This window comes from Nonomuraea sp. NPDC004702 (assembly GCF_053601695.1).
In genome coordinates, this window is the sequence record NZ_JBSGCE010000053.1 from 1 (window position 1) to 54423 (window position 54423).

At 74.4% G+C, this 54423-nt stretch carries 56 protein-coding genes and 1 pseudogene (1 of these 57 only partly in view); 18 read left to right on the top strand and 39 right to left on the bottom strand.

Annotation, left to right across the window (positions count from 1 at the left end):
• Together ACWEJ6_RS41045 and ACWEJ6_RS41050 are read left to right on the top strand one after the other, a co-directional pair.
• A pseudogene (locus ACWEJ6_RS41045) lies at window positions 1–659 on the top strand (phospholipid carrier-dependent glycosyltransferase); the annotation flags it as partial.
• 112 nt (window positions 660–771) lie between these two features.
• A complete protein-coding gene (locus ACWEJ6_RS41050) occupies window positions 772–1971 on the top strand; it encodes a hypothetical protein (protein ID WP_452431015.1) in 1200 nt (399 codons plus the stop codon).
• On the opposite strand, the gene ACWEJ6_RS41055 is transcribed toward ACWEJ6_RS41050, so the two are convergent.
• Entirely contained in the window at window positions 1958–2356 is a 399-nt protein-coding gene (locus ACWEJ6_RS41055; RefSeq protein WP_352326258.1) for a MerR family transcriptional regulator, read from the bottom strand. The genes ACWEJ6_RS41050 and ACWEJ6_RS41055 overlap by 14 nt on opposite strands.
• 91 nt (window positions 2357–2447) lie before the next feature.
• Here ACWEJ6_RS41055 and ACWEJ6_RS41060 point away from each other — a divergent pair, with 91 nt between their 5' ends.
• Window positions 2448–3389 (top strand): DUF5996 family protein, encoded by a 942-nt coding sequence (locus ACWEJ6_RS41060; protein ID WP_364341228.1) that lies wholly within the window; start codon window positions 2448–2450, stop codon window positions 3387–3389.
• A gap of 214 nt (window positions 3390–3603) precedes the next feature.
• On the opposite strand, the gene ACWEJ6_RS41065 is transcribed toward ACWEJ6_RS41060, so the two are convergent.
• Together ACWEJ6_RS41065 and ACWEJ6_RS41070 are read right to left on the bottom strand one after the other, a co-directional pair.
• Window positions 3604–5022: an MFS transporter gene (locus tag ACWEJ6_RS41065; protein WP_452431017.1), complete on the bottom strand. Its 1419-nt coding sequence runs from the start codon at window positions 5020–5022 to the stop codon at window positions 3604–3606.
• Window positions 5019–5675 carry a TetR/AcrR family transcriptional regulator gene (locus ACWEJ6_RS41070; protein ID WP_452431019.1) on the bottom strand — a complete coding sequence of 219 codons (657 nt, stop codon included), beginning with the start codon at window positions 5673–5675 and terminating at the stop codon, window positions 5019–5021. The genes ACWEJ6_RS41065 and ACWEJ6_RS41070 overlap by 4 nt, the downstream gene beginning before the upstream one ends.
• Window positions 5676–5745: 70 nt before the next feature.
• On the opposite strand from ACWEJ6_RS41070, the gene ACWEJ6_RS41075 reads away from it, so the two are divergent.
• Window positions 5746–6531, top strand: a complete 786-nt coding sequence (locus ACWEJ6_RS41075; RefSeq protein ID WP_452431021.1) for an alpha/beta fold hydrolase — start codon at window positions 5746–5748, stop codon at window positions 6529–6531.
• On the opposite strand, the gene ACWEJ6_RS41080 is transcribed toward ACWEJ6_RS41075, so the two are convergent.
• Window positions 6440–7447, bottom strand: a complete 1008-nt coding sequence (locus tag ACWEJ6_RS41080) for a helix-turn-helix transcriptional regulator (RefSeq protein ID WP_452431023.1) — start codon at window positions 7445–7447, stop codon at window positions 6440–6442. The two genes, ACWEJ6_RS41075 and ACWEJ6_RS41080, sit on opposite strands and share 92 nt — an antisense overlap.
• Before the next feature lie 86 nt (window positions 7448–7533).
• Here ACWEJ6_RS41080 and ACWEJ6_RS41085 point away from each other — a divergent pair, with 86 nt between their 5' ends.
• Entirely contained in the window at window positions 7534–8016 is a 483-nt protein-coding gene (locus tag ACWEJ6_RS41085) for a VOC family protein (protein WP_452431025.1), read from the top strand.
• On the opposite strand, the gene ACWEJ6_RS41090 is transcribed toward ACWEJ6_RS41085, so the two are convergent.
• Entirely contained in the window at window positions 7967–8386 is a 420-nt protein-coding gene (locus ACWEJ6_RS41090) for a DUF5360 family protein (RefSeq protein WP_452431027.1), read from the bottom strand. The two genes, ACWEJ6_RS41085 and ACWEJ6_RS41090, sit on opposite strands and share 50 nt — an antisense overlap.
• Entirely contained in the window at window positions 8370–8918 is a 549-nt protein-coding gene (locus ACWEJ6_RS41095; protein WP_352326247.1) for a TetR/AcrR family transcriptional regulator, read from the bottom strand. Before ACWEJ6_RS41095 ends, ACWEJ6_RS41090 begins: the two co-directional genes overlap by 17 nt.
• Before the next feature lie 97 nt (window positions 8919–9015).
• Between ACWEJ6_RS41095 and ACWEJ6_RS41100 the strand changes: the two genes are divergently transcribed.
• Complete coding sequence (locus tag ACWEJ6_RS41100; RefSeq protein ID WP_452431029.1) at window positions 9016–9807, top strand: maleylpyruvate isomerase N-terminal domain-containing protein; 792 nt, start codon at window positions 9016–9018, stop codon at window positions 9805–9807.
• 13 nt (window positions 9808–9820) lie between these two features.
• On the opposite strand, the gene ACWEJ6_RS41105 is transcribed toward ACWEJ6_RS41100, so the two are convergent.
• Together ACWEJ6_RS41105 and ACWEJ6_RS41110 are read right to left on the bottom strand one after the other, a co-directional pair.
• Window positions 9821–10276 (bottom strand): pyridoxamine 5'-phosphate oxidase family protein, encoded by a 456-nt coding sequence (locus ACWEJ6_RS41105; protein ID WP_452431031.1) that lies wholly within the window; start codon window positions 10274–10276, stop codon window positions 9821–9823.
• A gap of 4 nt (window positions 10277–10280) precedes the next feature.
• Window positions 10281–10664 (bottom strand): MerR family transcriptional regulator, encoded by a 384-nt coding sequence (locus ACWEJ6_RS41110; protein WP_452431033.1) that lies wholly within the window; start codon window positions 10662–10664, stop codon window positions 10281–10283.
• 89 nt (window positions 10665–10753) lie between these two features.
• Here ACWEJ6_RS41110 and ACWEJ6_RS41115 point away from each other — a divergent pair, with 89 nt between their 5' ends.
• A complete protein-coding gene (locus ACWEJ6_RS41115; protein ID WP_452431035.1) occupies window positions 10754–11395 on the top strand; it encodes an SDR family NAD(P)-dependent oxidoreductase in 642 nt (213 codons plus the stop codon).
• 4 nt (window positions 11396–11399) lie between these two features.
• Here ACWEJ6_RS41115 and ACWEJ6_RS41120 read toward each other — a convergent pair whose 3' ends face one another.
• The 18 genes from ACWEJ6_RS41120 to ACWEJ6_RS41205 form a co-directional block, all read right to left on the bottom strand.
• The gene (locus ACWEJ6_RS41120; protein WP_452431037.1) at window positions 11400–12569 is read right to left on the bottom strand and encodes a hypothetical protein; all 1170 of its coding nucleotides are present in this window, start codon (window positions 12567–12569) and stop codon (window positions 11400–11402) included.
• Between the two features lie 25 nt (window positions 12570–12594).
• A complete protein-coding gene (locus ACWEJ6_RS41125) occupies window positions 12595–13023 on the bottom strand; it encodes a carboxymuconolactone decarboxylase family protein (protein ID WP_452431039.1) in 429 nt (142 codons plus the stop codon).
• Window positions 13023–13820 (bottom strand): class I SAM-dependent methyltransferase, encoded by a 798-nt coding sequence (locus ACWEJ6_RS41130; RefSeq protein WP_452431040.1) that lies wholly within the window; start codon window positions 13818–13820, stop codon window positions 13023–13025. The genes ACWEJ6_RS41125 and ACWEJ6_RS41130 overlap by 1 nt, the downstream gene beginning before the upstream one ends.
• Window positions 13817–15478, bottom strand: coding sequence for a class I adenylate-forming enzyme family protein (locus tag ACWEJ6_RS41135; protein WP_452431042.1), 1662 nt, complete (start codon window positions 15476–15478; stop codon window positions 13817–13819). Before ACWEJ6_RS41135 ends, ACWEJ6_RS41130 begins: the two co-directional genes overlap by 4 nt.
• Window positions 15479–17245, bottom strand: coding sequence for a CoA transferase (locus tag ACWEJ6_RS41140; protein ID WP_452431044.1), 1767 nt, complete (start codon window positions 17243–17245; stop codon window positions 15479–15481).
• Window positions 17236–18843 carry an AMP-binding protein gene (locus ACWEJ6_RS41145; RefSeq protein WP_452431046.1) on the bottom strand — a complete coding sequence of 536 codons (1608 nt, stop codon included), beginning with the start codon at window positions 18841–18843 and terminating at the stop codon, window positions 17236–17238. The genes ACWEJ6_RS41140 and ACWEJ6_RS41145 overlap by 10 nt, the downstream gene beginning before the upstream one ends.
• Before the next feature lie 42 nt (window positions 18844–18885).
• Window positions 18886–20163, bottom strand: coding sequence for a protoporphyrinogen/coproporphyrinogen oxidase (locus ACWEJ6_RS41150; RefSeq protein ID WP_452431047.1), 1278 nt, complete (start codon window positions 20161–20163; stop codon window positions 18886–18888).
• Window positions 20160–21086, bottom strand: a complete 927-nt coding sequence (locus ACWEJ6_RS41155; protein ID WP_452431048.1) for a UbiA family prenyltransferase — start codon at window positions 21084–21086, stop codon at window positions 20160–20162. Before ACWEJ6_RS41155 ends, ACWEJ6_RS41150 begins: the two co-directional genes overlap by 4 nt.
• Window positions 21083–22222: a DegT/DnrJ/EryC1/StrS family aminotransferase gene (locus ACWEJ6_RS41160; RefSeq protein WP_452431049.1), complete on the bottom strand. Its 1140-nt coding sequence runs from the start codon at window positions 22220–22222 to the stop codon at window positions 21083–21085. The genes ACWEJ6_RS41155 and ACWEJ6_RS41160 overlap by 4 nt, the downstream gene beginning before the upstream one ends.
• A complete protein-coding gene (locus ACWEJ6_RS41165; protein ID WP_358300924.1) occupies window positions 22219–23424 on the bottom strand; it encodes a DegT/DnrJ/EryC1/StrS family aminotransferase in 1206 nt (401 codons plus the stop codon). The genes ACWEJ6_RS41160 and ACWEJ6_RS41165 overlap by 4 nt, the downstream gene beginning before the upstream one ends.
• A gap of 169 nt (window positions 23425–23593) precedes the next feature.
• Window positions 23594–24121, bottom strand: coding sequence for an EF-hand domain-containing protein (locus ACWEJ6_RS41170; RefSeq protein WP_452431050.1), 528 nt, complete (start codon window positions 24119–24121; stop codon window positions 23594–23596).
• A gap of 182 nt (window positions 24122–24303) precedes the next feature.
• Window positions 24304–24762, bottom strand: a complete 459-nt coding sequence (locus ACWEJ6_RS41175) for a DUF6917 domain-containing protein (protein ID WP_387676792.1) — start codon at window positions 24760–24762, stop codon at window positions 24304–24306.
• Window positions 24759–25679 carry a Gfo/Idh/MocA family protein gene (locus ACWEJ6_RS41180; RefSeq protein WP_452431051.1) on the bottom strand — a complete coding sequence of 307 codons (921 nt, stop codon included), beginning with the start codon at window positions 25677–25679 and terminating at the stop codon, window positions 24759–24761. Before ACWEJ6_RS41180 ends, ACWEJ6_RS41175 begins: the two co-directional genes overlap by 4 nt.
• Window positions 25676–26851, bottom strand: a complete 1176-nt coding sequence (locus tag ACWEJ6_RS41185) for an Ldh family oxidoreductase (protein WP_452431052.1) — start codon at window positions 26849–26851, stop codon at window positions 25676–25678. Before ACWEJ6_RS41185 ends, ACWEJ6_RS41180 begins: the two co-directional genes overlap by 4 nt.
• Window positions 26848–28134: a M20/M25/M40 family metallo-hydrolase gene (locus tag ACWEJ6_RS41190; RefSeq protein WP_358300936.1), complete on the bottom strand. Its 1287-nt coding sequence runs from the start codon at window positions 28132–28134 to the stop codon at window positions 26848–26850. The genes ACWEJ6_RS41185 and ACWEJ6_RS41190 overlap by 4 nt, the downstream gene beginning before the upstream one ends.
• On the bottom strand, window positions 28124–28972 hold the full coding sequence (locus ACWEJ6_RS41195) for a sugar phosphate isomerase/epimerase family protein (protein WP_452431053.1): 849 nt from the start codon (window positions 28970–28972) through the stop codon (window positions 28124–28126). Before ACWEJ6_RS41195 ends, ACWEJ6_RS41190 begins: the two co-directional genes overlap by 11 nt.
• Window positions 28953–29975 (bottom strand): oxidoreductase, encoded by a 1023-nt coding sequence (locus ACWEJ6_RS41200; protein WP_452431054.1) that lies wholly within the window; start codon window positions 29973–29975, stop codon window positions 28953–28955. Before ACWEJ6_RS41200 ends, ACWEJ6_RS41195 begins: the two co-directional genes overlap by 20 nt.
• Window positions 29976–30131: 156 nt before the next feature.
• The gene (locus ACWEJ6_RS41205; protein WP_452431055.1) at window positions 30132–31007 is read right to left on the bottom strand and encodes an alpha/beta fold hydrolase; all 876 of its coding nucleotides are present in this window, start codon (window positions 31005–31007) and stop codon (window positions 30132–30134) included.
• Window positions 31008–31085: 78 nt separating this feature from the next.
• Between ACWEJ6_RS41205 and ACWEJ6_RS41210 the strand changes: the two genes are divergently transcribed.
• Together ACWEJ6_RS41210 and ACWEJ6_RS41215 are read left to right on the top strand one after the other, a co-directional pair.
• The gene (locus ACWEJ6_RS41210) at window positions 31086–33029 is read left to right on the top strand and encodes a BTAD domain-containing putative transcriptional regulator (RefSeq protein ID WP_452431056.1); all 1944 of its coding nucleotides are present in this window, start codon (window positions 31086–31088) and stop codon (window positions 33027–33029) included.
• Between the two features lie 45 nt (window positions 33030–33074).
• The gene (locus ACWEJ6_RS41215) at window positions 33075–33518 is read left to right on the top strand and encodes a PaaI family thioesterase (RefSeq protein WP_452431057.1); all 444 of its coding nucleotides are present in this window, start codon (window positions 33075–33077) and stop codon (window positions 33516–33518) included.
• Window positions 33519–33817: 299 nt separating this feature from the next.
• Here the strand turns inward: ACWEJ6_RS41215 and ACWEJ6_RS41220 are convergent, their stop codons facing one another.
• The 6 genes from ACWEJ6_RS41220 to ACWEJ6_RS41245 form a co-directional block, all read right to left on the bottom strand.
• Window positions 33818–34312 carry a hypothetical protein gene (locus tag ACWEJ6_RS41220; protein ID WP_452431058.1) on the bottom strand — a complete coding sequence of 165 codons (495 nt, stop codon included), beginning with the start codon at window positions 34310–34312 and terminating at the stop codon, window positions 33818–33820.
• 52 nt (window positions 34313–34364) lie between these two features.
• A complete protein-coding gene (locus ACWEJ6_RS41225; protein WP_452431059.1) occupies window positions 34365–35570 on the bottom strand; it encodes an SMI1/KNR4 family protein in 1206 nt (401 codons plus the stop codon).
• Window positions 35571–35658: 88 nt separating this feature from the next.
• Window positions 35659–36627 (bottom strand): TIGR04500 family putative peptide maturation system protein, encoded by a 969-nt coding sequence (locus tag ACWEJ6_RS41230; RefSeq protein WP_452431060.1) that lies wholly within the window; start codon window positions 36625–36627, stop codon window positions 35659–35661.
• Window positions 36624–37601 (bottom strand): MvdC/MvdD family ATP grasp protein, encoded by a 978-nt coding sequence (locus ACWEJ6_RS41235; protein ID WP_452431061.1) that lies wholly within the window; start codon window positions 37599–37601, stop codon window positions 36624–36626. Before ACWEJ6_RS41235 ends, ACWEJ6_RS41230 begins: the two co-directional genes overlap by 4 nt.
• A gap of 64 nt (window positions 37602–37665) precedes the next feature.
• Window positions 37666–37818: a hypothetical protein gene (locus ACWEJ6_RS41240; RefSeq protein ID WP_352322127.1), complete on the bottom strand. Its 153-nt coding sequence runs from the start codon at window positions 37816–37818 to the stop codon at window positions 37666–37668.
• 146 nt (window positions 37819–37964) lie between these two features.
• Window positions 37965–38675: an aspartate/glutamate racemase family protein gene (locus ACWEJ6_RS41245; protein WP_452431062.1), complete on the bottom strand. Its 711-nt coding sequence runs from the start codon at window positions 38673–38675 to the stop codon at window positions 37965–37967.
• Window positions 38676–38786: 111 nt separating this feature from the next.
• Between ACWEJ6_RS41245 and ACWEJ6_RS41250 the strand changes: the two genes are divergently transcribed.
• Window positions 38787–39827, top strand: coding sequence for an Lrp/AsnC family transcriptional regulator (locus tag ACWEJ6_RS41250; RefSeq protein ID WP_387676754.1), 1041 nt, complete (start codon window positions 38787–38789; stop codon window positions 39825–39827).
• An 18-nt stretch (window positions 39828–39845) separates the two neighbouring features.
• On the opposite strand, the gene ACWEJ6_RS41255 is transcribed toward ACWEJ6_RS41250, so the two are convergent.
• Entirely contained in the window at window positions 39846–41021 is a 1176-nt protein-coding gene (locus ACWEJ6_RS41255) for an amidase (protein ID WP_452431063.1), read from the bottom strand.
• Between the two features lie 112 nt (window positions 41022–41133).
• On the bottom strand, window positions 41134–42009 hold the full coding sequence (locus ACWEJ6_RS41260; RefSeq protein WP_352322122.1) for a LysR family transcriptional regulator: 876 nt from the start codon (window positions 42007–42009) through the stop codon (window positions 41134–41136).
• Between the two features lie 117 nt (window positions 42010–42126).
• On the opposite strand from ACWEJ6_RS41260, the gene ACWEJ6_RS41265 reads away from it, so the two are divergent.
• The 4 genes from ACWEJ6_RS41265 to ACWEJ6_RS41280 are packed head-to-tail and all read left to right on the top strand — an operon-like array spanning window position 42127 to window position 46350.
• Window positions 42127–43689, top strand: a complete 1563-nt coding sequence (locus ACWEJ6_RS41265; protein WP_387676748.1) for an amidohydrolase — start codon at window positions 42127–42129, stop codon at window positions 43687–43689.
• A 14-nt stretch (window positions 43690–43703) separates the two neighbouring features.
• Window positions 43704–44666, top strand: coding sequence for an ABC transporter substrate-binding protein (locus ACWEJ6_RS41270; RefSeq protein WP_452431064.1), 963 nt, complete (start codon window positions 43704–43706; stop codon window positions 44664–44666).
• A gap of 2 nt (window positions 44667–44668) precedes the next feature.
• Window positions 44669–45577, top strand: a complete 909-nt coding sequence (locus ACWEJ6_RS41275; RefSeq protein ID WP_387676743.1) for an amino acid ABC transporter permease — start codon at window positions 44669–44671, stop codon at window positions 45575–45577.
• A 29-nt stretch (window positions 45578–45606) separates the two neighbouring features.
• Window positions 45607–46350 carry an amino acid ABC transporter ATP-binding protein gene (locus ACWEJ6_RS41280; protein ID WP_358301108.1) on the top strand — a complete coding sequence of 248 codons (744 nt, stop codon included), beginning with the start codon at window positions 45607–45609 and terminating at the stop codon, window positions 46348–46350.
• A 63-nt stretch (window positions 46351–46413) separates the two neighbouring features.
• Here the strand turns inward: ACWEJ6_RS41280 and ACWEJ6_RS41285 are convergent, their stop codons facing one another.
• The 3 genes from ACWEJ6_RS41285 to ACWEJ6_RS41295 all read right to left on the bottom strand — a co-directional run bounded on the left by ACWEJ6_RS41285 (window position 46414) and on the right by ACWEJ6_RS41295 (window position 49163).
• Complete coding sequence (locus ACWEJ6_RS41285; RefSeq protein ID WP_452431065.1) at window positions 46414–47685, bottom strand: hypothetical protein; 1272 nt, start codon at window positions 47683–47685, stop codon at window positions 46414–46416.
• A gap of 79 nt (window positions 47686–47764) precedes the next feature.
• Window positions 47765–48352: a hypothetical protein gene (locus ACWEJ6_RS41290; protein WP_452431066.1), complete on the bottom strand. Its 588-nt coding sequence runs from the start codon at window positions 48350–48352 to the stop codon at window positions 47765–47767.
• Window positions 48353–48377: 25 nt separating this feature from the next.
• Window positions 48378–49163, bottom strand: coding sequence for a hypothetical protein (locus ACWEJ6_RS41295; protein WP_452431067.1), 786 nt, complete (start codon window positions 49161–49163; stop codon window positions 48378–48380).
• A gap of 296 nt (window positions 49164–49459) precedes the next feature.
• Between ACWEJ6_RS41295 and ACWEJ6_RS41300 the strand changes: the two genes are divergently transcribed.
• The 3 genes from ACWEJ6_RS41300 to ACWEJ6_RS41310 are packed head-to-tail and all read left to right on the top strand — an operon-like array spanning window position 49460 to window position 52505.
• Window positions 49460–51040 (top strand): PP2C family protein-serine/threonine phosphatase, encoded by a 1581-nt coding sequence (locus ACWEJ6_RS41300; RefSeq protein ID WP_452431068.1) that lies wholly within the window; start codon window positions 49460–49462, stop codon window positions 51038–51040.
• Window positions 51037–52140 (top strand): cobalamin B12-binding domain-containing protein, encoded by a 1104-nt coding sequence (locus ACWEJ6_RS41305; RefSeq protein WP_452431069.1) that lies wholly within the window; start codon window positions 51037–51039, stop codon window positions 52138–52140. Before ACWEJ6_RS41300 ends, ACWEJ6_RS41305 begins: the two co-directional genes overlap by 4 nt.
• Window positions 52137–52505, top strand: coding sequence for an STAS domain-containing protein (locus ACWEJ6_RS41310; RefSeq protein WP_452431070.1), 369 nt, complete (start codon window positions 52137–52139; stop codon window positions 52503–52505). Before ACWEJ6_RS41305 ends, ACWEJ6_RS41310 begins: the two co-directional genes overlap by 4 nt.
• Before the next feature lie 37 nt (window positions 52506–52542).
• Here the strand turns inward: ACWEJ6_RS41310 and ACWEJ6_RS41315 are convergent, their stop codons facing one another.
• Window positions 52543–53013, bottom strand: coding sequence for an STAS domain-containing protein (locus ACWEJ6_RS41315; RefSeq protein WP_452431071.1), 471 nt, complete (start codon window positions 53011–53013; stop codon window positions 52543–52545).
• Window positions 53014–53165: 152 nt separating this feature from the next.
• Between ACWEJ6_RS41315 and ACWEJ6_RS41320 the strand changes: the two genes are divergently transcribed.
• On the top strand, window positions 53166–54239 hold the full coding sequence (locus tag ACWEJ6_RS41320) for a lytic murein transglycosylase (RefSeq protein WP_452431072.1): 1074 nt from the start codon (window positions 53166–53168) through the stop codon (window positions 54237–54239).
• A gap of 21 nt (window positions 54240–54260) precedes the next feature.
• Here the strand turns inward: ACWEJ6_RS41320 and ACWEJ6_RS41325 are convergent, their stop codons facing one another.
• Window positions 54261–54423, bottom strand: partial view of an FAD-dependent monooxygenase gene (locus tag ACWEJ6_RS41325; RefSeq protein WP_452431073.1) — the final stretch only. The gene runs 1007 nt beyond the window's last position; 163 of the gene's 1170 nt are visible here — the last part of the coding sequence; its start codon lies beyond the right edge, outside the window; its stop codon occupies window positions 54261–54263.

Consider the following 54423-nt stretch of genomic DNA (forward strand, 5'->3'; position numbering starts at 1 on the left):
ACGGCCGCAACTGGGACCAGGCCACCTCCTCCGGCCCCTTCTTCTTCCTGTTCGACTCCATGCGCTCATGGATCCAGTACCAGTGGCAGGTCTTCTCCTTCCACAACGGGCTGGAGACGTCCCATCCGTACATGTCGGAGCCGTGGCAGTGGCCGCTGCTGCTGCGTCCGGTGGCCTTCTTCTACGAGGGCAAGCAGAACGTGTGCGGGGCCAAGGACTGCTCGGAGGCGGTGCTCGGCGTGGGCACGCCGGTGATCTGGTTCGGCGCGCTGGCCGCGCTGGTGGCCCTGATCGCCTGGTACGTCTCCTCGCGCGACTGGCGGGCCGGGGCGGTGCTGCTGGCGTACGCGATGGGCTGGCTGCCCTGGTTCTACTTCGCCATCTCCGAGAACCGCACGATGTTCCTGTTCTACGCGATCCCCATGGTGCCGTTCATGATCCTGGCGCTGACGTTGTGCGCCGGGTTGCTCATCGGGCCCGCCACGCCGACGGAGAGCGGGGCCATGCCGATGCGCCGCACGCTGGGGGCCGCGGTGGTCGGCGCGTACGCGCTGCTGGCACTGATCAACTTCTGGTGGTTGCACCCGATCCTGTCCGCCGAAGTGATCCCGTACACCGAGTGGAAGGCCCGGATGCTGTTCGACAAACGATGGATCTGACCCGCTCACTGTAGGTAAACATCGGTTTCGTAGGGTAGTCGCTGTGCAAGACCCAATACGCACCGCATTCGGTCATCGTCATAGCTGGGTTCGATACGGCAAACTTCGAGGCATGAGTGCACCGGATGTCACCGCCCTTCTCGCCGAGTTGGAGCGATCTCAGCCGGACCTGGCCGAGGAGGCCAGGACCGCCGTCGAATGGTTGACGGGTGGGGAACCGCTGGAGACGGTGACCCAGCTCGACGTCTGCGAGTTCCTCTGGTACACGCTTCCGATCAAGGTGGGCCCGCTCCGGCCCGGAGGCGACCACGAACGCCTGTCCCGCTCACTGGCACGGCTGCTGCAACTCGGCGGCATGGAACGTTACGCCGCCCTGTGCGTGTCCCCCACCACGGCGCAGATCCTGCGCACCTATGCCCAGGAGGGCGAGGACGCCGGCACCAGCGCCTACCAGAAGGCCCTGGAGGCCACGGGCGTGCTCCCGCCCGACGTGCCCGAGCTGCAGTGGAGCATGATCATGGGCCCCGAGGAGCTGGGCGCGCACGTGGCCTGCTCCGCGGCGCTCGAACTGGCGATCGTCGCCGGCGACGACGTCGACCGCGGCGCGCTCACCCGCCGCTGGCTCACCGAGCCCCGCGCCGAGCTGGGCGGCGACAGCTGGCTCAACCGCGTGCACGGCGAACGGCTCAACCGCTGGGTGCTCGGCCGCGGCCCGGCCAGGCGGGAGCTGGCGCAGCCGTTCGAGGTGCGCCTGCACGCGCCGGTGACGCCGCAACCCCTGCCCGCCCTGCGCAAACTGCTGTCCCTGGCCGCCTCCGAGGGCAGCCTGCCGCTCCGGCTGGCCCCCTCGCCCGCGGCGCTGCGGCTGCGTGAGCTGGCCGAGCGCGAGCTCGGCGCGATCAGCCGCGACGGCGCCCGGCTGGCCATCACCGACTACGGCCGGCACCTGCTGGGCTCGCCGGAGGCCATGTGGGAGGCGGTCACCCGGCTGCTGCTGGCCAGGGGCGAGCACGAGTTCGAGGTCTCGGCCCGCGAGGCCACGCTCATGCTGCTGGCCGACGGCGTCCTGATGTCCCCCGCCCAGCTGCGCGAACGGGTGGCCGATGTGGTGGGCGGCGAGGGCTGGCACCCGGCCACGAGCCTCGACGACGTCACCGCGCCGGTCGCCGACCTGGTCTCCCAGCTCACCGCGCTGGGCCTGGCCTACAGCGACGACCTGGTCGTCCGGATGGACCGGCCCGGCCAGTACGCGGCCCTGGCCGCGCTGCGCGCCCACGCCCTGCGCCCGCGCAAGTACGTCAGCTCTGGCTGACGGCCTTCACGGCCTGCTTGAACTCGGGGCACTCGACCAGCGGGTCGTGCTCGCACACGGCCGCGTGGCGCAGGCTGTCGCGCAGCCGGGTGAGCTGCCGCACCCGCTGGTCGACCTCGCGTTCCTTGGCGGCCATGCGCTCACGCAGCCGCGTGTCCGCCGGCCGGGCGCGCAGGAACTCGGCGATCTCCGACAGCGTGAACCCGGCGTCGCGGGCGCAGGTGATCAGCGCCAGCCGGTCGAGCGTCTCGGGCAGGTAGACGCGGCGCAGGCCGTTGCGGCCCTCGGCCTCGATGAGCCCCTTGCGCTCGTAGAAGCGCAGCGCGGACGCGGCCAGCCCGGTACGCCTGGCCACCTCGCCAATGTCGATCAACGTGTCCCGCATGCCCCGGCTCCTCGACTTGAACCACCCTTCAAGCCGGATATTAGCGGAGACCCCCTGAAGAATGATTACGCAGCGTAGTTACGATGGACACATGGAGCTCTTTCCGGCCATGCCACTCGAAGAGTGGGCCGACACCAAGGAGACCTTCCACCGCTTCGCGCAGATCGTCGGGAAAATCCGGCTGACGGTGAGTAACCGGCGTAACCATTGGTGGCAGGTGCCGTTCCATCTGACCGGGCGCGGCCTGACGACGCGTCCCATGGGCGGGCTCGGCGAGCAGCCGCTGTTCTGCGTGGACTTCGACCTCGTCCGCCACCGCCTGGTGATCGACGTGCTGGACGGCCGCAGCGCGGAGTTCAGCATGATCGGGCTGTCGGTGGCCGCGTTCCAGTCCCGGCTCTTCCAGACGCTGGCCGACCTGGGGATCCGGCCGGAGATCTGGGCGGTGCCGTACGACCTGGACGACGAGACGCCGTTCGCCGAGGACACCCGCCACGCGCACTACGACCCGGTCCTGATCAACCGCTACTGGCGGATCCTGTCGCAGGTGGCGCAGCTGCTCGACCGGTTCGCCGCGGACTTCGGCGGCAAGGTCAGCCCGGTGCACCACTTCTGGCACACGTTCGACATCGCGGTCACCCTCTTCACCGGACGCCCGGCCGACGTGCCGGAGGAGGCCGACCCGGTCACCCGCGAGGCGTACAGCCGGGAGGTGATCAGCGCCGGGTTCTGGTTCGGCGACAAGGAACGGCCCTGGCCGGCGTTCTACTCCTACACCGCGCCGGAGCCGAAGGGGCTGGAGCGGGAGCCGCTGCTGCCCGAGCAGGCCGAGTGGTTGCCCGCGCGCGGCAGCCATCTGGCCGTGCTGCGCTACGACGACGTGCGCGCCATGGGCGATCCGGTGGCGAGCGTGCTGGAGTTCCTGCAGAGCGCCTACCAGGCCGGGGCCAAGCTGACCCACCTGGACGTCGAGGAGCTGGCCTGCCCCGGCGGCATCACCGACCCGTACTACGTGAAGAACCGCCCGGCCTGAACGACGCGAAAGCCCGCCCTCCGGAGAGGGCGGGCTTCCACGTGTGCGTGTACCGGTGTGCAGGTCGCCTCTCGGCGAAAGGCACAACGCGGCTCCAGCCGAACGGTAGTCCGCGAAGGCAATAGGTGAGGCCCGGGGACACTGGACACACCGGCCACGGTCTATGTAACGGGGGTTCCCCCAGGAACATTCCCCGCGTTCCCCCCGATTCCGCTCAGGTCCGGACGGCGGCCGACTGCCGGGCCGTCAGCCCGCTCTCGCGGACCAGCAGCAGGACGGCGAAGGCCAGCAGGCCCGCGACACCGCCGGTCCAGGCCACGGTGGAGCCCACGGCCGCCGCACTGACCTGCGCGCCGATGAGCGACTGGGCGCAGGCCAGGCCGAAGGAGCCGCCGAGCTGCTTCGACAACGCCGAACCCGCGGTGGCCGCGCCCATGTCGGCGTGCGGGACGCTGCCCTGCGTGGCGATGGTGAGCCCGCCCATGGCCGGGCCCGTGCCGAGCCCCACGAGCAGCAGCCAGACCCCGACCAGGTACGGCGAGGTGCCCGGCCCGAGCGCGGCGAAGGCGAGCGTGCCGGCGGTGACCAGCGCGGCCCCGGTCAGCAGCACCGGCTTGGTACGGCCGGACCGCAGCACGAGGACGGCCGTCAGCCGGTTCCCGGCGATCATGCCCACCAGCATCGGGAGCAGCAGCAGGCCGGACACCGTGGCCGAGTAGGCGCGTACGTGCTGGAGGTACAGCGGCAGCAGCACGCCCGCGGGCAGCCCCGCCACCTGGAAGAAGAACCCGCCCGCGAGCAGCGCCGCGTACGTGCGGCGGCGCATCAGCCGCGGCGGCAGCACCGGCGTGTCCGCCCGCCGCTCGACGGGGACGAGCGCGACCAGCAGCGCCACCCCGCCGAGCAGCGAGCCGAGCACGGCAGGGTCGCTCCAGCCGCGGCCGGTGTTGCCCTTGAGGCTCAGGCCGATCAGCACCAGCGACAGGCCCGCGGTGAGCAGCGCGATCCCGGCCGCGTCGAGCCTGCCCGAGGTGCGCGGCGGACGCCGGTCGGGCAGCAGCAGCGCGATCAGCGCGGCCGCGAGCGCCCCGGCGGGCAGGTTGACCAGGAACGCCCAGCGCCAGCCCGCGTGGTCGGCCAGCAGGCCCCCGACCAGCGGCCCGCCGACCATGCCGACGATCATCATGGCGGCCAGCAGGGTCTGCATGCGGATCAGGCCCTCGCTCCGGTGCGGCGGATGGAGATCGCGGATCAGGGCCATGCCCAGGGTGAGCAGCGCCCCCGCGCCGACCCCCTGGACGGCCCTGCTGACGATCAGGACCTCCATCGAGCCGGCGAGCCCGCAGGCCAGGGAGCCGGCCAGGAAGATCGCGAGGCCGGAGAGGAGGAGACGGCGGCGGCCGTACAGGTCGGAGAAGCGGCCGTAGATCGGGACGCTCACCGACGAGGTGAGCAGGTAGGCGGTGATCAGCCAGACGTACCAGGAGGTGGTGCCGCCGACCTGCGCGACGATGCGCGGGAGCGCGGTGCCGACGACGGTGCCGTCGAGCATGCCCAGGAAGGCGCAGCCGAGTAAGGCGAAGGTGACCGCCGTGCGGCGGCGGGGCGCGAGGTCCTCGTAGAGGTCGGTCAAGGGCGTTCGCCCGCCCCGAGCGCGCCGTTCAGGAACAGGTCCACCAGCTCTTCCGAGCCCAGCGGGGACGGGCCGCGGCCGGCCGCCATCACCAGGAACTGGAACGCCTCGGCCAGGCGCTCGGGGGCCAGCCTGAGCCGGTCGCGCTCGGGCTCGAACAGCCCGGCCAGGGCCTCGCGGGAGGCCGCCATCGACTCCTCCCGCCCGGACCCGGGCCGCCCGCCCCCTTCGGCGGCGCGAGGCTCGCCTCCCGGTGCCGGACGGGCCTCGTCTCCGGGTGCCGGGCGGCGCAGGCCGCCCGTGGTGGCGAGGGCGCCCGCGACCGCGCCCATCCTGGCGAGGTAGCCGCGCAGCGCCTCGGCGGCCTCCACCAGCCGGTCGGCCAGCGGCAGGTCGAGGGAGATCGCGGACACGTGGGCGAGGGTGTCGTCGGGGCGCAGCGCCTCGGCCATGCAGGCGGCGAGCAGCGCCTCCTTGTCGCCGAAGGCGCGGAAGATCGTGCCCTCGCCGATGCCGGCCGCGCGGGCGACCTGGGCGGTGGTCACGGAGGTGCCGTACTCCACCACCAGGGGGAGGGCGGCCTTCACGATCATCTCGCGGCGTCGTTCGGGGCTCATCGCCGGCGCTCTCCGCCGGCTCGTCTCGTTCGTCATACTGACGAGGGTACGGAGTGAGTACTCACTCCGTCAAGGGCACGTGCGTCGCCGTGGCACCATCGAAGGCGTGCCTTTCGCCATGACGACGGGCGGCGTCAAGCTGTCCTACCAGGTCCGCGGCAGCGGTCCCGCGCTCGTGCTGCTCCAGGGCCAGGCCAACGACCACCGCTGGTGGGACCCGGTCCGCGACGACTTCGATCGCGCCCACCGCACGATCACCCTCGACTACCGCGGCACCGGCGACAGCGACAAGCCCGACGAGCCCTACACCACCCGCGGGTTCGCCGAAGACGTGCTGGCCGTGCTCGACGAGCTGGGCGTCGCCCGCGCCGACGTCTACGGCACGTCGATGGGCGGCCGGGTGGCCCAGTGGCTGGCCGCCGACCATCCCGGCCGGGTCGGGGCGCTCGTGCTCGGCTGCACCTCTCCCGGCGGCGTCCACGGCCTCGAACGCGGCGCCGACGTGCGCAGGGCGCTCGCGCAACCCGACCGGGCCGCCGCCGCGCGGGCGCTGCTGGAGCTGATGTACACGCCGGGCTGGCTGGCCACGCATCCGGGGCCGTACCGGACGGTGGGCGATCCGGGCATGCCCGCCCACGCGCGCCGCCGCCACCTGGCCGCCAGCGCCGGGCACGACGCCTGGGCCGTGCTGCCCGCCATCGCCGCGCCGACGCTGGTCGTGCACGGCACCGACGACGTGTTCAACCCGGCCGCCAACGCCCCGCTGCTGGCCGGGCGCATCCCGGGGGCGGAGCTGCGGCTCATCGAGGGGGCGCGGCACGCCTACTTCGAGGAGTTCCGCGAGGTGGCGAGCCCGCTGGTGCTGGAGTTCCTGGCGCGCTCGCGCGGGTGAGCCGGGCGGCCAGCCCCTGAAGGTGGGCGACGAGCTCGGGCGGCTCGTGCGCCTCGAACTCGCAGCCGAGCGTGATCAGCCGGAAGGCCAGCCAGTCCAGGGTGTCGGCGGAAGCGCGCAGGAGGCAGGTGTCCGCGTCCAGCGGGGTGAGCTCGCCGGGGATCGCGCGGGCCACGACCTCGGCGGGCGCGTGCAGGGTCACCACCGCCTCGTACGTGGGCACGCCCGAGTAGAGCTTGGCGGCGACGTACGCGGCGGGGTCCGCCGGCTCGGTCGTGGTGATCCGGGCCCCCGTGGCCCGTACGTCGTCCATGCGGTCGACGCGGAACAGCCGCCGGTCGTCCCGGTCGTGGTCGTGGGCCAGCAGGTACCAGCGCCGCCCGGCGGCCACCAGCCGGTACGGGTCCACCAGCCGGGCACTCCGCGCGCCGTCGCCCGCCAGGTACCGAAAGCGCACCCGTTCGCGGTTGGCGACGGCCATGGCCAGCGTCGTGAGCCGGCCCGGATCGACGTCGAACCCCTCGGCGCCGGGCAGCGGGACCGTCGCGGCGCCGAGCGAGGCCACCCGGTGGCGCAGCCGGGACGGCAGCACCTGCTCTAGCTTGGCCAGCGCGCGCACCGACGCCTCCTCGATGCCCTGCACGGGATGCCGGGCCGCGGTCACCAGGCCCACGGCGATGGCGACGGCCTCCTCGTCGTCCAGCAGCAGCGGCGGCATGGCCGCGCCCGCGACCAGCCGGTAGCCCCCGTCGGCGCCCATGGTGGCGACCACCGGGTAGCCGAGGTCGCGCAGCCGCTCGACGTCGCGCCGGACCGTGCGGCGGCTGACCCCGAGCCGCTCGGCCAGCTCGCCGCCCGGCCATTCGCGCGGGGTCTGGAGCAGCGACAGCAGGCTCAGCAACCGCAAGGACGTCATGGTTCAAGGATGCCCCCCATGTAGGACCGGATCTGACCTACTGGCCTCCTAATGTCGTCTCGACACACCGATCGAGGAGGCACATCATGACCGTCAACCCCATCCCCGAGGGCTACACCACCGTGACGCCGTGGATCATCTCGCGGGACACGGCCGGGCTGATCGACTGGCTCAAGGCCGCCTTCGCCGCCGTCGAGCTGGGCCGGATGACCGGCCCGGACGGCGACGTCCAGCACGCCGAGGTGCGGATCGGGGACGCCGTGGTGATGATGTTCGACGCCCGGCCCGAATGGCCCGCGACGCCCGGCTTCCTCCGCCTGTACGTGCCCGACGCGGAAGCCGTCCACCGCCGCGCGGTCGAGGCGGGCGGCACGTCCGTCACCGACGTCACGCACCTGTTCTTCGGCGACCTCGTCGGCCGGGTGCGCGACCCCTGGGGCAACCTGTGGTGGATCCAGACCCACGTCGAGGACGTCTCCGCCGAGGAGGCGGAGCGCCGCCTGGCCGACCCCGGGTTCGTCAAGGCGATGGAATACGTCCAGGGCGCGGAATTCTTCCCCGGGCGGTGAGCGCGGCGATGGCCGGCAGCGGGAAGAGCAGCAGGTAGAGGTTGGGGATCCACCAGGCGGGCGAGAAGTCGCCGCGCAGCGTCCAGAACGCGATCGCCATCAGCCCCGAGGCCGCCGTCAGCACCAGCGACACCAGCATCAGCGGCTCGCCCGCGGGCGAACGCCGGCGCAGCAGCCACAGGCTGGTCAGGCCGGTGGCGCTGGCCAGGAGGTCGATCCAGAGGAACGACCAGTTCCAGTCGGCCATCAGCGGATCGGCATAGTCGGCGAAGGCCCACTCGGGCGGGATCAGGCCGAGGCCGGTGATCGTGAAGTAGGCCACGAAGCCGACATCCGTCAGCACCATCAACGCCTTAGTCGCGCGCAGCACGGTCGATGGCCTCCATCAGGTAGCGGCGGGTGGGCTCGTGCAGGCCGGGGCCGGGTTCGCCGAGGCCGAGCAGGCGGGCGGCCCACCAGCCGTCCACCGCCAGCCGGACGGCGGTCGCGGCGGCCGGGTCGATGCCGTCGTCGGCCAGCCGGGCCTGCCAGGCGGCGAACCGCTCGCGCAGCGGCTCCAGCCCGGCCGGATCGACCAGCACGCCCGCCAGGAGCGCGACGGTGACCCGGTCGGCCGGGACGGAGGCGGTGTGCCGTTCGGGGATCGTGGCCCGCACGTACGCCCGCAGGAAGTCGCCCGGCCGGCCGCCCGCCGCCGCCAGCGCCTGGTCGAAGGCGTCGGTCAACCGCGCGACCATGGCGGCGACCAGGGCCTGCTTGGTCGGGAAGTGGTAGAACAGGCCGCCTTTGGAGACGCCCGCCCGCCGGGCGACCGCCTCCAGCGTCAGCGACTCCGCGCCCTCCGTCAGCAGCACGTCGGCGGCGGCGTCGAGCAGCCGGTCCTTGGAACTGGGTCGTGGCATGGCCATTACTGTACCGGCTGACCGGTATAGTTTCGAGCCGTTCCGTCCCGCGCATAACGTCATCCGACATCCGCACCCAGCCGATCGGAGCAAGCCCATGGATCATGTCGCGCACTTCCACCGAGAGGTGCGGGCGTTCGAGGCGGCCGCGCGGCGGGCGACCGCGTCGGGTGGCGCGCCCCTCGTGCCGTCCTGTCCCGGGTGGTCGGTCGCCGACCTGGTCATCCACCTCGGCGCGGTGCACCGGCACGTGCACGCCGTCATCGACGAGCGCCTTCCCGGGCTGCCCGACCCCGCCGACGTCGCCGTCCTCGGCCTGCCGGCGGACTTCGGCGACTGGCCCCATCCCGACCGCGCGCCCAACACCGGGCCGGTGCCCCCGGCCGTGCTCGACTGGTTCGCCGAGGGCGCCGCGCGGCTCGGAGCGCGCTTCTCCGCCGCCTCCCCCGACGACCCCGCCTGGACGTGGTCCGCCGAGCAGACCGTCGGGTTCTGGCAGCGCATGCAGGCCATCGAGGCGGCCGTCCACCGCTGGGACGCCGAGAACGCGCTCGGCACGGCCGCCCCGATCGACGCCGCGTTCGCCGCCGACGCCGTCACCCAGGTCTTCGAGGTGATGGCCCCGGCCCGCCGGTCCTGGACGCAGGCCCCGCCCGGCGCGGGCGAGCGCTACCTGTTCCGCCAGAGCGACGGGCCGGGGGTGTGGGCGGTGTGCTTCGACGGCGACGAGGTCCGGCTCACCGGCGACTCGAAGGCCGCGGTGGAGCTTGCCGGAACGGCCTCCGACCTGCTGCTGCACCTGTGGCACCGGCTGCCCGCCGACCGGCTCGACGTCCGCGGCGACCTGGCCCTGCTCGACCGTTACTTCACGCTCGTCCCGCCGGTGTGAGCCTGCCGCGGCCTCACGCCTCCCCGTCGAGGCGCTCGACCACCACCCCGCCCGGATGCAGCGGCAGGCGACGCCCGGACACCCGGTGCAACGGCAGCCGGACGAGCACCGGATCGGCCAGCTCCGGCCAGGGCGCGCCGGTCAGCCGCTCCAGCCGCCCGGCCTCCTCCCGATCCCGGACGACCTCCGCGACGCCGGTCACCAGCACGCTCCACCCGGTGCGCATGGCCGGCTCCATGTCGTCGATCTCGAACGCCATCGGCGCACGGTGCTCGATCGCCTCCAGGATGCGGCCGGGCGGGATCCGGAACACGACGGTGTCGGCGTCGAGCGTGAAGTTCACCGGCAGCACGATGATCGTGCCGCCCGGCCGCGCCCACGCCACCCGGCCCACGGGGACCGTGGACAGCAGCGTCAGGCACTCCTCGCGACTCATCGTCCGGATGGCCCCCAGATCCATGCCGTCCATCCTCTCACCTGGGCGGACGCTTCCTCTCGGCAGGCTCGCGGGCGGTGGCGAGCATGGAGTCGAGCGCCTTCCGCGAAGCCGCCAGGCGGCTGATCTCGCCGCTGATGCGGGCGCGCTCGCGGTTGAGGTTGTCCATCATCTCGGGGCAGGAGGAGGGCACCATGTCGGCGCCGTCGTCGTGGACGCAGTGCAGCACCCTGGTGATGACCGACGTGGGCAGCCCGGCTTCGAGCAGCGCGCGGATGTGGCGCACCTCCGCGACGTCGGTCTCGGCGTACTCGCGGTAGCCGTTCGGCCGGCGCAGCGGTTTGAGCAGGCCCTGGTCCTCGTAGTAGCGCAGCAGCCTGCGGCTCACTCCGGTCTGCCGGGCGAGATCGCCGATTCGCATGGAACCTCCGGGTTGACCTTCACATGGATGTGACCCTTTATCGTCCCCATTGTCGCCACTACAGATGGGAGATGAAGGTGTCCGGAGCAGTGATCATCGCAGCGGGGCCGGGGATCGGGCAGGCGGTGGCGCGCCGGTTCGCCGCCGAGGGACTGCCGGTCGGCCTGATCGCGCGCAGCGCGCGGACGGTGGAGTCGGCCGCGGCGTCCCTCTCCTCCTACGGGGTGCCGGTCGCCACGGCGGTCGCCGACAGCACCGACGAGGACGCGTTGCGCGCCGCGCTCGACAAGACGGCCGCCGAGCTGGGCCCGCCCGACGTCGTGGTGTACAACGCCGCGATCGTCCAGGCCGACCGGCCCGGGGAGCTGCCGGCGCGGGCCCAGCTCGACGCGTACGCGGTCAACGTCGTCGGGGCGCTCACCGCCGCCGCCCACGTGGCGCCGGGGATGGCCGGGCGCGGCGGCGGCACGTTCATCGTCACCGGCGGCATGCCGCATCCCAAGCCGGACTACGTGAGCCTGTCACTGGGCAAGGCCGGCGTACGGACCCTGGTGACCCTGCTCGACCAGGAGTACGGCGCGGACGGCGTGCACGTGGCCAGCGTCACGGTGGCCGGCGTGGTCGCCCCGGGCACCGCCTTCGACCCCGACGACATCGCCGAGCACTACTGGCGCCTGCACACCCAGCCTCGCGACCAGTGGGAACACGAGGCCCAGCACCTCGGCGCCTGACCCCTCACCAGGCGGCGACCGGCGACTCGCCCTCGCCCGAGCGCTCGCCCGCGTCGATCGGGACCGACGTGGCGGACCCGTCGGCGAGGTCGACCCGGTGCGCCCGCCACCCGTCCGTGTACAGCAGTTGCCCGCCGGTCCCGTCGATGCTGAAGCGAAGGCCCAGCGAGGCTCCCCGCGGCAGGGTCAGCCGCGCCACCACCTGGGGCCGGCCGCCCCCGATCGGCACCCGCTCGACGTCGTGACCGGTGGAGTAGAGCAGGGCGCTCCCGTCGGGAGTGAAGGCCACCGACTGGGGGCTCCACACCGCCCTGTCCAGCCTGACCGGCCGCGACGCGGCGATCAGATCGGTGCCCGCGTTCCCCAGGTCGAGCACGCTGAGGCCCCCTCGGCCCAGCACCGTGGCCACCCGCCGCCCGTCGGGGGCCCAGGCCAGGCCCATGACGGCGGTGCTCTCCCGGGTGACCCAGTCCCGCCGCCGCCCGGTGGCCAGATCGAGGACCGCCACCTTGGTCCCGCCGCCGATGAGCGTGACGGTGTAGGCGAGCCTGGTGCCGTCCTGGCTGAGCGCCATCGCGGTCACCTGGTCGCGCTCGGGTTCCAGATCGGGCACGAGCTCCGGCTCGCCGGGCCGTCCCTTCTCGTCGAGACGGATGCGGAAGAGCCGGAGAGGCGTGTCCAGCCCCGTCCATCCGGCCAGCACGAACGTGCGGTTGTCGGGAGCGGCGGCGACGAGGTGCCAGGACGAGCGCACCCCGGGCGGCAGCGGCACGGCCGCCACGAAGGCGCCCGTCACGGCGTCGTTCACGGCGGGCGGCACCGGCGTGGCGGTTGCCGTCTTGGACGAGTCCGCGAAGGAGAAGATCGGCGTCCGGGCGGTGACGAAGAAGCGCGGCGGCCCGGTCGCCGTCAGGGGCTTGCCCGTCGCCATGGGCTCGGCCAGGGAGGTCGCCGGAACCAACGGCGGCGGCCGGAAGTACGACGGCGAAGGAGTCCCGCCCGGCATCGCCGGGGAGTCCGTGGCGACGCGCGGCATGGCCGGGGCCAGGCTGGACGACGGCGGCGCGGACGGGTCGTTCATCAGGGACACCCGCTGGGTCGCCGGGTCGGCGCAACCGCCGGTCAGCGTGAGCACGATCAGGCCCGCTAAGGCCACCTCCGTACGGGATCGCATGCCTCGATCGTGCCACAGCCGCCGCCTATCCGGCGGGCGGGCCGGCGGCGATCGCCACCCGGTTCCAGACGTTGATGGCGGCGATCGTCCACAGCAGGTGGGCCAGCGCGGTCTCGTCGAAGTGCTCGCGGGCCGCGTCGAACACCTCCTCCGGCACCCCGGCCTCGGCGATCCTGGTCATCGACTCGGTGAGCGCCAGCGCCGCGCGTTCGGGCCCGGTGAACAGGGTGCTGTCGCGCCAGAGGGCGAGGGTGTGCAGGCGTTCGGCGTCCTCGCCCGCCTCCAGGGCGGCGCGGGTGTGCATGCCCAGGCAGACCGCGCAGCCGTTGAGCTGCGAGGCCCGCACCCGGACCAGCTCGGCGAGCGCGGGATCGAGCTCCCGGCTCGCGGCGGCGTCGAAGCGGGCCATCGCGGCGTGCACGCCGGGCGCGGCGCCGTGCAGGTCGATGCGCATCACGCCACCTCCAGGGGACGGCGGCCCTGCACGGAGTAGGTCACGCACGAGGTGGCGCGGAAGTCCGGATGGGCCAGCAGCGCGCGCACGTCGGCGAGCTGCCGGTCGGTCAGGCCCTCCTCGGCGAACCGGTCGCGCAGGTGCCTGGTGTGGTGGGCGACCAGCCGCGCCCCCGGCGAGCGCGCGTCCCACAACTCCACCCGGGGCCTGGGGTCGACGCCGGTCAGCCCGGCCCGCCGCATCGCCGCCGCCGCGTGACGTCCCCAGGCCACGTCCACCCCGGCGCGCGTCATCACGCGGATCTTGGCCTGCATGAACGTCTCGTAGAGCTCGGCCGAGGCCGGGTCGGGCATCAGCAGCCCGGGGCCGTAGGTGATGTCGAACTCGTCGAGCTGCAGCACGCCGCCCGGCCGCAGCGCCCGGACGAGCCGATCCAGCACGGCCAGCCGCTCCGGCAGGAGCAGCAGCACCAGCCGCGCGTGCACCACGTCGAACGCGGCCTCCGGCAGCGGGTCGCGGACGATGTCGTGCCTGACCACCTCCAGCCGTGGGGCCACGGGCTCGAAGGCGGGCTCGATGTCGGTGGCCAGCACGCTCCCGGCCGATCCGACGCGGCGGGCCAGCCACTCCGCCACGCTGCCGCCGCCCGCGCCCACCTCCAGGCACCGCATGCCGGGCCCGACGCCCGCCTCGGCCAGGCGTTCGATGGTCATCGGGTCGTAGGCCAGCTCCAGGCAGCGGTGCTGCTCGGCGACGTGGTCGCGGCGCTCGCCGAACACGTGGGCGGTCCGGCTCATCGGCCGCTCCTCATCGGGCTGCGCGGGACGGGCACCGCCGACTGCGCGGCCAGGCGGGTGAGGGTGGCGGCGCAGACCTTGCCGGTCGGGCCGAGCGGCAGTTCGGGCAGCCAGAGGAACCGTTCGGGGAGTTTGCGCCGGTCCAGGCCGCGTTCCTCGCGCAGGTAGACGATCAGCTCGGCCGGGGACGGCGGTCTCGCGCCGGGCCGCGGCGACACGCAGGCGCACATGCGCTCCCCAAGGTCGTCGTCCGGCACCGGGACGCAGAAGGCGTCGGCGACGTCGGGATGGGCGCTGAGCTCGCGCTCGACCTCGGCCGGGGAGATGCTGAGGCCGCCGCGCATCACGACGCGCTTGATCCGGTCGAGGACCCACAGCGTGCCGTCGGGGTCGAGGCGGCCCAGGTCGCCGGTGCGGACCCAGCCGCCGGGGGCGCGGTAGCGGTCGTCCAGGTCGGGGGCGGCGACGTAGCACAGGGGGGTCATCGGGCCGAGGGCCCAGATCTCGCCCGGCTCGCCCGCCGGCACCGGCTCGCCGTCGGCGTCCCGGATCGTGATCTCGGCGACGGCGGGGTCCGGGGTTCCGGCCAGGCCGGGGGCCCACCGGTCCGGGGCGCGGCCGGTGTGGCAGTTGACGCCGTCGGTGGAGCCGTACACGTTGACGAGCGGCACGCCGAAGCGGCGGGCGCACGCCTGCCTGGCCTCGCCGTGCAGGGGCTGGGCGCTGCTGACGACGCGGCGCAGCGACGACAGGTCGGCCTCGGCCGCCGAGTCGGCCATGCGGCGCAACATCGTCGGGACGCCGTACAGGTGGGTGGGACGGTGCCGCTCGACGGCGCGCAACGCGTCGGCGGCGTCGAAGCGGGCGCGCAGGATCAGCGTGCCGCCGTGCCGGGCCAGCAGGACGGAGGTGCCGCAGGAGCCGTACGAGGAGGCCAGCGAGACCAGCAGCAGGTTGCGCGTGGGCCCGTCCTCGCCCAGCACGGCCCGCAGGTAGGCGCCCCGGCCGCCGGCCATGGCGTTGTGGGAGTAGGCGACCATCTTCGGCTCGGACTCGGTGCCGGAGGAGAGCAGGATCCGGGCGGGCCGCTCGGCGTCCGGGCGCGCGGGCCGCCACGCGCGGACGTCCGGCTCGGCCACCTCGTCGAGCGATCGGGCGCCGGGCGTGGGCGGGCCGAACGTCCACGTCTGCTCCAGGTACGGCAGCCCGGCCCGCAGCCCCAGGGCCAGCTCGGGCACGGTGATCAGCGCGGCCGCCCGGGACCGGTTCAGCAGGCCCGCGATGTCGCGCTGTCCCCGCGTGTGCGGGATGGGCAGGGCCACCGCGCCGACGGCGGCCACCGCCAGCTCGGCCACCACCGCGTCGCGCCCGTTGGGCAGCAGGACGGCGATGATGTCGGCCGTTCCCCGCCCGGCGGCGGCCAGTGCGGCGGCGGCCCGGCGCACGCGGGCGTCCAGCGCGGCGAAGTCGAGCGAGCCGGTCTCGTCGGCGACCGCCGCACGCTCCGGCGTGCGCCGCACGTGCCGGCTGAACAGGCTGTACAGGTCCAGGCCGGGGCACCAGCCGCGGGCGGTCCACGCCGCGCGCACGTCCGCGGGCACGCGGTCGGCCAGGACGATCCCGTTGGCCGACGTCCAGGGCAGGGGGTCGGTACGCATTCAGAGGGCCTCCTCGTGGTGGGGGGCTGGCACGAACGTCCAGGGGGCACGGCTGTAGGCGGCTTGCGGGGTACGGTCGAGCACCCGGTGGAACGCCGGATCGTCGGCCATGGCGGCCAGATCCGTCACGGGCGCGGCCTCCCGGCTCCCCGGCGGCGTCCCGGGCGGGGTGGCGCGCAGCAGGCGGGCCGCGTCGATGAGCGCCGTCCCGGCACGGACGCCGGCGCCGGTGCGGGCGCGCGCCACCAGCGCCGCGACCACGGCTTCCGCGCTGATCAGCGCGCCCAGCACGTCGGTCAGCGTCATCAGGGACGGCGCGGGCTGCTCGCCGGGCCCGGCCAGCCGCGCCGCCACCCCGCTGTAGGCCTGCACCAGGTAGTCGGTGCCCATGGGCTGCGGCGGGGGCAGCGCCTCGGCCCACCCCCCGGCCTGCGCGTACACCAGGGACGGCCGGACGGGTGCGAGATCGTCGTGGTCCAGCCCGTACGAGCAGGCCCGGCCGGGCGGCCAGTTGTGCAGGAACACGTGGGCGCAGGCGATCAGACGCAGGGCGGCCCGGCGTCCGGCGGCGGACTTGAGGTCGGCTTCGAGGGCGCGTTTGCCGCGGTTGAGCGCGAGGAACCGGGCCGAGGTCGGCCCCGCCATCGGCGGCACGCCGCGCAGCGGGTCCCCGCCGGGCGGCTCAAGGCGCACGACGTCCGCGCCGAGCAGGCCGAGCACGTGTCCGGCCAGCGGCCCCTGCACCCGGTTGGTGGACTCCACGACGAGCAGCCCGGCCAGCGGGCCCCGGGCGTCCCGGGCGAGCGGCGGCAGGCCGGCCGGCTCCCCGGCGGCGGCCTCGGCGGCGTCCCCGGCGGCGTCCTCGGTCAGCGCGCGCAGCCGCCACGGCGAGGCGGGCGGGGGCGCCAGCGGCGCGTCCGCGTCCCGTACCGGGAGCACGCTGACGCCGGCGTCCGCGGCGGCCGCCACGACGTCCCGGTATCCGGCGGCGGCGGCCGTCCAGCCAAGCCCGGCCGGCAGCGTGCAGGTCGCCGTCGCGAACCGCTGCTGGAACGGCGGCCAGCCCGCCGCCGCGGCCCTCGGCTCGGCGCCGAGCAGGTCCCAGAACCGCCGCCAGCACTCCGCGTCGAACGTCTCGATCTCGAACCGCACCCCGTCCGCCGACCGGAACGGCGGCACCCGCCCCGCTCCCCGGGACGGCACGCGTCCGGCGGAGAGGGGCGGGTCGAAGCGTTCACAGGTGGCGACGGCGATGTACTGGGTGAGCGCGAGCAGCGCCGCCTGCGCCACGGACGTGCGCGCCGCCAGCGCGGGCCCGCCCCGCAGCAGGGCGAGCAGGACCGCCGTGAGCGCCTGAGCGGTGAGCACCCCCGCGCACACCGACGCGTAGTCCAGGCGCAGCGCCCTCGGCCCGCCGGCGGCCCGCCCGTGCACGTGGGCGATCCCGCAGGCCGCCTGCACGTCGCGCTCGCCCTCCATCGGCACCCCGACCGGCCCCGACCAGCCGATCCCGCACTCCGGCAGCGCCTCCCCCGGCCTGCCGAACGGCGCGGAGGCGACCCCCAGCCATCCGGCGGGCGACCCGTCCGGCGGCGGCGCGCCGTCGAACCGGACCTCGCAGCCCAGCGCGCACAACCGCTGGACGGCCACCCGCAACGCCACCGACTCGCCGCGCGCCCGCACGACCACGCCCGCCAGCGGCCAGGCGACCGCCTCCCGCTCGGCGACGGACCGGCCGGCGGCCCGCGAACCCGGCGTCACGTCCACCGCCCGGTGCCGTACGTGTCGGGGGTCTCGCCCAGCAGCTCGCGCAGCGCCGTCCTGCGGACCTTGCCCGTGCCGGTGCGGGGGACCTGGTCCCAGGTGATCACCACCGGGTCGGCCAGCTCGGGCAGGTCGGCGACGGCCCGCCGCCACGCGTCGCGGTCGAGGCCGCCGTCCTCGGTGACCACGACCGGCAGGGACGGCCGTCCGGGAACGCCCAGGATCACGCACTCCAGCACTTCGGGCAGCCGGTCGTCGATCACGTCCTCCAGCTCCACGCAGCTCGCGCCGGGGATCGTGTCGGTCTCCCGGTCCACGAACCGCACCCGGCCGGTACGGCTGAGCGTCCCGACGTCCCCGGTGTGCCACCACCCTCCGAGCCGTTTGCCCTGCCACCGTTCCTGCTCGCCGACGTACCCGAGGCACAGGGCCTTGGTGCGGCAGACCACGAGCCCGCTCGCGCCGCGCGGCAGCGGACGCAACGTCTCGCGGTCCACCACCCGCAGCCGGGTCCGCGTGGGCACCGGACGTCCGAGGTCGCGCGTGGTGGGGTGGCGGCTGTCGCCGTCCGCCATGGACCGGCGGGTGAGCAGGCGGAAGGTCAGCGGCCCGGTCTCGCTCTGCCCCCAGCCCTGCATCCACACCGGCCGCCGGCGCCGGGTGGCGTTCAGGAAGGCGCGCACGGTGGGCGGGTGCACGGCGTCGAACGTGCTGATGTACAGGCGCACCCGCGCGAACGGGCCGGCCTCGCCGAGCGCTCGCCGCTGCCACCGCACGTACGTGGCCGGCAGCGCCTCCAGCGTCGTGGGCCGGTGCCGGGCCAGGAACGGGCCGGCCTCCTCCCAGCCGGGCGCGGAGACGGCCAGCACCTTGGCGGGGCCGAGCCACAACACGCTCGCGGTCCAGGCCAGGGCCCGCCCGTGGGCGAAGGAGATGGCGCTCGCCACGACGTCGTCGGGACGGCTGCCCAGCACCGGCCACCGGTGGGCCTCGAACCCGGCCAGGCGGCGCAGCAGCGTACGGGTGGAGTGCACGACGAGTTTGGGCACCCCGGTCGTCCCCGAGGTGTGCATGACGGCCAGCGGGTCGTCGAGGGCGGGCCGGTGCACCGGCGGCACGGCCCAGCCGCGGACGTCGTCCAGCGACAGCAGCCCCTTCGCCGTGCCGTCGAGGACCAGGGTGCGCGGCGCGTGGAAGGCCACGCCGGGCCGGGCGGCGAGGGCGGCGTCGGTGACGAGGAGCGCGGGCTCCAGCCGTTTGAGCAGGATCTCCAGCACGTCGGGCGGCAGGTCGGCGGACAGTGTGGCGGGCACCGCCCCGATGCGCGCGGCGGCGCAGGACAGCAGCACGTAGTCCCAGTGGTTGCGCTTGACGACGGCGACCCGGTCACCCCGGCGCGCGCCGGCGGCGGCCAGCCAGCCGGCCGCCTCCCTGACCAGCTCGGCCAGGTCCGGCAGGCCGAGGTCGGTGCCCAGGTGGGGGGCGATGTCCAGGGGACGGCTCACGTGCACGCCGGTCCCGCGTCCGCGTTCGGCGAGGTCGTCGAATAGGGTGCCCAACTCGATGGGCCGGGTGAAGAAGGCCATCTGATTTCTCTCCATGCGCGTACGTCGTTGAAAAACGGGCGGACGGCGGGCGGGCGGCTACGACAGGCGGGCGAGCACCCGCGCGGCGGCCTGTTCCCCCGCCGCGACCGCGCCCTCGCTGCACGGCCGCAGGGCGACCCAGTCGCCGGCGTAGTCGACCGCCGCCCCGGGACGCCCCTCGAACGCCGCTCGCAGCGCCAGCGCCCGCGGCGTCGCCTCCGGCAGCCCGTGCGGGAAGCGGTGCACGTGGAAGCGGGCCACCCGGCCGGCCAGGCCGGGCACGAACCGCTCGGCGCGCCCGACGAGCTGGTCGGCGACCTTCTCGTCGCTCTCCCCCATGAGCGCGGCCGTGCCCTGCGGCGAGGTGATGAGCGAGATGAGCCCGGTACCGGCGGGGGCCCGGCCCGGGTGCTTGTGGTGGTCGACGGTGATCACGTTGAGCACGGGGTCCTCGGCCGCGGGCACGAGCGTGGCGAACCCGCGCCAGCCGGGCGCCGCCGGCCGGGACAGGACGAGGCTGAGCCGCAGCATGGGCGCGTACGTGCACGCCTCCAGGTACGCCCGCTCCTCCGGCGGGGCGCCGGGGTGCAGCCGGGCCGCCACGGGCGCGGGAACGGCCAGGACCGCCGCCCGCGCGCTCACGCTCCCCCGCGGCGACTCCAGCCGCACCCCTCCCGGGCACGGGACCACCCCTGTCACTTCGTGCCCGGTGACCACGTCGAGCCCGGCGGCGAGCACCCTGGCCAGGGTGTCCATGCCGTCTCGGTAGGTGTGCCAGGTGTTCGTGCTCCCGGTGCTCGTCAGGTGCTCGGCGAACACCGCGGCGGACGAACGCCCGGCGTCCCAGCCGAAGAACCCGGCGACCAGCGGCTCGACGAGAAACGCGCGCAGGTCGGGATGGTACTTCCCGACCAGGTCGGCGACGGTGGCCTCCGGGCCCGGACGGCCGCGGGCCAGGCGGAGGCGCAGGCGTACCAGGTCGAGGCGGGCGCGCGGCGGCAGGCCCGCGCCGGTGAGCAGCCCGAGCGGGCGGCCGACGTGCGGGTGGACGCGCCCGTCGCGCCACACGCCGACGGCGTCGCGCACCCTCGGCACGGCCGCCGCGTCGAGGCCGACCGCCCTGATCAGCCGCCAGGTGGCCGGATAGCCGTCCGCGGACGGCAACATCTCGGCGCCGGTGTCGATCAGGCAGCCCCGCGCCCGCAGCGTGCGCATCCGCCCGCCCACCGCCTCGGCCGCCTCCAGGACGCGGACCGCGAGCCCGGCCCGGTCCAGCGCGTACGCCGCCGCCAGGCCGGCCGGTCCGGCGCCCACCACCGCGACGTCCACGTTCATGCCAGGACCAGGTTGGCCAGGATCAGCACGCCGACGGTGACGCGGTGGGTGCGGATCGCCACCCGCCGGGCCCGCAGCACGTCCCCGCGGACGAACCCGATCACCAGCTGGGTGACGCGGAGGGAGACCAGCGGCACGAGCACGCCCAGGAACCACCAGGGCGCGACCCCGGCGGCCACGGCCCACCCGACGACCAGGCTCTCGGCCGCGCTCACCGCGGTGACGAAGGCGGCGTTGACCCGCGGGGACGTCCGCGCCGCGACGGTGAACCGCCCGGCCTCCCGGTCGCCGCGGGCGTCGTTGGTGTTGGAGTACAGGCCGAAGATCATCGGCCCGAGCCCGAAGAGCACCGCCTGCACCGCCACGAACCCGCTCGCCTGCCCGGTCAGCAGCCCGTACGGCACCAGCACCCACCCCACGCCGAGCCCGACGAGGAACAGCTCCTGGAACCCCCGGTAGCTGAGCTTGAGCCCCCACGAGTACTGCACGGCCGCGACCACGCACGCCGCCGCCGTCACGACCACCCACGCGGGCCGGTGGGGAGCGGCGGCCACGACCGCGGCCCAGAGCACGGCGCTGATCGCGGTGGCCGTCCAGGCGAAGCGCAGCGCCTGCCGCTCGGTGAGCGTGCCGGCGACCAGCGGTTTGCGGGCCAGTCTGCGCCGGGCGGCGTCGGAGGAGTAGTTGGCCGCGTCGCTGCCGTCGCGGTGGCCGGTGATGTCGTCGAACCCGACCATCGCGGCCACCACGGCCGCCTCGGCGATCAGCACGGACAGCAGCAGGCCGACGGCGTACGGCTGCCATCGCCCGGCCGGCGGCAGCAGCGACCACACCAGCGGCAGGCCCAGGTAGTAGTCGTAGATGTCGAGCTTGGCCAGCCGCGCGTAGGGGCCGAGGCCGCGGGTGGCCACCTGGTCGGTCATGGGTTCTCCTGCGGGGAGCCGTGGGCGAACGCGCAGACCGCGTCGGCGATCCGTTCGACCTCGGCGTCGGCGAGCCGCGGGTGCAGCGGCAGCGACAGGTTGCGCCGGGCGGCGGACTCGGCCACCGGCCAGGACGCGCCGGGCGGCGCGAAGCGGGCGAAGGCCGGCTGGGCGGGCAGCGTGCGCGGGTAGTAGACGTGGGTGGCGATGTCGTGGGCGGCCAGGTGGGCCGCCAGCGCGTCCCGGTGCTCGGTGAGCACGGTGTAGACGTAGTGGAACCGCCCGTCCCCTCCGACGGGCGGTGCCACGATCCCGCGTTCCGCCAGGGGCTCGAAACGCCGGGAGTAGTAGGAGGCGATCTCGGCCCGGCGCGACAGGCGGTCGTCCAGGCCGGCGAGCCGGTGGAGCTGGAAGGCCGCCATCACCTCGTCGAAGCGGCTGTTGTGGCCGACGCGGCGGTGGTGGAAGCGCCGGGCGCCGTCCTGGCCGTGGTTGCGCAGCATCCGTACGTGCGCCGCCAGGGCCGGGTCGTCGGTGATCACCACCCCGCCCTCCCCCGGCATGCCGAACGTCTTGACCTGCACGAACGAGTAGACGCCCGCGTCCCCCCACCGGCCGGCGGGCCGCCCGCCCAGCGTGCCGCCCTGGGCCAGCGCGGAGTCCTCGACCAGCCGCAGGCCGTGCCGGTCGGCCAGCTCGCGGAAGCGCGGCATGTCGGCCATCACGGAGAACATGTGGGCCGGCATCACCGCCTTGGTCCGCCCGGTGACCAGCGACTCGGCGGCGGCAGGGTCGGCGGTGAGCGTCACGGGGTCGACGTCGGCGAACACCGGCCGCGCCCCCGCGCCGACCACGGTGGCGGCCAGCGGGGCGCAGCCGAAGGCGGGCACCACGACCTCGTCGCCGGGGCCCACGTCCATGGCGGCCAGCACCAGCGTGAGCGCGGACGTGCCGCTGGAGCAGGCCACGACGTCGGCCGCGCCGAGCCGGTGGCGCAGCTCGCGTTCGAACCGGGCGGTGTGCTCGCCCAGGATGAACTTCTGGGCCTCGCCGGTGCCGACGGCGTAGACGGTGCGCAGCAGCGTCGCCCGGTCGGCCTCGAACAGGTCGGCGGCGAAGAACGGCACCCGGCTCATCCGCGCCGCCCTCGGTAGAAGCCCTCGATCTCGTCGCACACGCGGTCGGCCGCGGCGTCGGACAGGTCGGGGTAGAGCGGCAGGGCGAGCGCCCGCTCGCAGGCCGCCTCCGCCCTCGGGAAGTCGCCCCGGACGTGGCCGAGGTGGGCGAAGCAGGGCTGGAGGTGCAGCGGGACCGGGTAGTAGACCTCGGTGCCGATGCCCGCCGCGGCCAGGTGCGCCGCCAGGGCGTCGCGGGACTCGACCTCGACGAGGTAGACGTAGCAGACCCGGTTGCCGCCCGGGTGCGGCGGCGCCGCGCCCGGCACGGCCAGCACGCCGGGCACGTCGCGCAGCCGCGCGTCGTAACGGGTGGCCAGCTCGGACCTGCGGGCGATGTCGGCGTCGAGCCGGGCGAGCTTGGCCAGCAGGACGGCGGCCTGGAGGTCGTCCATCTTGCTGTTGCAGCCGGGCAGGATCGTGGGGTTGGCGATGCCGGGGAAGTGGTCGAGGGTGCGGCCGCCGCGGCCGTGGTGGCGCAGCGCCCGCGCGGTCTCGGCGATGCCGTCGTCGTCGGTGAGCAGTGCTCCGGCGTCGCCGATGGCCCCGAGCGTCTTGGACGGGAAGAACGACAGCACGCCGCCCGCGCCGACGAGCCCGGCGTGCGTGCCGTCGAGGCGCATGCCGATGGCCTCGGCGCTGTCCTCCAGCACGGTCAGGTCGCGCCGCCGGGCGACCTCGCACACGCCCCGCAGGTCGGCCAGGCGGTCGAACAGGTGCGCCGGCATGACCATCGTGGTGCGCGGCCCGGCCACGGCGTCGACGGAGGCCGGGTCGATGCCGTGGCCGTGCTCCTCGATGTCGGCGAAGACCGGCACGCCGCCGGCCAGCACGACGGAGCTGGCGGTCGCGATGAAGCTGTAGGCGGGCACCACGACCTGGTCGCCGGGCCGCAGGCCGGCCGCGCGCAGCAGCAGCACCAGCGCGTCGGTGCCGGAGTTGACGCCGACGACGTGCGCCGCGCCGGTCCACAGGGCGAGCCGGCGTTCGAGCTCGGCGACCTTCGCGCCGTGGGAGAACTTGCCGCGGTCCAGCACGTCGACGCACCCGGCGCGGATCTCCTTCCACAGCCGGTCGAACGTCGCCGCCTGGGAGAAGAAGGGGATGGGAGCGGCGGCGGCGCGGGGCGGCGATCCCCCGGGCGGGGAGAGTGTTTTCTCCAAGGTTCCCGTCCTGATGCGATGGTGGCGGCGGGGCCGCCCGGGGATGCGGCCCGGACGGCCCCTTCTTCGGGCGGAGCCGCCCGGGGACAAGGCCCCCGGACGGCTCCCTCGGCGGAGCCGCCCCGGAGACAGCGGCTCTGGGCGACCCTTCGGCCTGCTCGGGCCTAGGTCACCTGCCGAGCAGAGGGATGTCGTTCTTGCCGAGGTGGTAGTCGCGGACGGCGTCGACCAGCTCGGAGACGGAGAGTCTGCCGGTGCCGTCGGTGTCCATCTGCCGGAAGGCCTCGGCGGCGACCGCGCCGTCGAGCCCGATGGCCGCGAACCACTTGGCCATCTCGGAGGAGTCGACCTCGCCGTCGCCGTCACGGTCGAGGACGTTGACGATGGCCTGGATGGTCGGGCCCACGACCTGGGAGAACCCGTCGTCGCCCCTGCTGATGATCTCGCGCTCGGCGGCCTGGAGGAACTGCGCCTGGTCGAGGCGCGACGCGCCCACCGCCCCCGCGAGGTGGTCGAACATCGCCAGGTACGCCTGCTTCAGCTGATGTGCCTGCGGCGTCCCCTGCACGCCCAGGCCCTCGATGATGCCGTCGGCCTCGTTCTCGAAGTCGGAGCGCTCGATCGCGCCGGAGCCGTCGTTGTCCCAGAGGCGGAAGCGCTCTTCCAGCCGGCTGGTCGTCTTGGTGCCCGCAGCCATTGTCTGTCCTTTCGTGACACGCGCCCGCCCGCCGTGGTGGGGATCATCGGGGGGAAGGACGCGACCTCTAGTGGGCTCGAAAACGAGTGGTTCCCACTACTGTGCGCAATCAACAGATTACCCTGAGTGACTGAAGGTAAACCAGAGGTCACGGAAAGTAATCGGGATTCCCAAGAACGGCTCTACAGCAGGGGCCAGCGGAAGACGCGGGCGCCGCCCTCCTCGGGCTCGTCCGGGAGGGCCTGGCTGAACACCAGCGGCTCGCCCGGCATGAGTCCCAGCTCCCGTCCGGTGACCGCGGGATCGCTGTGGATCAGCACGTTGTAGTGGTTGGGCAGGTGGCAGCCGTCGAAGCCGAGCAGCACCCCGACCCGGCGCCCGCCGATCCACACCTCGTCGCCCCGGTCCAGCACGCCGGCCGCGACGATCTCGGCGAAGCCCAGGAAGGCGACCCGGTCGATCCTGGCGCCCGCGTCGGTCTCGGTGTGGTCGGTGGCGACCAGCTCGTGCACCTCGCCGGCGCGCACGCACCGGCTGGCGTACGGTTCGAGCCGCATGCCGCGGTCCTGCCTGCGGTGCACCAGCACCTTCAGCAGGGTCCCGGTGACCGCGGTCTTGGGGCCGTCCTCGTCGGGGTTCACGCGGCACCCCGTCCCGCGCCGGCCTTCTCCAGGCGGTAGACGTCCTCGACGAAGCGCAGGGCGGGCAGGCCGCCCTCGCCGTCGGGGGTGCCGTAGCGCACCGAGCGTTCGAAGGCGGCCAGCACGCCCTCGTACTCGTGCCACAGGGAGTTCTTGAAGCCGGAGTGGCCGGCCAGCATGTCGGCGTACAGGCTGCGGCCGTCGGCCAGGCGCACCTCCAGGTCCTTGCGCTCGCCCGGGTAGGACCAGTCGAGCAGGACGCGCGCGCGGGCCGCGCCGGCGCGCAGCTCGACGTCCGCCTGCCGGTCGGCCCCCGCGGCGTCCCGGTCGACGTGCGCGGAGACGACGTGCGCCGGGCCGAGCAGCAGGTCCACCAGGTCGTAGGCGTTGGGCCCGTTGTCGGCGACGCAGCCGCCGCCGCAGCGGCGCACGTCCAGGTACCAGGAGTCGTCGCCCGCGTGGTCCTCGATGCGTTCCAGGTAGCGCACGGTCAGCTCCTCGACGCGGGCGCCCGCGCACGCCGCGCGCAGCCGTCCGACGGCGGAGTTGTAGCGCCGGTGGAAGGCGGTGAACAGCGGCACGCCCGAGCTCGCGGCCAGGTCCGTGAGCCGCCTGCCCTGCGCGGCGTCGAGGGCGAGCGGCTTCTCCACGCAGACCGGGATGCGCCGCTCCAGCGCGTCGGCGCAGACCCGGGCGTGCAGGTCGTTGGGGACGGTGACCACGACGGCGTCGGGCCGTTCCTCCTCCAGCAGCCGGACGTGGTCGCGGTAGCCGGGGACGCGGTGCCCCTCCAGGACGCGCGGATCGGTGTCGCACACCGCGGCCAGCCGCAGCCCGGACGAGCTGTGCAGGGCCGCCAGGTAGAACCGCGAGATCACGCCGAGCCCGATGACCGCGACGCGCAGCCGGGCGCTCACCGCGCCACCACCAGGGCGGGGGCGTCGAGTCCGGTGGCGGCGGCGAGGGCGGCCAGCTCGTCGTACAGGTCCGTGCCGAGCGGGACGCCCGAGCGCCGGTGTTCCTCGGCCCGGCGATGCTCGTGCCAGCCGGGATAGCTCACCGGCGAGACGGGGTCGGCGGGCGGGCAGCCGAGCAGCGCGCCGAACATCGTGGCCGCGTCGCCCTCCAGGCCCTCGCGCAACGCCCCGGGCGCGACGGCCAGGGCCAGGAAGCCGATGTCGTCGTCGCGCCCGCTCGGGCCGCCGTCGCCGTCGTGGGCGTCGGGGTGGGCGCCGAGACCCGCGCCGGACACCAGTGCGGCCAGCACCTCGACCGCCACCCCCAGCCCGAAGCCCTTGTACTGCCCGGCCTGGCCGCCCAGCCAGAGCAGGTGCGCCCGCCCTTCGTCGAACGCCGCCGCGTCGGTCACGGGAGCGCCGTCGTCGGCGGCCAGCACCCCTTCGGGCAGTTCCTCGCCGTGCCGCGCGGCCTGCCTGACCCGCCCGGTGGGCATGGCGGTGGTGCTCATGTCCAGCACGAACGGCGGGTGCCCGCCCGCGGGGGCCGCGACGCTGATCGGGTTGGTGCCCAGCATCGCCACCGCGCCGCCGGGCGGCCTGGCGATGCGCTGGCGGCCGCAGTTGCTCGCGATGACGCCGATCATGCCGTACTCGACCGCGCGCAGCGCGTGGTGCCCGGCGCAGCCGAGATGGGTGCCCCCGCGTACGGAGACCAGGCCGACGCCGTACGTCGAGGCGCGGCCCGCGGCGATCTCCATGGCCAGGCCGGCGGCCCACAGGCCCAGGGCGCGATCGGCGTCGAGCAGCACGGCCGCGCCCCGGTCGGCCAGCACGGACGGCTCGGCCAGCGGATCGACCCGCCCCTCGTCGAACAGCGGCAGGTAGAGCCGGGTCAGGTTGGCCAGGCCGTGCGAGGTCATGCCGACCAGGTCGCCGTAGCACAGCGCGGCGGCGGCCTCGCGGGCGCGTTCCGGGGCCAGGCCGCGGGTGGTGAACACGGCGGCGACGAAGTCCAGCAGGTCGTCGTGGCGCACCCGGACGGCGGCCCGCGCCGGCCGGGCGACTGCCGGGCCCGGCGGGTACGGCTGCGCGGGCGGTGCGTCCGTCGCGGGTGAGGCGGTGGGGTTCATGCTCCTCGTCCAATCCTGTCGTCGGTGAAGGCGATCATCAGCCGGGCCACGGCGGCGGCGAACCCGGCGAGTTCGGCGGCCCGCGCGAACTCCCCTTCGGCATGGGCGTTGTTGCCGGCCAGGTCGCCCGGCCCCAGGACGACCGTGCAGGCGCCCCCGACGCCCGCCATCCAGATGGCGTCGCAGGTGAACGCCGGTTCTCCGGCGGGCCAGGGCGGGATCCCGGCCCGGTCGCGCAGGAGCGCGTGGCCCCACGCGTCGCGGTCGTCGAGCACCGGCAGGCCGCGTTTGCGCCACTCCAGCCGGGTGACCGCCCTGGCGTCGCGGGCGGTCCTGGCGAACAGCGCGGTGCCGCCGAAGGCCGCCGCGAAGGCCGCGAGCCCGTCGTCCAGGGCGCGCGCGAGGTCCCGTTCCAGGCGGCGTCCGGTGGCGGGCGTGGCGTAGGGCAGGTTGAGCAGGAGGGAGCCGCGGCCGTACACCTGGTTGTGGCGGGTGCCGGTGTGCAGGCCCGCCACGCACACGGTGTCCGGGTCGAGCGCCCTGGCCAGGTGCTGGGCCAGGAAGCCGAGCAGGACCGTGGCGTTGTGCCCGGCGGCCGGGCGGTCGTCCACGGCGTGGTCGCCGTCCACCACGATCCGCGCGGTCGCGGCGGCCGTGCTGCGCGGCAGGAACCGTACGCCGGTGGGCTCGCAGAAGACGTTGAGCCGCCCGACGTAGCCGCGTTCGACGAGCGGGCGGGTGCCGAGCACGCCCATGGCCCCGCCCTCCTCGCCCGCCACGGCCTGGATCAGCACCCCGACCTCGCGCCCGATGGCCGGACGGCACGCGCGGGCCGCCCGCAGCCCGGCCAGCAGCGCGACGGCCGGGCCCTTGGCGTCGATCGCGCCGCGGCCGTGGAAGCGCTCGCCGTCGAAGCCGGCCGGTCCGCCGCCGGCGACCGTGTCGAGATGCACGTTGAACATCACCGTGCGGGACGCCGGGAGGCCGGGGCCCAGCCGCAGCACCAGACTGGGCTGGCCGTCCAGGAAGCCGGGCAGGCCGAGTGCCTCGCGCACGGGCGCGGGGACGTCGGCGCGGTCCAGCTCGGCCGGGCGCACCGAGGTGTGCCGCACGGTGCGGAAGCCGAGCGCCGCGGCGGCCCGCGCGTACTGCTCCTGGGCCTCGCGCAGCCGCGGCGGCGGCCCGGCCGGTCCGGTCTCCAGCGGGCCTGCCGTGGGCAGCCGCAGCAGCCTCAGCAGCAGGTCGCGCTCCGCCGCGTCGAGAGGCACGGCGTCAACGTCCATCGACCTGCCCCACCAGCCTTTCCAGCGCCCGCCCGTACCGGACGAACGCGGCCCGGTCGCCGGCGCCCGGGTCGTCGAGGTGGGGGCGCAGCCGCAGGTGCGGCTCGATGGACAGGGCGCCGGCGTAGCCGTGGGCGGACAGCAGGCGCAGGCACTCGGCGACGCCCGCCCGCCCCTCGCCGGGCAGCACGTAGACGACCTCGCCGCCGGGGCCGGTGACGGCGTCCTTGACGTGGACGTGCGCGACGTACGGGACGACCTCGCGCAGCATCGGGGCCGCCGGGTAGCCGTGGGCGACGCCGTTGCCGATGTCGAACAGCAGCCGCAGCGCCGGGCTGCCGATGCCGGTGACCAGGTCCAGCATGCGGTCGGCGCGGTCGCCCGCCCAGCCGGCGCAGTTCTCGTGGACCAGCAGCAGCCCGGCGTCCTCGGCCCGGCGGGCCAGCTCGCGCAGCCGGTGGCGGACCCTCCGCCCCCACTCGGGCTCGGGCAGGCCGCCCGAGGGGAAGGACATGATCCGCACCAGCCGCGTCCCCAGCACCGGGCAGCGGCGGGCCAGCACGTCGAGCTCGGCCAGGTCGAGCGCGAAGTCGCCGGTCACCGGCCGCGACCAGTCGCCGATCTTCGAGGCGACCGCGACGACCTCGGCCCGCGCCTCGCGCAACCGCCGCACCGCGCGCCGGAACGCCTGCTCGCCGAGCGCGGCGACCGGCACGCCGTCGACCGTGCGCAGCTCCAGCCGGTTCCAGCCCAGCTCCCCCACGGCGGCGAGCTGGCCGTCGAGGTCGGGGGCGGCCTCGTCGCCGATGCCGGCCAGCTCAGGAGGTGGTGCCGGCACGCGGCGCCCCCTCACGCCCCGGCTCGTGCGCCGCGCACAGGTGCTTGGCCTCGGTGAGCAGTCGCACGGCGTCGACCTGGACGGGCAGCGCGCCGGGCGAGCGGCGGGCGCGGGCGTAGCGGCGGTAGGCGGCCAGCAGGAAGGCGGGCAGGGCGTCGTCGGTGAACACCGTACGCCGTTCGCCCTCGGCCGTGGCCACCCTGAGCTGGGCGGTGTGGTCGGCGTCGCTGCACGGGTAGTGGCCGGTGAGCGTGCCGCGGTCGAAGTGCAGGGTGATGCGGCGCTCCCGTACGGGCGAGGTCAGGTCGGAGTCGATCTCCGTACGCACGCCCGAGTAGTGGTCGAGCCGCAGCCTGGCCCGTCCGAGCCGGGGCAGCCGCAGCCGTTCGGTGACCATGTCCTCCCAGGACGCCGCCGAGATCCGGCCGCCGCCGGCCAGGCTGAGCACCACGGCGAGCGCGTGCGGCATCTCGATGTCGAAGGCCGTGGTGGCGTCGGGACGCGCCGCGCTGCGGGTGAACCTGGGCTTGTTCTGCACCACCCGGATCTGCCGCAGGGGGCCGAACTCCTCGGCGCGCATCGCCGCCCGCAGCCGGCCGGTGAGCGTGCTGTCGAGCCAGTGGGTGGCGACCGTGAGATCGAGGCCCCAGCGCCGGCGCACCCGGGCCACGGCGGCCAGCCCGACCAGGTCGAGCGCGAGCGGCTTCTCCACGATGAACTTGCGGTAGCCGAGCGGCGCCAGCCGGGCCAGCATCCCGGCCCTGACGTGCGGCGGGGTGCACAGGTGCACGACGGTCCGGTCGGGCGGCGCGAGCGCGGCGGCCTCCTCGGGCGACCCGGCCGTCACCGTTCCCCGCACGCCGCCGGGCGGCAGGAGGGGGTCGAGGACGACGACCGGGTCGGGCGCCAGCAGCCCGGGGGCCGCCTCGCGCACCTTGGCCAGGGACGGCAGATGCAGCCCTGCGCCGGATCTGCCCATCCCGACGATGAATGCGTGCAACATGCTGGCGAGCGCCTCTACTCCGTCGCGTACTCGGCTTTCCGGCCCGTACTTTTCCCGCCGGAAGGACGACCTCATTGGCGCTGCCATTGTCGAATAACTTACCGTGACATGTCAATTACTTTAAGTTACGAGACGGCCCCTGACCAGGAGGGCCTGCTACCGGGACACGAGCTCGCGGAGCGCGCGGGCGATCTCGGCGGGGGACTCCTCGGCCATGAAATGTCCGCACGTGACCGTGTCGTGCCGCAGGTCGGGCGCCCAGGCCCGCCACAGCGCCGCGGCGTCGTAACCGAGGGCGGCGCCCCAGTCCTGCTGGAGCACGGTCACCGGCATGCCCAGCCGGTTGCCCGCGGCCAGGTCGGCGCGGTCGTGCTCGACGTCGATCCCGGCCGAGGCCCGGCAATCCGCCACGATCGACGGCACGGCGGCCCGGCAGGCGTCCAGGTAGGCGGCCCGAACGTCGGCCGGAATGGCCGCCGGGTCGTTGGCCCACAGGTCGAGGAAGTGGCCGAAGAAGGCGTCCGGGCTCGCGCCGATGAGCTGCTCGGGCAGGCCGGGCGGCTGGGCCATGAGGAAGAGGTGAAAGCCGACGGCGGCGGTGACGCCGCGCATGACGTCCCACATGTCGAGGGTGGGCAGAACGTCGAGGCAGGCCAGGTGGGTGATCGCGGCCGGGTGGTCGAGGCCGGCGCGGAAGGCGACCAGCGCGCCGCGGTCGTGCCCGGCCAGGGCGAAGCGCTCGTGGCCGAGCGCCGCGGCCAGGGCCACCACGTCGGCGGCCATGGTGCGCTTGGAGTAGACGTCCGGGCCGGTCTCGGCCGGCTTGTCGCTGGCGCCGTAACCGCGCAGGTCGGGGCAGATGACGGTGTGGTCCGCGGCCAGGTCGGCGGCGACGTGCCGCCACATCAGATGCGTCTGCGGGAAGCCGTGCAGCAGCACAATGGGGCTGCCCGAGCCGCCGACGGCCGCGTGCAGCGTGACGCCGTCGGCGACGGGGACGCGGCGGTGCTCGAAACCGGAGATGGTGGTCATGAGGTGCCCTCCTTCGATGGGTGACCGGGTCGATTACCAGCGTGCCGGGGGCGGATGAGCATCCGGTGAGCAGGAAGGATGGGGAGCGTGTTCGGGGTGCTGGGGCCGGTGGCGGCCTGGGACGACGAGGGTGAGCCGATCCCGCTGAAGGGGCCGCGGCACCGCGCCGTGCTGGCCCGTCTGATCGTCGCCCGGCGCCGGGTCGTCCCGGTGACGCGGCTGGTGGCGGACCTGTGGGACGATCCGCCGCCGGACGCGGTGGGCGCGGTGCGCACGTTCGTGGCCGCCCTGCGCCGGGCGCTGGAGCCCGCGCGCCCGCCGCGCGCCCCCGCCCGGCTGCTGGTCACCGAAGGGCCGGGGTACGCCCTGCGCGCCGCGCCCGACGCCGTGGACGCCTGGCGCTTCGAACAGGCCGTGACCGCCGGCCCGCCGGAACCGGCCCGGCTGACGGAGGCGCTCGGCTGGTGGCGCGGCCCGGCCTACGCCGAGTTCGCCGACGAGCACTGGGCGCGCGCCGAACGTGCCCGCCTGACCGAGCTGCGGCTGCACGCCGTCGAACGCCGGGCCGAGGCACAACTGGCGCTCGGCCGGGCCGCCGAAGCCGTCGCCGACCTGGACTCGCACGTCGCCGAGCACCCCTGGCGGGAGGACGCCTGGCGACTGCTCGCCCTCGCCCTCTACCGCACCGGACGCCAGGGGGACGCGCTGGCGGTGCTGCGCCGGGCGCGCACGCTGCTGGCCGAGCACCTCGGCGTGGACCCCGGGCCCCGGCTGCGCCGCCTGGAGTCGGACATCCTGCACCAGGACCGCGGCCTGGCCGCCCCCGCCGACGCCACGGCCCGGGTGTGGGCGCAGGCGGCCGAGGCGTACGACCGCACGGTGGGGGCCGGGGCCCGGGCGCGGCTGGAGTCGACGGTCGGCCTGCTGCGCAACCTCGCGGTGACCGGGGGCGGCGGCCTGGAGGCGGCGCGCGGCCACCGTACGGCGGCCATCGCGGCGGCCGAGGAGCTGGGCGACCCGGAGCTGACCGCCCGGGTGATCGGCGCCTACGACGTCCCGGCGATCTGGACCCGGTCGGACGACCCCGAGCAGGCGGCCCAGGTCGTCGCCGCGGCGGAACGGGCCCTGGGCGGCCTGCCGCCCGGCGCGTCCGAGGCGGCGCGGGCGCGGCTGCTGGCCACGATCGCCGTCGAGTCGCGCGGCGTCCGGTCGGCCCGCGGCCCGCTGGCCGCCGCCGAGGCCGAGCGCATCGCCCGCCGCCTCGACGACCCGGCGCTGCTGGCGTTCGCGCTCAACGGGGTGTTCATGCAGGCGTTCGAGCGGGCGGGGCTGGCCTCCTATCGGGACGGGATCGGGGCCGAGCTGGTCGCGTTGTCGTCGCGGCACGGGCTGGTCACGTACGAGGTGCTGGGGCATCTCGTGCGCGTCCAGGCGCTGGGGGCGCTCGGCGACTTCGGGGCCGCCGACCGGCACGCGGCCGCCGCCGACCGGCTGGCGGAACGGAACGAGCTGCCGCTGGTCAGCGTGTTCACCGACTGGTACCGGGTGGTGCGGAAGGCGGCCGGCGGACGGGTGCCGGCGGCCGAGGAGGAGGCGGCCTACCGGGCGGCCGCGGCCCGGCTGGACGACGTCGGCATGCCGGGGCTGGCGCGGGGGCTGCTGCCGCTCGCGCTGCTGTCCGTACGGGTGCGGCACGGCCTGCCGGTCCTGGGCGAGGCCGATCGGGGTGACGTGGAGTGGGGGCCGTACGAGCCGTGGGTGCGGCCGCTCGTTCTGCTGGCGGAGGGGCGGGGCGCGCAGGCCGCCGAGGCGGTCGGCCGGATCCCGGAGCCGCCCCCTGACCTGCTGCTGGAGGCCATGTGGTGCCTGGCCGCGAGAGCCGCCGTCGCGGTCGGCGACCGGCAGGTGGCGGACCGGGCCCGCCGGGCGCTGGCCCCCGCCGCGGCGGAGCTGGCCGGAGCGGGCAGCGGCCTGATCACGCTGGGCCCGGTCGCCGGGTTCCTCGCCGAGCTGGGGGCTTGACCCATGACCGCCGGACTGTCGGTGGCGGGCTGTTCAATGGCGGGCATGACCACGCACGCGGACAGGCGCGGGATGTTCTGGGACATGGTCGCCGGCAGGGTTCCGCTGCCGCCGGCGGCAGCGCTGCTCGGCTGGGAGCTCGTCGAGGTCGATCCGGAGGCGGGCACGATCGAGGTGGCCTTCCGGGCGGGCGAGCAGTTCGCCAATCCGGTCGGCGTGGTCCAGGGCGGCTTCCTGGCCGCGATGCTCGACGACACGCTGGGGCCCGCGCTGGTGGCCACGCTGCCGGAGGACCAGTTCGCGCCGACCCTCGACCTCCATGTGCAGTTCCTGCGTCCGGCGCGGCCCGGGCGGCTCGTCGGGCGGGGGCGCGTGGTCAGGCGGGGCAAGGACGTCTGCTTCCTCGCCGGCGAGCTCCTCGGCCCGGGCGGCGACGTCGTGGCCACGGCGACCGCGACCGTCATGGTCCGGACGATGGGCCGGCCCTGATCCGGCGCGAGGCCGGGGCCACCTCCTGTGTGAGGCGGCCCCGGCGGTGTGCCGCGTGGTTACGGCAGGGCGTCGATGACGGCGTCGCGCCAGTCGTAGTTCATCCAGTCGTAGTTGGCCCACATGCCGCCGGTGACGGCGGCGAGCTCATGTCGTCGAGCTCGCGGGCGCCGGTCTCGAAGTCGTTCATCTGGGAACGTCCCCCTCTGTCGTGGTGAATGTCGCGCACTCACGGTCGCAGGAGGCGCTTGGGGACGTCTTGGTGATCACTAGGAGCGGGCGGGGTGCCCGCTTGCGCGTCACTGAACGAGCGGCCAGGTGACGACGCAGACCGCGAGAGCGATGCCGGCGGTGACGAACCGGACGGCGCGCGGCAGGTGCGGCATGGTCGTCCAGGCCGCGGCGGGGAAGGCGAGCACGCCGCTGAGGAGGATGAGGTAGAACCCGATGGCGAAGTCGGCCGGCATGAGCAGCAGCGCCACCTGCCAGATGGCCACCAGGTACAGCGCGGCCATCAGGGTGGCCTGCCACGCCGGGCGTACGCGGAGCAGGTGCAGCAACGGCCAGGCGGCGACCAGCGCGACCCACCGGCCGTACTCCCAGGTCAGGAAGAGGTAGCCGACGCAGCCGGTGTACTCGCCGCAGTAGCGCGCCCCCAACGAGGGGATGAGGTCCGGCGTCAGGGCGGCCCATGCGAGGAGGGCGACGGTGAGGACGATCCCCGCCGCGCCGGCCAGGACCAGCCTTCTGGCCACGTTCTGCGCGGAGGGTGCGATGACCTGGGGGGCGATCATCCTTGCATCGTGACACCCGGGCGCGGCGCTGTCGACGGGTGCGGCGGGTGGGTCAGGGGAGGTTCCACTCCAGTTCGCCGTCGGCCGCCTCGGGCTTCCAGTGGCCGACGGTTCCGCCGGTCTCCAGGGCGTCGGCGGTGGCCTTCAGCAGGGCGTGGTAGGAGCGGATGCGGATCCCGCCGGGGGTGAAGCTCATGCTGTCCTCGTGGTCGGTCTCGCCGACGTCGCGACGTACGGAGTCGATCACCAGGCTGTTGCCCCCGCCGTCGGAGCCGACGGGGATCATGCGTCCGTCCCACCATTCGGTGCGGGGGTCGTCCGAGTCGTCGGTGGCGTCGATCTGGCACAGGGTGCGCCAGTGGTCGCGGATCTGGCGGATGGTCATGTTCACGTTGTCCAGGAAGCCGAAGGGCCAGGTGCCCTCGATGACGGCGGAGCCGTTGTGGCGCAGCAGCGAGGCCCGCAGGTCGTCGGGGAAGGACAGGCCCGTCTGGGCCTCGGCGACCGCGATGGTCCTCGCCCTTCCCGGCCCGCCGAGCGTGCGGTAGCTCTTGGGGGCGTTGGCCTTGAGCCAGGTCTCGATCCGCCGCCACTGCCGGTTCACCGCGCGGGTGACCTTGGGGTTGATCGCGCGTACGTGCGGCTTGGCCGTCCGTGGACGGCAGTCGGCGTCGACGGCCTCCTGGGCGAGAGGCGGTTCCTGGGACTCGGCGCGCTGCTGGTCGGCCGGTTCGAGGGCCGGGGACCACTCGCGGTCCGGCTCCGCGCCGGAATCCACCTGCCACTGCGGTTCCGTGGCGCAGCCGACGCCGGCGTCCGCGTACACCTGGGCGCAGGGCAGGTAATCGGCCTCGGTCGCGGCGTCTCCTCCCTTGGAGAACACCGCCGACTCCAGGACCTGCGCGCCCCCGGCCAGCAGGACGACCGCCGATGCCACCACGGCCCAGCGGTTCAGCCGCCGCCGGGTGGGGCTGTCGAGGGGCTGCCGCTCCGCGAGGAAGGCGGCGACGGCGGGGTGGTCGAAGAAGCCGGCCGGTCTGGTGGCGTAGCGCTCGATGTCCGCCTTCGTCGGCGTGCCGAGGATCGGGACGGGCGGCCACGGCGGCGGGGCGTCCCGCTCGGGAGGCGGTCCTTGCGGAGCCGGACGCTCGCCGGGCAGGGCGGGGTACGGCGTTCGCGAGCGACGGACGAACACGACCGCCGCCACCGCCACGGCCGCCGCCGCGAGCGCCCACCACAAGCCCCGAGAGGTGATCATCCGCCGCACCTGCGGCACAGTACCGGAAGGCACCGACATGCCCGGAGAAATCACTCCAAATGGTTCGGCGCTGAGGACGCCGGACGCGTCAGAGCCAGTGCCAGGTGACCCCGGCCTCCCGGGCGGCGCCGGTCAGCCACTCCTCGAAGGCGGCCGCGCCGGCGGCCTTCAGCGTGGCCGCGTCCGCCACGGCCTCCTGCCGTTCGACGACCAGGCCGGTCAGGAAGCCCTCTTCGTAGGGGACCGGACCGGCGGCGCCACCGGCCGGCACTTCCCGCAGCGGTACGGGCAGCTCGCCCGCCCACGTCCGGGCCCTGGTCAGCCGCAGGTCCCAGCGACCGGCGAGCGGCCCGTCGAGCTCGGCCGCCTCGACCGGGTCGTCCGACAGCACCCAGGCCGCCCGTACCTGGGCGAACCGGTCACGATGGCGGTCGAGGTACGCCGGAGCCAGCTCGGCCCGCTTCCGGGCGCGGAACCGCTGGTCCTTGGCGGTCATGGTCATGTGGTCGTGGAACGCCTCGGCGCTCATGCCCATCCCGTCCAGCCACTCCATCATGGTGTCGTGGCCGAGCAGGCCGCGCCGCCTGCGGAACCCGTCCGCGGCGGCCTGGACGTCGGCCAGGCCGACCTCCTCCTGCTGGGCGGCGTTGCGCAGCACGCAGAACCGGACCAGCTCCTCCTGCGGCGACATCCCGGGACGCGCCAGCGAACGCAGCATGAGCATCGCCTCGGACACCGACACGTGCGTCCCGTCCACGGTCAGCACGTAACCGGCGGCCCAGTGGGTCGAGTGGTCGACCAGCCAGGACGTGCCGTCCTCGGCCTGCACGCCGAGCATGATGGTGCCGCCCGACGGGTGGTCGAGCAGCAGGTCGTAGTCGACGACCGGCGAGCCGGGACGCGGGGTGGTCACCAGCTGGGCCCCGAGCCGCGGGTGCGCCTGGGCCCAGGCGGCGGCGGTGCGGCGGGCCTCCTCCACGGCCGAACGCCGGCGGGTCAGCCCGTGCAGCAGGTTCACGCCGCTTTCCAGGGCCGGCCCGAGGGAGAGCTGAGTCATTGCGCGTCCGTTTCTCCGGCGGTCAGCCAGTCGGCGACGGCGTCGCTGATGGGCAGGCCGGTCAGGTCTTCGATCCAGGCCCACTGGCCGTTGGGGTTGATCTCCAGGAAGACGTACTGCCCGTCGGGGGTGAGGATGAGGTCGATCGCGCCGAAGGACAGGCCGAGCGCCGCGACCAGGTCGGCGCAGCGGCGGGCGACGTCGTCCGGCAGGCGGTGCACGCTGTGGCGGGCGCGGGCGAAGTCGTAGTGACGCCAGTCGTCGCGGGTGCGCGGCGAGTCCTGGGAGGCGATCTCGGCGGTGAACACCTGCCGTCCGACCACGGTGACCCGCAGCTCCACCGCCTTGGGCACGTACGGCTGGAGGATGACCGGCTCGTGGACGATCCGCCCCCGGCCGCCGAGCGACCGCCGGGTGACCACGGTCGTGTAGACGGCGTGCGCGCCGCCGTCGATCTCGAACAGGGTGTGCTCCATCGCCTTGGCGATCAGCCGCCCGTTCGCGTGTTCGTAGGCGGGCACCAGCTCGGCCGGGTCGTTGGTGATCACCGTCCGGGGCACGGCGAAGCCCAGCCGCCGGGCCAGGGCCAGGTGGACCAGCTTGTTGTGCGCCCTGCGCAGCACCGGTTGGCGGGCCGGCAGCCAGCGCGCGTCCAGCAGGTCCCAGAAGCCGTCGGTGAACCACTCCGACAGCTCGCCCACCCGCGCCCGGAGGTCGTCCGCGGTGACGTCGTCCGCGGCGCGCGGGCGTCCGGGGCGCCGGGTCCAGACGGCCGTCGTGCCGGAGAGGTCGAAGATCTGCCCGTCCCTGGTCAGGACCAGTTCCTCACCGTCCGCGCCGAAGCGCGCGGTCAGCCGGGCGGCGGACGGGTACTCGCCCGGATCCCACCACAGGACGTCCGCGCCCCGGGCCTTCAGCTTGGGCAGCACCAGGTCGACGGTCGCGTCGCCGGGCTCGCTCAGAATCAGTAGCACGTGTCCCCCCAGCCGCGCGGGAGGAGAGCGGGCTCCCCTCCCACGCGACCGCGAATCGTCTCTATCAGTAGTCGGAGACCCAGTCGGTGGGCGGGTTCCCGTTGGTGCCGTAGCAGCGCTGCATCGGCATGCCGCCCGCGACGAGGCCGAGATCGGCCTCCTCGATCACCGCCAGTTCGTCACCCAGATCGTCCAGACTCACGATCTTCTTGCTCATGGTCGTAACCTCCCTTCACATCGAGCTGCGAGCCCCCCGGCTCGCGGACGTGCGGGCACGTCCTCAGCTCATGCGCCAAGCCCACCATCCGGAGATTGGAAGTGGCTTGGATGTGACTTGAGAGGCGGAAGTGAAAGAAGTCCGGTTCAGCCGCGCGCGGCCAGCGCCACCCGGACGACCTCGCGGGCCAGCAGGCGGGCGGGGTCCACGACGGGGACCGGGACCGTGTCCGGGTCCAGGGCGAGCAGCACCTCCGTGCACGCGGCCACCACGCGCCGCGCGCCGCGGGCGGCCATCGAGCGGGCCTGCGCGGCCAGCGCGTCGGCGTGCTCCCGGCCGGCTCGGCCGCCCTTGACGGCGGCGATGGCGGCCATGACCTCGCGCTGACCGGGCTCGTCCGGCTCGATCGGGGTCACGCCGTGCCGGCGCAGCGCGGGGCCGTACAGGTCGGCGCGGAGCGTGCCGGTGGTGGCCAGCAGCCCGGCGGCGCGCACGCCGTCGGCGGCGAGGGCGGCGGCGGTGACCTCGACGATGCTGACCAGCTCCAGCCCGGCCTCCTCGGCCAGGCGCGGCACGAACGCGTGCGCGGTGTTGCACGGCACCGCCAGCAGCTCACACCCGGCCCCTCTGAGCGCCCCGATGCCGCGCCGCAACTGCGGGGTCGGGTCCTCGCCCTGCCCGAGCAGGCTCGTCGACCGGTCGGGGACGCGGGGGTCGCCCCAGATGACGACCGGCACGTGCTCCTGGTCGCTGGTGGCGGCGGTCTCCTCCACGAGCTTGCCGTAGAAGTCGACGGTGGCGGCCGGGCCCATGCCGCCCAGCACGCCGACCATCCTGGCCAGGCCGAGCGAGGTCATCCGCGGGTCTCCCTTTCCGGTGGCTGCGCCTGACGGCGGTCGGGGCCCAGGATCCCGGTATAGGGTGTCCCGACCGCTGGAACGCAGCAATCGGACATCAAGGGAGGATCAGTGCAGGATTCCGGCGTGGAGCCGCCGTCGTTGCTGGCCGAGTCCGACCTTGAGCTCATCGACGCCCTGCAGATCAGCCCACGGGCGAGCTGGGTGGAGGTGGGGGCGGCCGTCGGGGCCGACCCGGTGACGGCGGCGCGGCGCTGGCAGCGGCTCACGAGCACCGGCGAGGCGTGGACCACGGTCGCCCTCGGCCCCCGCCAGATGCACGCGCTGAGCATGGCGTTCCTGGAGATCGACTGCGCGGCCGGCGCGGCGGCCGAGGTCGCGGCGGCGCTGGCGCGGGAGCGCCATCTGATCACCGTCCAGCACGTCGCCGCCGGGCACGACCTGTTCGTGATCGCCGTGGCCCCGTCGATGCCGGCCCTGGCCGACCACGTGCTCACCGCGCTGCCCCGGGTGCCGGGCGTGGCCAAGGTCCGCACGCACGTCGCCACGCGGGTGTTCGAGGCGTCGTGCCGGTGGCGGCTGCGGGTGCTGCCGCCGCGCACCGCGGCCGCCCTGGCCAGGCGACCGGCCGCGCCGGAGTCGACCAGGGAGATGGACGAGATCGACCGGCGGCTGTTCACCGCCCTGCTCCCCGACGGCCGCGCGCCCTACGCCGAGCTGGCCAGGGCGGTGGGCACGTCCGAGCGCACGGTGCAGCGCCGGCTGACCAGGCTGGTGGCCACCGGCGACCTCGACTTCCGCTGCGACCTGGCACGTTCGCACGCGGGCTGGCACTCGGCCGCGCTGCTGTGGCTGCGCATGCCCGACGCGCTGCTGGAGGAGACCGGCCGGGCGCTGCTCGGCTGGCCGGAGACGCGTACCTGCGCGGCGCTCGCCGGGCCGCGGAACATGCTGCTGACGGTGGGCCTGCACGGCGTGGCCGACCTGCATCCGCTGGTGGTGCGGCTGGAGGAGCGCTTCCCGCACGTGACCGTGGCCGACCGCCAGATCGTGCTGCGCCAGTCGAAGCTGTACGGGCGGCTGCTCGACCCGTACGGCCGGTGCGCCGAGGTGGTGCCGGTGGATCCGTGGAGCCTGCCCCGGGCGGCCTGACCAGCGGATCCTCGGAGGTCAGCGCGGCTCGGGGATCGTCCCGCCGCGGGCCTCCCTGCACATCCCCGCCCGCAGCACGGCGGCCTCGCTCGTGGCGACGAGCTGCAGGTCGCCGACGGCCAGGGCGGGCAGGCCGAGCGCCGACACCGTCGCGGTGATCCGGCCGACCTCGCCGCGCACCTGGGCCTCGTCGCAGCCGAGCCGGGGCGCGGGGGCGCCGAGCGTCGGCATGACCAGCAGGTCGATGCCCTCGACGGCGGCCGCGAACGCGGTTCGCAGCGACGACAGCCGCTCGACGGCCCGCCGGTACTCCTCGTGGCCGACGCCGCCCGCGGCCGCCAGCTTGGCCCGTACCCCGGGGCTGTAGCGGGCGGCGCACTCGGGGAAGGTGCCCTCGTGCGTCCGGCGCGCCTGCGCGCCCACGATCGTCCAGTACGGCTCCAGCACCTCGGCGGGCAGGGCCACCTCGCGCAGCCGCGCGCCCAGCTCGGCGAAGTCCCCGGCCTGGTCGCAGCCCTCCGCGACGCCCACGACCAGCCCGGCCAGCGAGTCGGGCGGCTCGACGGCCTCGCCGGTCAGCGCCTGCCAGACGCGGGCGCAGTCGGCGACCGAGGCGGCCATCGGGCCGACCACGTCGAAGGACGGCGCGAGCGGCGCCACCCCGGCGGCGGGCACGGCCCCAGAGCGCGGACGCAGGCCCACCACGCCGCAGCAGGCGGCCGGCATGCGCACCGAGCCGCCGGTGTCGGTGCCGAGCCCGAACCGGGCGATCCCGGCGGCGAGCGCCGCGGCGGTGCCGCCGCTCGAACCGCCGGGGGTCAGGTGCGGGTGGCGCGGGTTGCCGACGTCGCCCCAGTGCGGGTTCTCGCTGGTCACGCCCCAGGCGAACTCGTGCTGGTTCGCCTTGCCGACCAGCAGCGCGCCTGCCGCGTCCAGCAGCTCGACGCAGCGGGCGTCGGCCAGGGCCGGTTCGGCGCCGTACAGGGCGGAGCCGCGGGTGGTGGGCAGGCCGGCCACGTCGATCATGTCCTTGACGACGTACGTCCAGTTCCGCAGGGGGCCGTCCGGCGTGCGGCGGTCGTCGCGCCCGAGGCGGTCGAGGACGGGCTCGGGGCCGGCCTCGATGAGGATGTGGTGCCCGCTGTGGAGGCGGATGGCCTCGGCGGACTGGGCGATCGCCGCCTCGCGTTCCACGGTGGAAGATCTCCTTAGCCTTGCGCGGGCACGGCGACGCCAGGTGGCCGCGGCCCGGGGGGATGATCCGGCACATGCTGGCAGATGGGCCCCGGCCGCGTCGAGAGCCGGTTCAGACGGTCAGCTCGTCCAGCAGCCACTGCAGGCGGGCGGTCTCGCGGTCGGGGTGGACCAGCGTGAAGATGCTGCGGCTGATGTTGAGCCACGGCACGTCGACCACCACGACGTCCTCGCCGTGGCCGCGCAGCGCGAGGTCGGGGATGAGGGCCGCGCCGACGCCGGCGCCGATCAGCGACAGGGTGATCTTGAAGTCGTCGGAGTGGCAGACCACCCGCGGGTGCAGGCTCCAGTGGGCGAACAGGGCCTCGAACAGGGTGGCGTCGCTGCTGGCCGGATGGTGCATGATCCACGGCAGGTCCACGAGCTGCTCGGCCCGGTACGGCGACAGGTCCGGCCAGAGCCTGGGCAGGACGAGCCGGTACCGGTCCTCGGCGATCCACCGCCTGGTCAGCACCGACGGCCACGACAGCCCGGTGTTGCCGACCTGGTAGACCACCGCGGCGTCCATCTCGCCGCCGCTGCCCAGACGGGCGATGAGCTGCGACGACTCGGCGACCGACAGCCGGATCCCGGCCCGGTCCTCCGGCTCCATCCGCCGCATGACGTCGGCCAGCACGCCGGTGAAGCTGGGGAACAGCCCGAGCCGGATCTGCGGCTCGCTGTTGCGGTGCACCGCCTGGACGGTGGCCACCATGCGCTCGATGTCGGCCAGCACGGTCTCGGCCTGCCTGGCCAGCACCTCCGCCGCGCTGGTCGGCAGCACGCTGTGGGCGAAGCGGTCGAACAGCCGCACGCCGGTCTCCCGTTCCAGCGCGGCCATCTGCTGGGAGACGGCCGAGGAGGTGTAACCGAGCCGGTTCGCCGCCGCCGCGAACGACCCCAGACGCACGACCTCGCGCAGTGTGCGCAGATGTTCCGGCTTGAGCATAAGCGTTCCTTGCCCTCAGCGCTGCTAAATGTCGTGTTTATATCGCTTCCTACTTCTTTCCGCCACTTCTACAGTGAGCCGCACCACCCCACCCGAAACCCCTGAGAGATCCATGACATGCGCGTATACCGCAACGCCACCATTCGCACCGGCACCAACGGCGCCCCCGCCGCCCAGGCCATGGCCGTGGACGGCGAGCTGATCGTCGCCGTCGGAACCGAGGCCGACGTGCGCGCGGCGGCGGGCGCGGGAGCCGAGCTGGTGGACCTCGACGGCGCCGCCGTGCTGCCCGGCCTGTACGACGCCCACATCCACACGGCCCAGTACGCCCAGAGCCTCGGCGCGGTCGACCTGCGCGACGTGCGCTCCCTGGACGAGGCCCTGGCCAAGGTGGCCGCGCACGCGGCGACCCTGCGGCCGGGCGCCTGGCTGTTCGGCGGCCGGTGGAACAGCAACATCTGGAACCCGCCGGTCCAGCCCGACCGCAAGGCCCTCGACTCGGTCTGCCCCGACCTGCCGGTGGCGCTGCCCAACGTCGACGGCCACACCGTCTGGGCCAACTCCGCCGCCCTGCGGATGGCCGGGATCGACGCCTCCACCCCCGACCCGGTCGGCGGCGAGATCGTCAGGGACGCGTACGGGGAGCCCACCGGCATCCTGCGCGAGTCCGCCTCCTACCCGCTGCGCGCCCTCATGGTCTCCGGCGACCTGCGCGACCTGCTGCGCGCCGGCCAGGAGGAGCTGCTGTCGTTCGGGCTGACCAGCGTGCACGACATCGACGGCGAGGACTGCCGGGCCGCCTACCTGGAGCTGCGCGACGCCGGCGAGCTGAAGATCCGCGTGCACAAGGCGATCCCCACGGTCGCCCTGGAGGCCGCCATCGCCGAGGGCCGCCGTACCGGCCAGGGCGACGACTGGGTCCGCACCGGGCCGGTCAAGGTGTTCAGCGACGGCGCGCTCGGCTCGCACACCTGCCACATGCACCAGGCGTTCGCCGGTGAGCACGACAACACCGGCATCGCGGTCACCCCGTACGAAGACCTCGTACGGATCTTCAGCAAGGCGGCGGCGGCCGGCATCGCGGTCGCCACGCACGCCATCGGCGACCGCGCCAACCGGCTGGTCCTCGACGCCTACGAGGCGATCGGGACCACCGCCGGCCTGCGGCACCGCATCGAGCACGCCCAGCACCTGCGCCCCCAGGACCTGACCAGGATGGCCAGGCTGGGCGTCGTCGCCTCGATGCAGCCGGTGCACTGCACCACCGACATCGCCCTGGTGGACTCGCTGCTCGCCGGCCACGACCTGGCCTCCTACGCCTGGCGAGGCATGCTCAACGCCGGGGTCGCGCTGGCCTTCGGCTCCGACGCGCCGGTGGAGAGCCCCGACCCGTGGGCCGCACTGTACGCCGCGGTCACCCGTACCCGGCAGGACGGCACGCCCGCCGGCGGCTGGCAGCCCGAGCAGCGGCTGAGCATGGCCGAGGCGATCACCGCGCACACCCTCGGCGCCGCGTACGCGGCCGGCGAGCAGGACCGCAAGGGCGTGCTCGCGCCCGGCATGCTCGCCGACTTCATCGCCGTGGACACCGACCCGTACCTGGAGCCGCCGGAGGCGGTGCTGCGCACCCAGGTCCTCACCACCGTCGTCGGCGGCGAAGTCCGCTGGCAGCGATCCTGAAGGAGCACCCCCTCGTGAACATCCGCACTCTCTCCGCCCTCGCCGCCGGCGCGCTGCTGGCCGCCACCACCGCCTGCGGCGCCCAGTCCCTGGACGGCGGCGGCGACGCCGCGGCCCCCGCGGACGGCGGCACGGCGGCGGTCACGCTCGACCAGGCCCCCACCGAGGAGAAGGCGGCCGACGTGATCAACGCCATCACCCCGGACCAGGCTCTCGCCGCCAAGGCGCCCGCCCGCCTGAAGACGCAGGGCCTGAAGGTCGTCACGTCCGTCGGCTACCCGCCCATGGAGCTGTACGCGAGCGACGGCAAGACGGCGATCGGCTTCGACCCGGCGCTGGCCAGGGCCATCGCCAGGAAGCTCGGCGCCAAGGTGACCATCTCCGACGAGGAGTTCAACTCCCAGATCCCCGGCGTGCTCACCGGCCGCTACGACTTCGTCATCTCCTCGATGAGCGACACGCCGGAGCGGCAGAAGCAGGTCACGTTCGTGGACTACGTGCAGGCCGGCGCCGGTCTGCTGGTCAAGAAGGGCAACCCGGCCAAGATCGGCGGCCCGGCCGACCTGTGCGGCAAGACGGTGTCCGTCGTCGACAACGGCTCGTCCATGGAGCTGGCCGAGGGGTACGACGCCGACTGCAAGAAGGCAGGCAAGACGGCCGTGAACATCCTGAAGTTCCCCGGCGACCAGGAGGCCCTGATCCAGGTCACCGGCGGGCGGGCGCAGGCCACCATCACCGACTACGTGGTGGCCGCCAGCAAGGCCGCCGACCCCAAGCTGGAGGTCGAGGCGATGGCCCTGGAGGGCACCGAGAGCCCGTGGGGCATCGGCATGAAGCCCGACGACAAGGAGCTCGTCGACTCGGTGAAGGGCGCGCTCGACTCCCTCATCGCCGGCGGCGAGTACGCCAAGCTGCTGACGGCGTGGAACCTGGACAAGCTGGCCGTCCAGTCCGCTGTCGTCAACGGCGGTAAGTGACCATGCGCACGGAGCCCTTCACCGGGCCGTCCGGGGAGCACGTCCCGGTCGCCAGGACGCGCCACTGGGGCCGCCTGGTGGCCGCGGCCGCCGTGACCGCGATCGCCGGCTGGCTGGTCTACCTGGTCGTGGTGAACCCGCGCCTCGACTGGGGCAAGGTCGCCGAATACCTGTTCAACGACCGCATCCTGGCCGGGGTCTGGGTCACCATCGAGATCTCGGTGCTGGCGACCGTGCTGGGGCTGGTGCTCGGCGTCGCCGTGGCGATCATGCGGCTGTCGCACAACCCGGTGCTCAGCGGGCTGGCCACGCTCTACATCTGGTTCTTCCGCGGCACGCCGGTGCTGGTGCAGCTCATCTTCTGGTACAACCTGGCGTTCCTGTTCCCCGAGCTGGTGCTCAAGGTGCCGTTCACCATGATCGGCGTCAAGTGGGACACCAACGAGGTGATGACCGGGTTCACCTCGGCCATGCTGGGGCTCGGGCTGAACCTGGCGGCGTACTTCGCCGAGACCGTGCGGGCCGGGATCCAGGCCGTCGACCACGGCCAGACCGAGGCCGCGTACGCGCTGGGCATGACCCCGGCCAAGCGCATGCGCGTGATCGTGCTGCCGCAGGCGCTGCGGATCATCATCCCGCCCACCGGCAACGAGTTCATCTCCATGCTGAAGACCACCTCGCTGGTCTACGTGGTGGCCGGGCACGACCTGATGACCAACGCCAGCCAGATCTACAAGGCCAACAACCTGATCATGGAGCTGCTCATCGTGGCGAGCCTGTGGTACATGCTCATGACCGCCGTCGCGACCTTCCTCCAGGGCCGCCTGGAACGCCGGTTCGGCTCCGAGGCCGTACGGCTGGTCCGCGGCGGCGGCCTCGCGGCCCGGATCCTGCCGAAGGCGGCGGCGTGAGCCCCGTCGTGCACGCCACGGGCGTGCGCATGGGCTTCGGCGACACGCAGGTGCTCAACGGCGTCGACTTCACCGTCGCGCCGGGCGAGGTGAGCTGCGTGATCGGGCCGTCCGGATCGGGCAAGTCGACCTTCCTGCGCTGCGTCAACGGGCTGGAGCCGGTGCTCGGCGGCAGCCTGCGGGTGCTCGGCGAGGAGGTCGGGCACAGCCTGCGCGAGGGCCGCTACCGGCCGTGGACGCCCAAGGAGTTCGCCGTCTTCCGCCGCCGGATCGGCATGGTGTTCCAGCGGTTCAACCTGTTCGCCCACCAGAGCGCCCTGGAGAACGTGGCCTGCGCCCCCGTCCACGTCCTCGGGGTCTCGGCGGAGCGGGCCAGGGCGACCGCGATGGAGCACCTGGAGCGCGTCGGCCTGGCCGCGCACGCGCACAAGCGGCCCCACCAGCTCTCCGGCGGCCAGCAGCAGCGGGTCGCCATCGCCAGGGCGCTGGCGATGAGCCCGGAGCTGATGCTGTTCGACGAGCCCACCTCCGCGCTCGACCCCGAGCTGGTGGACGAGGTGCTGGAGGTCATGCGCGGCCTGGCCGCCGACGGCATGACGATGGTCGTGGTCACCCACGAGATCGCCTTCGCCAGGGAGGTCGGCGACCGGCTGGCCTTCTTCGCCGACGGGGTCGTGGTCGAGAGCGGCCCGCCGGCCGAGCTGCTGGCCAACCCGGGACACGAGCGGACCAGGGCGTTCCTGTCCAGCGTCCTGACCCAGGACCGCACCTGACGTGAGGGGGCTCCGCCCGCCGGAGCCCCCTTCCCGCCTTGTGGCGCGCGCGCTGAACCCCTTCTAGTGCGCGCTGAACCGCAGGAAACCGGCCGTCTGCGTCACGAGGACGAGCAGCGAACCGGCGATCAACGCCAGCCACAGGCCCCGCAGCCCCCACGCCCCCGCCGCCGGACCCGCCACGGACGCCAGCAGGCCGTTCCCCAGCACGGCCGACCCCAGCGTCCAGGACGACCGCCTGAGCGCCGTCAGCCCGGCCGACATCACGATCGCGCAGTGGTCGGCCAGGGCGTGCACCACCGACAACGGCACCAGGCCGACGGCGACGGCCAGCACGGCGGCGTCCGAGGTGAACAGCCCGAGCACCGCCTCCCCCAGCAGGACCAGCACCAGCCCGCCGGCCAGCACTCCGGCGGCGGCGATCGTCACTGCCGCCCGGTTCAGCCGGCGGGCCTCGCCCGGCAGGGCCGCCCTGGCGATCTCCGGCGTCGCGGCCTGCGCGACCGCGACGGCAGCCAGCCCGAGGAATCCGTGCAGCGACAGCAGGATGGCGTGCGCGGCCGCCCCCTGCGCCCCGGTCCGCGCGGCGGCGTACGTCACCCCGCCCATGACCGCGAACTTCACGACGAGCGTGGCCGACATCGGGACGCCCACCCGCGCCATCCGCAGGATCTCCCGCCACCGCGGGCGGCCCGGCCACGACGACCGCCCGGCCAGCTCGGGCAGGCGCAGCAGCAGCGTGTTGGACACGGCGACGGCCACGGCGGTGGACGCCACCAGCGCCACCCCGCTGCCCTGGACGCCCATCCGCGGCACCAGGACGAGATGCAGCACCACCCCGGTGGCCGTGCTCGACAGGCCGGCCCAGAGCACCAGGCGGCTGCGTCCGAGCGCGACCAGCACGCCGCCGGCGCCGCTGCCCGCCGAGTAGAGCAGCACCTGGAGCGCCAGCAGCGGCGGCAACATCCCGAACTCGGCCACCACCTCGCCGGGCGCCCCGCCGATCCGCGCGATCACCGGGACTCCGAGCATGACCCCCGCCCCGGCCGCGCCGAGACCGGCGGTGAGCCACCGGGCGTCCTTCAGGACGAGCAGCGCCTCCGCCGGACGATCCCGGCAGGCGGCGACGAACGGCGCCATCCCCCGCAGGCCACCCGACACCGCGGCCGTCACGGGGGTGAGCACCGCGTTGACCAGCGCGAAGGCCGCCAGCTGGGCCGTGGCCTGGCGGCCGAGGAGGGAGGTGGTGACGAGCTGGGCGACGATCCCGGCGCTCATGGACAGGAAGAGCGGGACGGCCGCGGCGAGCAGCGTGCGATGAGGTGTGGAGGGCATGAAAAGCAAGATCCCGGGGGCGCCTGCCCGCCGGGATGCATGATCATTATACCGGTGTGCCGCCCGTCGTGTCCGCCCCTCAGCCGCCCCCGAGGCGCCCGGGCTTGAGGGGACGCCCGGAACGGGGGTCCAGGGCGACCGTCTGCCCGCCCCGCCTCCCCCGGTCGTCCAGGCGTACGTGTGCGGGGTCGAGCCAGGTCACCCTGGGCAGGCCGTCGTCGTGCTCGGTGGTGAACCGATCCGTCAAGGGCCATTCGCGCGTCAGCAGGCCGTCGTTCCTGCGGACCACGAGCCTCCAGTCGGGGACGATCCAGTCGTCGGACAGCACCCGCACCTCCAGCCCGCTGCCGTAAGGGCCGGGGATCCTGGCGTGCACCCGCATGCCGGTCACGAGACCGACCAGCCCGGCCGTCGCCCAGATCATCACGAGCGCGACGACGGGCGCGCGCGGACCGCCGCCGAAGGCGAGCGCCCCGGAGACGACGACCAGGCTCGCCGCCAGCGTCCCCAGCAGGACCGGCCGGTCGAGCAGCACGTAGTGCCCGAGGCCGCCGACCAGGGCGCCGGCCACCGCGACCGCCGCCAGGACCAGCAGGCCCGCGGCCACCCGCGCGCGGGACCGCGAAGTCGCGGCGGCACCCGGCTGCGGGTCGTCGTCCATGTCCATCGAGGTTCTCCGCGGCTCGGCCGGTTCAGCCGAACCTGACCTCCAGCCTGATCCGCTGGTTGGTCCCGCTCTGCTCGAAGTCGGCGGTGACCTGCGGGGCGAAGGCGGCGGAGCCGGTCAGCTTGACCTGGAGCGGGTAGACCTTGCCGCCGGTGGCCGAGCGGTAGGTCGCGGTGATGCGGTACCGGCCCAGGGGCACGTCGACCACCGCCCAGCCGCTGTCCGTGTAGACCGGCGTGCGGCCGGAGACGACCTTGCCGTCGCTGCCGTCGATCAGCTGGCCGACCGGGGTCATCGTCAGCCGGACGTTCTGCTGGTCGACGTCCTCGGGAAGGTTGTCGAACCAGAGGTTCGTGGCGACCAGGCCGCCGTAGTACCGGCCGTCGGCGCCGGGCCGCCTGCCGGTGACGCGCCAGGTGAAGTTCCGCACCCCGCCGGCGCTCGCCCGGACGGAACCGGTCGAGGACGGCTCCAGGTCGAAGGTGTACTGCCGGCCGTGGAACTGCCGCGTCACCGAGGCGCTGACCAGCCAGGACGACGGCTCGCGCGGCAGTTGCGCCCGGTAGAGGCCGTTGCCGTCGCTGTGCAGCACGATGTCGCTGTTGTAGTAACGCCGGTCCTTCACCACGACCTTGGCGCCCTGGACCGGCCGGCCGGCCGAGTTCACCACCTTGCCGCGCACCACGTACGCCGCCGCGCCGACGGTCGCGTCCGCCGCGTCGGCGGGACCCGGCGCGCACCCGAGCACCGCCGCCAGGACGAGCGTCGCCCCCGTCCTGCCCAGGATCGACCGGGTCCTCGTCTCGCCCATCTTCTCCCCGTCCGCCGACTGCGTTCTGCCTGACCGGTCAGACCCTGGCCGCGGCTCCTTGGAAACGACTGGAAACCACTGGAGACGGCCGGTCGGGGGCGCTCGGCCGGGCCGTCCGCGGCTGGGGTGGTGGGCAAGCCTCGGCTACAGTGGAGAGAAGAAGGTGCACAAGCAACCATGATTCAGGAGGCAGAGCCCGTCGCGGCGGGCTCGTTGTTTTGAGAGGTCTGACGAGCAGTCTGGGGCAGGACGAAACCGGGGCCGTGTGGCGTGGCGCCCCCTACCCGGTTCTGTTGGTGGACACCGCAGGTGTCATCGCCCAGGCCAACGACGCGGCGCTGCGGCTGCTGCCCGGGGCGGTCCCCGGCGCGGCACTGGCGGACAGCGCTCCCGCCTGGCTCTCCCACGCCCATGCCGCCGCGACCCCTCTCCCTGACGCCACTCCCTCCGACGCCGCTCTTCCCGAGGGCGTGCGCGGTTCCATCGGGGCGGCCACGTTCGAGGCGCGTCCGGTCCGCGACGGCGACGCGATCGCCTGGTGGCTGGCCGACACCACCGACCTCGACCGCGCCACCCAGGCCCTGCACCTCGAACGCGAGCGGACGTCGTTCCTCGACAAGGCCTCCAGCGAGCTGCTGTCCTCGCTCAACCTCGACCGCTGCCTGGAGGTGACCGCCCGGCTGGCCGCCCGCCACCTGGCCGACGCCGCGCTGGTCATCCTGCCGCCCTACCGGCGCCGGCACCCCATCGCCTACTGCGGGCCGGACGGCGTGGTCGTCCGCGAGGAGCTGGCCGTCGATCCCGAGGCCGTGCCGGGTCTCGCCGAGGCGCTGCAGGGCTACCCGCCGCTGCCCTCCCGCTGGATCGACCCCGCCGCCGCCCCCGGCTGGCTGGCCCGCGACGGGCTCGACGAGATCGGCTCGATGGTGGTGACCGCGCTGCCCGGTCACGGCGTCCCGGCCGGGGCGCTCGTGCTGCTGCGCGGCAGCGGCCAGGCGTGCTTCTCCGACGGCGAGGAGGTCTTCGCGCGGCTGTTCGCGGCCCGCGCGGGGGCCGCGATGTCCGCCGCCCGCCTGTACGCCGAGCAGGCCGACATCACCGACACCCTCATGCGCGAGCTCCTGCCGCCCCGCGCGCGGAGCCTGCACGGCGTCGAGGTCGCCGCCCGCTACCGTCCCTCGGAGCACACCGCCCGCGTCGGCGGCGACTTCTACGACCTCCACCCGCCCGCCGAGGCCGGCCAGGAGTCGCTGGTGGTGCTCGGCGACGTGGCCGGCAAGGGCCTGGAGGCCGCCGTGCTCACCGGCAAGATCCGGCACACCCTGCAGGCCCTGCTGCCGATGGCCGGCGACCATCAGCGCGTGCTCGAACTGCTCAACGGCGTGCTCATCAAGGGCGGCGACCGGTCCCGCTTCGTCACGCTCGTCCTGGCCTCGATCCAGCGGGCCGGCAACCGCGTCCTGCTCCGGGTCACCAGCGCCGGGCACGCGCCGCCGCTCGTCGTGCGCGGCGACGGACGCGTCGACGTGGCCAGCACCAAGGGCACCCTCATCGGCATGCTCGAACGCGTCACCAGCGTCACCGACACCGTGGTCCTCGAACCCGGCGAGACCTGCCTGCTCTACACCGACGGCATCACCGAGGCCATGGGCGGCCCGCTCGGCGACGAGATGTTCGGCGACGAGCGGCTGCAGGAGGAGTTGCGGCAGTGCGGCGGCATGCCGCCCGAGGCGATCACGGAACGTGTGGAGATGTTGTCGTCCCAGTGGGTAGGAGGTGGCGATCACGATGACATGGCCGTCATCGCCATCACCGCGCCGCGCGGGGCACATCTGAGCGCGGTGGGAGGACACGGACGGGGAAGGTTCACCGCATGACGCACGCAGACGGACTCTCCGCCTGGCGCGAAAAACTCTGGGACGCCGCTGTCGCCGGCGACGAGTACGCCGCCACGGACGCCGCGCTCGCCGCGCTCGACCAGGACATCTCGCTGGAAACCCTGCTGCTGGACGTGGTCGCCCCCGTACAGGCCCGCGTCGGCCAGGAGTGGGAGAGCAACCAGATCACCGTGGCGCAGGAGCACACCGCCACCGCCGTCAACGAGCGGGTGCTGGCCGCGCTCGCCCACCACCCCGCCGCCCGCGCCGCCGCCGCGAACGGCCCGGCACTCGGGCGCATCGCCGTCGCCTGCATCGACGGCGAGTGGCACGCCATGCCCGCCCGCATCCTGGCCGAGGTGCTGCGGCTGCGCGGCTGGCGGGTCGACTACCTCGGCGCGCAGGTGCCGACGCCCCACCTCATCACCCACCTGCACCGCACGGCCTGCGACGTGGTGGCGCTGTCCAGCTCCATCCCCACCCGGCTGCCCGGCGCCCACGCCGCCATCACCGCCTGCCAGGCGACCGGCACGCCGGTGATGGCCGGCGGCGCCGCGTTCGGACCGGACGGCCTCTACGCCCGCCTCCTCGGCGCCGACGCCTGGGCCGCCGACGGCGCCGCCGCAGCCGACCGGCTCGCCGCCGGCCCGCTGCCCCGCCCCGTCGCCCCCCGCCAGGTCGTGGACGACCTGCCGCACCTGGACGACCAGGAGTACACCATGGTCAGCCGGTCGGCCCGGAGCCTGGTCAGGGACGTCATGGGCGGCCTGGAGGAACGCGTCCCGGCGATGGCGGACTACACGCCGCAGCAACGCAGGCACACCGCCGAGGACATCCTGCACATCGTCGACTTCCTGGCCACCGCGCTCTACGTGGACGACCCCGGGCTGTTCACCCGGTTCCTCACCTGGACGGCCGGCGTCCTGACCGCTCGGGGCGTCCCGGCGGGTACGCTGATGCCGGCGCTCGACCTGCTGGGCAGGCGGCTGGAGGACTTCCCGCGCGCCTCGGCCTTCATCACCCACGGGCGCGACGCCGTGCGCGCCGCGGCCTCCCCGACCGACGTAACCCCGCTCCCCGGCCACGGAAAGATCGCATGACCGCCTTCGCCCCCGACCCGCTGACCCTCGTCCAGGCCACGCCCCACCCGGGTGTGCTGCGCGTCGCCGTCACCGGCGACCTGGACTACAACACGGCGCGAGAGCTCCTGACCACCGCGCTCGCCGCGCTCGCCGACGGCGGCCTGACCGACCTGCATCTCGACTTCGACGGCCTGCACTTCTGCGATTCCAGCGGCCTGTCGGCGCTGCTGATGATCCACCAGCACGCCGTGACGGCCGGCACCCGGCTGCACCTGGAGCAGCGCCCGCGGGTGCTGGAGCGGCTGCTGGACGTCAGCGGCACGTACGAGCACCTCACCGGCGCCCCGGCCGGCGTCACCCAGCACTCCTCCACCCAGGACTGACACCGCCGCCCACGCGCTGGAATCCGGCCCGGCCGGTTCAGCCGGCCGCGGCCTGGTCGGTCGTGTCGCGCCTCGTGCGGCGCAGGATCGCCGCCCCGGCCACCGCGGCGGCCACCGTGTCGCCCATGGCGATGTGGTCGGCCAGCCCCGTACGCCGCATCATGTTGGCGCAGATCGGCGGGGGCGCGGCCACCGCCAGATCGCCGCCGGCCTCACGCGCCTGCTGCCACAGCGCGATGACGACGGACAGCCCGGTGGAGTCGAAGAACTCGATGCCCCTGAGGTCGAGCACGACCATCGGCGCCGCGCTGTCGCCGTTCCCGCTGTTCCCGTCGTCGTGACCGCCGGCCACGACGCCGAGCGCCCATTGCCGGAACTCGGGTTTCTGCATGAAGTCGAGCTCCCCGCTCAACCCCATGACCAGGCACCCGTCCGCCTGTCTCGTCTCCGCCCGCAACCGGGGCCCTCGCCAGCTCTTCTCGTCTTCTCCGCCGTCGATGCCGCTCACCTCCCGGTGGTTCGTCTTCTACCCGGCCGATCCCCGGCCACGCCGCCGCCTTGGAAGAAGCGTACGCATCCCGGGTGCCGAGTGCCGCCCACCGGAGCGATACGGGGTGAGATGTCCGGTATAAAGCCGTGAGGCAGGTAGGTTGGCCGACCATGGACGACCTCCGACGCCCGTTCCGCGCCCGCCCGCCGCAGCCCCGCACCGGCCGGGGCCGTACGCTCGCCTGTCTCCTGCTGGTGAGCGCGGCAGTCGCCGGGACGGGCGGATGCGGCGCCACGGCCACGACCGCCGCCCCCTCTTCCACCCCCTCCTCGGCCTCCGTCCCGTCCTCGGCCTCCGCGAAGGCGACGGACGCCGCCCCGTCGGCGACGGCGAGCGCCGGCGCCTCCTCCGGCCAGGCGCTCCCCGCCCCCGGCGCGCCGCTCCCGACCGACCCCGCCCGCTTGGCGACGGCCCTCCGCGACACGACCACGGCCCTGAACGCGGCCATCGACCGCTGGCGCCCCTCGACGGGCGCCCCGCCGCGGGACGTCGAACTTCTGGCCCTCTACCAGCAGCGCCTCTACCGCCACGCCGCCCGTCACCGCGCCCTGGCCGACCGCGCCTTCGCCCGCCTGCCCGCCGCACTCGCCGCCCAGGCCAAGGACAACGTCAGCGCCCTGCGCGAACTGCTCGCCCTGACCCGGCCCATCAAGCCGTCCGCCGTGTTCAAGGTCCAGGCGGCCCGCCCGGCCGCCGAACTGCTCGCCCTGACCCGGCCCATCAAGCCGTCCGCCGTGTTCAAGGTCCAGGCGGCCCGCCCGGCCGCCGAACTGCTCGGCCATTTCAAGCGGGCCGAGCGCCGCTTCGGGGTGGAATGGGAGGTGCTGGCGTCGGTGATGTTCGTCGAGACCAAGTTCGGACGGGTCCGCGCCGACAGCCACGCCGGAGCTCAGGGGCCCATGCAGTTCATGCCGGCGACCTGGCGCGCGTACGGGATGGGCGGCGACGTCCAGAACCCCCGCGACGCCGTCATGGGCGCGGCCAACTACCTCCACGCCAGCGGCGCGCCCCGCGACTACCGGCGGGCCCTGCACGCCTACAACCCGTCCCAGGCGTACGTGGACGCCGTCCTCCTGCACGCCCGGCAGATGCGCCGCGACCCGCGCGCGTACTACGCGTACTACAACTGGCAGGTCTTCGTCCTCACCACAGCAGGCGAACGCCGCCTGACCGGCCCGAAGTAACCTCGCCCCCGACCGCCTGCGCTACCGGACCGGGCTGTAGTCCGGCAAGGGGCGGGCGGTCCTGGTCCGGAGGCGGCGCTCCACCGCTCCCATGGCCTTCAGCAGCGGGAGGCGGACCAAGGTGTCCCGGACGCATCGGCCGCCCTCGGTTCTCGGCACCATGAGCCGGACGTTCGGGCCGATC

Bases quoted from the DNA above. Each gene is read 5' to 3' on its own strand.
- ACWEJ6_RS41100 (WP_452431029.1), top strand. From the start codon at position 9,016: ATGGATCATGTCGCGCACTTCCACCGAGAGGTGCGGGCGTTCGAGGCG.
- ACWEJ6_RS41295 (WP_452431067.1), bottom strand. From the start codon at position 49,163: ATGGGCGAGACGAGGACCCGGTCGATCCTGGGCAGGACGGGGGCGACG.
- ACWEJ6_RS41320 (WP_452431072.1), top strand. From the start codon at position 53,166: ATGGACGACCTCCGACGCCCGTTCCGCGCCCGCCCGCCGCAGCCCCGC.
- ACWEJ6_RS41305 (WP_452431069.1), top strand. From the start codon at position 51,037: ATGACGCACGCAGACGGACTCTCCGCCTGGCGCGAAAAACTCTGGGAC.
- ACWEJ6_RS41170 (WP_452431050.1), bottom strand. From the start codon at position 24,121: ATGGCTGCGGGCACCAAGACGACCAGCCGGCTGGAAGAGCGCTTCCGC.
- ACWEJ6_RS41130 (WP_452431040.1), bottom strand. From the start codon at position 13,820: ATGAGCCGGACCGCCCACGTGTTCGGCGAGCGCCGCGACCACGTCGCC.
- ACWEJ6_RS41240 (WP_352322127.1), bottom strand. From the start codon at position 37,818: ATGAGCAAGAAGATCGTGAGTCTGGACGATCTGGGTGACGAACTGGCG.
- ACWEJ6_RS41120 (WP_452431037.1), bottom strand. From the start codon at position 12,569: ATGCGATCCCGTACGGAGGTGGCCTTAGCGGGCCTGATCGTGCTCACG.
- ACWEJ6_RS41080 (WP_452431023.1), bottom strand. From the start codon at position 7,447: ATGACGTCCTTGCGGTTGCTGAGCCTGCTGTCGCTGCTCCAGACCCCG.
- ACWEJ6_RS41110 (WP_452431033.1), bottom strand. From the start codon at position 10,664: ATGCGAATCGGCGATCTCGCCCGGCAGACCGGAGTGAGCCGCAGGCTG.
- ACWEJ6_RS41050 (WP_452431015.1), top strand. From the start codon at position 772: ATGAGTGCACCGGATGTCACCGCCCTTCTCGCCGAGTTGGAGCGATCT.
- ACWEJ6_RS41265 (WP_387676748.1), top strand. From the start codon at position 42,127: ATGCGCGTATACCGCAACGCCACCATTCGCACCGGCACCAACGGCGCC.
- ACWEJ6_RS41225 (WP_452431059.1), bottom strand. From the start codon at position 35,570: ATGATCACCTCTCGGGGCTTGTGGTGGGCGCTCGCGGCGGCGGCCGTG.
- ACWEJ6_RS41220 (WP_452431058.1), bottom strand. From the start codon at position 34,312: ATGATCGCCCCCCAGGTCATCGCACCCTCCGCGCAGAACGTGGCCAGA.
- ACWEJ6_RS41105 (WP_452431031.1), bottom strand. From the start codon at position 10,276: ATGGACGGCATGGATCTGGGGGCCATCCGGACGATGAGTCGCGAGGAG.
- ACWEJ6_RS41095 (WP_352326247.1), bottom strand. From the start codon at position 8,918: ATGCCACGACCCAGTTCCAAGGACCGGCTGCTCGACGCCGCCGCCGAC.
- ACWEJ6_RS41190 (WP_358300936.1), bottom strand. From the start codon at position 28,134: ATGGACGTTGACGCCGTGCCTCTCGACGCGGCGGAGCGCGACCTGCTG.
- ACWEJ6_RS41160 (WP_452431049.1), bottom strand. From the start codon at position 22,222: ATGAGCCGGGTGCCGTTCTTCGCCGCCGACCTGTTCGAGGCCGACCGG.
- ACWEJ6_RS41155 (WP_452431048.1), bottom strand. From the start codon at position 21,086: ATGACCGACCAGGTGGCCACCCGCGGCCTCGGCCCCTACGCGCGGCTG.
- ACWEJ6_RS41285 (WP_452431065.1), bottom strand. From the start codon at position 47,685: ATGCCCTCCACACCTCATCGCACGCTGCTCGCCGCGGCCGTCCCGCTC.
- ACWEJ6_RS41060 (WP_364341228.1), top strand. From the start codon at position 2,448: ATGGAGCTCTTTCCGGCCATGCCACTCGAAGAGTGGGCCGACACCAAG.
- ACWEJ6_RS41150 (WP_452431047.1), bottom strand. From the start codon at position 20,163: ATGAACGTGGACGTCGCGGTGGTGGGCGCCGGACCGGCCGGCCTGGCG.
- ACWEJ6_RS41245 (WP_452431062.1), bottom strand. From the start codon at position 38,675: ATGACCTCGCTCGGCCTGGCCAGGATGGTCGGCGTGCTGGGCGGCATG.
- ACWEJ6_RS41275 (WP_387676743.1), top strand. From the start codon at position 44,669: ATGCGCACGGAGCCCTTCACCGGGCCGTCCGGGGAGCACGTCCCGGTC.
- ACWEJ6_RS41185 (WP_452431052.1), bottom strand. From the start codon at position 26,851: ATGAACCCCACCGCCTCACCCGCGACGGACGCACCGCCCGCGCAGCCG.
- ACWEJ6_RS41215 (WP_452431057.1), top strand. From the start codon at position 33,075: ATGACCACGCACGCGGACAGGCGCGGGATGTTCTGGGACATGGTCGCC.
- ACWEJ6_RS41210 (WP_452431056.1), top strand. From the start codon at position 31,086: ATGGGGAGCGTGTTCGGGGTGCTGGGGCCGGTGGCGGCCTGGGACGAC.
- ACWEJ6_RS41125 (WP_452431039.1), bottom strand. From the start codon at position 13,023: ATGCGCATCGACCTGCACGGCGCCGCGCCCGGCGTGCACGCCGCGATG.
- ACWEJ6_RS41260 (WP_352322122.1), bottom strand. From the start codon at position 42,009: ATGCTCAAGCCGGAACATCTGCGCACACTGCGCGAGGTCGTGCGTCTG.
- ACWEJ6_RS41290 (WP_452431066.1), bottom strand. From the start codon at position 48,352: ATGGACATGGACGACGACCCGCAGCCGGGTGCCGCCGCGACTTCGCGG.
- ACWEJ6_RS41145 (WP_452431046.1), bottom strand. From the start codon at position 18,843: ATGGAGAGAAATCAGATGGCCTTCTTCACCCGGCCCATCGAGTTGGGC.
- ACWEJ6_RS41200 (WP_452431054.1), bottom strand. From the start codon at position 29,975: ATGTTGCACGCATTCATCGTCGGGATGGGCAGATCCGGCGCAGGGCTG.
- ACWEJ6_RS41310 (WP_452431070.1), top strand. From the start codon at position 52,137: ATGACCGCCTTCGCCCCCGACCCGCTGACCCTCGTCCAGGCCACGCCC.
- ACWEJ6_RS41070 (WP_452431019.1), bottom strand. From the start codon at position 5,675: ATGACGAACGAGACGAGCCGGCGGAGAGCGCCGGCGATGAGCCCCGAA.
- ACWEJ6_RS41230 (WP_452431060.1), bottom strand. From the start codon at position 36,627: ATGACTCAGCTCTCCCTCGGGCCGGCCCTGGAAAGCGGCGTGAACCTG.
- ACWEJ6_RS41280 (WP_358301108.1), top strand. From the start codon at position 45,607: ATGGGCTTCGGCGACACGCAGGTGCTCAACGGCGTCGACTTCACCGTC.
- ACWEJ6_RS41085 (WP_452431025.1), top strand. From the start codon at position 7,534: ATGACCGTCAACCCCATCCCCGAGGGCTACACCACCGTGACGCCGTGG.
- ACWEJ6_RS41205 (WP_452431055.1), bottom strand. From the start codon at position 31,007: ATGACCACCATCTCCGGTTTCGAGCACCGCCGCGTCCCCGTCGCCGAC.
- ACWEJ6_RS41135 (WP_452431042.1), bottom strand. From the start codon at position 15,478: ATGCGTACCGACCCCCTGCCCTGGACGTCGGCCAACGGGATCGTCCTG.
- ACWEJ6_RS41055 (WP_352326258.1), bottom strand. From the start codon at position 2,356: ATGCGGGACACGTTGATCGACATTGGCGAGGTGGCCAGGCGTACCGGG.